Here is a 54,975-nt window from a genome sequence, read left to right on the forward strand (position 1 = left end):
TAGGCACGCACCAGACCGCCCGCGCCGAGTTTCACGCCGCCGAAGTAGCGGGTCACCACTGCGACCACATCGGTCAGGTCGCGCCGACGCAGCACTTCGAGCATCGGGATGCCCGCGGTCCCCGACGGCTCACCGTCATCAGAGGACCGCGCCTGATCGCCGAGCAGTCCGGTCACCATCGCGGTGCAGTTGTGGTTGGCGTCCCACGCCCGCTTGCGGATGCCGGCGATCACGGCCTCGGCCTGCTCGACAGAAGCCACGGGCTCGATGCGGGTCAGGAAGCGCGACTTGCGGATGACGATCTCGTGCTCGACAGCGGCCGCGATGGTCGCGGGGTAGCTGCGGGCCGAGGTCACCCGCCTCACGATACCGAGGCCGCACGTCGGTCAACGGTCGACGAACGCCATCTGCTGCGGGTTGTAGCGGTCGCCACTCACCCCGATGCGCGTCGCGAGGGTCGAGAGGTCGGCGACCTCGTCGGCCGAGAGCGCGACGGCCGTGCTCCCGGCGTTCTCCGCGATACGCGCGGTGCGCCGTGTGCCGGGGATCGGCACGATCCCTGGCTGCTGGGCGAGCAGCCAGGCCAGCGCGATCTGCCCGGGGGTGGCCTCCTTCGCCGCGGCCAGCTCGGCCACGTGCGCCACGAGCGCCTGGTTCGCCGCCCGGTTCTCGGCCGTGAACCGCGGGATCGTGGCGCGGATGTCCCCGGCGGCGAAGTCGGCCGCGGTGTCGACGGTGCCGGTCAGGAATCCCTTGCCGAGCGGGCTGAAGGGTACGAAACCGATGCCCAGTTCGGCGAGCACCGGCAGGATCTCGGCCTCGGGGTCACGGGTCCACAGCGAGTATTCGCTCTGCAGCGCGGTGACCGGGTGCACGGCGTGCGCGCGACGGATGGTGTCGGCCGAGGCCTCTGAGAGCCCGAAGTGGTGCACCTTGCCTTCCGCGATCAGCTCGCCGACGGTCCCGGCCACGTCCTCGATCGGCACCTCGGGGTCGACGCGGTGCTGGTAGAACAGATCGATCACATCGGTGCGCAGACTCCGCAGCGAGGCCTCGGCCACCCGCCGTATCTGCTCAGGGCGGCTGTTCAGCCCCACGCTCCTGCCGTCTACGATGTCCCACCCGAACTTGGTCGCGAGCACGACCCGGTCGCGGAGGGGTTCGAGAGCCTCGCCGACGAGCTCCTCGTTCACGTACGGGCCGTACACCTCGGCCGTATCGAAGAAGTCGACGCCGTGATCGAGTGCCGACCGCAGCACGGCGATCATGTCGTCGCGGCTGCCCGGGTTGGGTCCGTAGCTCTGCGACATGCCCATGCAGCCGAGGCCGACCGCCGAGACCTGCAGGCCCTGTCCGAGAGTGCGTGTGTGCATGGGGTGGTCCTTTCCTCGTGGTCGCAGACGGATCGGCGGCGCTGGATCCGACGTTACGCGCGGGCACGATCACGAGGGAGTCCCTGACAGAACCCCGCTGACCGGAACCCCCTTCCAGGTGTGGGCGGATCCATCGAACGGTGGAGAGGGGTGTCAGCCCCCTGTCCGATCCCCGCGACGGGGGCGGCGGCTGGACTGGATGCATGCTCCGCACCCTCCGTTCCCTTCCCCTGTGGCTCACCTCGCGGCGCGGCGGGTGGATCTCCCTGCTCGTCGCGCTCGTCGCGTTCACCGCTCTGCTCGGCGCGCTGGGTCGGGCATCGCTCCCCGCGGGAAACGATGTGGCTCCGCCGGACTCCGAATCCGCGCGGGCGGCCGTGCTCGCCGCGGGCTTCGATGATGCGGACGAGGGCACGGTGCTCCTGGTCGCGACCAGAGACGACGGTGCGCAGCTCGGCGATGCCGACCTCGACGCTCTCTCCGATCTCGCGGCGGACGTCCGAGCCGAGACCGGGCGCGAGCCGCACGGACCGATCGTCAGCGACGACGGAGAGGCCGCGGCGATCCAGGCGACGCTGACCCTGGAAGACGACGATGCCGCCGCGGACGCCGTGCGCGATCTGCGCGGCACCGTGACGCAGCATCCGATCGACGGGGTGAGCGTACAGGTCACAGGCGGACCGGCGTTCGGTGTGGACGTCGCCTCGGCGTTCGACGGAGCCGACTTCACGCTGTTGATGGTGACCCTCGGGATCGTGGCGCTGCTGCTCATCGTCACGTACCGCTCGCCTGTGCTGTGGATGGTCCCCCTGGTGGTGGTCGCGCTCGCCGATCAGCTGGCGAACAAGGCGACGGCGGCGATCGGGGCGGGTCTCGGACTGCAGTTCGACTCCGGCATCGTGAGTGTTCTCGTCTTCGGCGCCGGCACGAACTACGCCCTCCTGCTGATCTCGCGCTATCGCGAGGAGCTCGCGCGCGAGACCGACCACCGCCGTGCCCTCGTGGGCGCATGGCGGGCCACTGCACCGGCGATCGTCGCCTCGAACGTGACCGTGGTCCTCGCTCTGTCGACCCTGACCCTTGCGGTGATCCCCGGTACACGCGGGCTCGGTATCGCGTCGGCCGTGGGACTCCTGATCGCGCTCGCCGCCGTGCTGCTGGTGCTGCCACCCGCGCTCGCCGTATGCGGGCGGCGCCTCTTCTGGCCGTTCGCGCCGCGGGTGGGCGACGCCGCCGTGACGGGTCGTGTGTGGGGTGCGGTGGCGCAGCGCGTCTCCCTGCGCCCGTGGGTGCCCCTGGTCGGTGCGCTCGCGTTGCTCGGCGTCTTCGCGGGTGGTCTCGCGGGGGCCTCGGTCGGGCTCACGCAAGTCGAGAAGTTCCGTGTCGCTTCCGAGTCGGCGGCGGGTCTCACAGCGCTCGGCGAGCACTTCCCCGCGGGAGAGGCCCAGCCGATGATCGTGATCGGCGATGTGTCGGACACCGATGCGCTGACCGCGGCGATCGGCGATGTGCCCGGGGTGCTCCGGGTGTCGACGACGGGGGAGAGCACCGACGGCGCGCTCGTCCGGCTGCTCGTCGTGGGACATCCCGCGCCGGGAACGCCCGAGAGCCTCGACCTGGTCGGGGCAGTGCGAGAGGCCGCGCACGCCGTGCCCGGTGACGCCGTGGTCGGTGGCCCGGTGGCGGCCGACCTCGACGCCCGCGAGGGCAACCAGCGCGACCTGCTCCTGATCGTTCCCCTCGTGCTCGCGGTCAGTCTGCTCGTGCTCATCGTGCTCCTGCGCTCCCTGGTGGCACCCGTGTTGCTGCTCGCGGTGAACATCCTCAGCGCGGTCGCCGCGATCGGTGCGGGCACCTGGCTGAGCCGAGTCTTGTTCGGATGGGAGGCGCTGGACCTGCAGGTGCCGCTGCTCTCGTTCCTGTTCCTCGTGGCGCTGGGGATCGACTACACGATCTTCCTCGTCCACAGGACTCGCGTGGAGGCACGGACCGTCGGCACCCGTCAGGGGATGGTGAGCGCACTCACGGCGACGGGTGGCGTCATCACCAGTGCGGGTGTCGTGCTCGCCGCGGTGTTCGCCGCGCTCGGATTGCTGCCCCTGGTCACGCTCGGGCAGATCGGGCTCATCGTCGGCATCGGAGTGCTGGTCGACACCTTCGTGGTGCGCACACTGGTGGTTCCGGCGATCTTCGCGATCGTCGGCGAGCGGATGTGGTGGCCGGGAACCGCAGGGCGGAGAAGATCCCGGGCGGATCGAGGCGGAGAACGGCCGGACGGGGGAGAATACGAGCATGCCGCCGTCCCCAGCACCCGAGATGCGAGCTGAGTCGTCGCGGCCGGAGTCGTCGCGACCGGAGTCGTCGCGGCCGGAGCGCGCGGCAGGCTTCCGCGCTCCGCGCACGTGGGCGAGCCTGGTGGGGTCCATCCGGATCGGCCAGGCCGTCATCACCGTGGTGCTGCTCGTGGTCGGAGCCTGGCGCGCGGCGGCGGACGGCGTCCCGCTGCCGTGGGTGCTCGCCCTCTCGCTCGTCTTCCTCGGCTGGTACGGAGGAGGGTTGCTGCTCAGCGAGCGCACCTCCGACCGCCGTCTGGCGACGTGGTGGCTGCTCGGACTCACACTCATCTGGCTCGGCGCGGTCGTGGTGTCGCCGGAGTTCGTCTGGCTCGCGTTCCCCCTGTGGTTGCTCGCCGGGTTCGTGATGCGCCTGCGCTGGGCGCTGCTGCTCAGCGCGGCCGTCCTCGTCGTCGTGGTGACCGCTCCGCTGCTGCACACCGGCACCACGACCTATGCGAACGTGATCGGGCCTCTCGTCGGCGGAGTCTTCGCTCTAGGGATCTCCCGCGGATACCTCGAGCTCGTCCGCGATGGACGGGAGCGACGCCGACTGATCGCCTCGCTCGTGGCCACCCAGGAGGAGATGGCCGCGCTGCAGGACGAGCTGGCTCGCACCCAGCGCGAGTCGGGGGCGAGCGAGGAGCGCACCAGGGTGTCGCGCGACATCCACGACACCGTGGCGCAGAGCCTGTCGTCGATCGGGATGCTCACACGGTCCGCCCTGGAGGCGGACGACCCGGCGCAGCGTACCCGTGCCCTCGAACAGATCGGTGCGCTCGCTGCGGAGGGGATGGCCGATGCGCGGCGCATCGTGAACGCCCTGATGCCGGCCGAGCTCGAATCCACCGCGCTCGGCGACGCCCTGGCCCGCATGCTCGAGCGCCTCGCCGAGGAGACCGGGATCGAGGCGACGCTGCACGCCGACGACGACCTGCCGTCGCTCGGCATCGACGCCGAGGTCGCCCTGTTGCGCACGGCGCAGTCGGCCCTCGCGAACGTCCGCTCCCACGCATCCGCGACCAGGGTCGTCGTCACCCTCGCGGACGCCGGCGACGCGGTGCGGCTCGACATCGTCGATGACGGGATCGGTTTCGACGCGCGGCAGTGGGACCGGCAGCGGGACGCGCAGGGTGGCGTCGGCAGCACGGGTGGTGGCTACGGTTTGCGTTCGATGCGCGCGCGCCTGCGGGAACTCGGCGGAGGGCTCGACGTGGAGAGCGCCCCGGGAGACGGCACCGCGCTCTCGGCGCACATCCCCCTCGGCGGCACCGCTCAGGGGCGACGGAACGGAGGGGAGGGATGACCGCGGTGCGCGTGCTGCTCGTCGACGACCACCCCATCGTCCGGGCCGGCGTGCGCTCGCTGTTCGACCATCGCGATGACGTCGAGGTGGTGGGGGAAGCGGCATCCGGTGAGGAGGCCGTGGCCCTTGCGCGGCACCTGCATCCGGACGTCGTGCTGTGCGACCTGCGGCTCGGCGAGGGCATGGACGGCGTGCAGACGACCGCCGCCCTCCGCGCGCAGGAACCGGCACCCGCGGTGCTGATCCTGACGACGTTCGACCGCGACGCCGAGATCCTGGGAGCCATCGAGGCGGGAGCCGCGGGCTACCTCCTCAAGGATGTGGCGCCGGACGACATCGCGCGCGCGATCCGCCAGGCGGCGTCGGGGGCGCTTGTGCTCACCCCCGAGCTCAGCGAGAGGGTGGTGCGGGTGATGCGTGCGCCGCGGGTGCGCCTGACCGACCGGGAGCTCGAGGTGCTGCGTCTGCTCGACACCGGAGCATCCAACCGCGAGATCGCGAAGACCCTGTTCGTCACGGAGGCCACCGTGAAGACCCACCTCGTGCACGTGTTCGAGAAGCTCGGTGCCGACAGTCGCGCACGTGCCATCGCCATCGCGCACGACACCGGTCTGCTCTGAGCCGTCTGTCTGCTCTGAACGGGCTGGGTCCTCTAAGCGGCTGGGTCTTTCGAACGGCTGCGCCCTCGACGGGCCCGTTCTCAACCGTTCGATGGATCCCCGGAACGGTCACCCCGGCGAGGCTGGGATCAGACCGAAAGGATTCCGATGCGCCGCCTCTTCTCCGCCGCGTTCGCCTACATGCTCGTGGGCGTCGCCTCCGGACTCTTCTACCGAGAGTTCACCAAGATCAACGACTTCCCCGAGGGCGAGTCGACGCAGCTCGGCCTGGTGCACACGCACTTGCTCGTGCTCGGCTTCGTCGTCCTGCTGATCGTCCTGCTCCTCGAGAAAGCGTTCACGCTGTCCGAGAGCCGCCTGTTCGGCTGGTTCTTCTGGCTGTACAACGCGGGCCTCGTGCTCACGACGGCCATGATGATCTGGCACGGCAGCCTCACGGTGCTCGGCCAGGAGTCGAGCGGCATGATCGCCGGCATCGCAGGCCTCGGCCACATCCTCCTCAGCGCCGGCATGATCTTGCTGTTCCTCGCCCTCCGCAAGCGCCTGTTCGTCCCGAAGCCGGCCGTCGCCTGATTCGAAACGGGGAACCGTCAGTCCGCCTCCACCGAATCGTCGCGCAGGTGGGCGATGTGTGCCGCATGCCGCGCCAGGTGGTTCGGTGAGCGGCGCACGAACAGCCACGCCACGAACAGCACCACGAACCAGATCGGTGTCACGAGCAGCGCGGTCAACGTATCGGGCTGGGTCGTGAGCGCCCACAGGATGAACACGAAGAACGCCAGCACGACGTAGACCATGGACACGCCGCCGGGCAGCCGGAACGTCGATGCGGCGACCTTGTCCTTGCGCGTGCGCCGGTACACGAGGTAGCTGCACAGGAAGATCGTCCACACGAACATGAAGCACAGCGCCGAGACCGTGGTCACCATGTCGAAGGCCGTGCCGATGTCCTTGCCCGCATACAGCAGCACCACACCGGAGAGCAGCAGGATGCACGACAGGAACAGCGCGTTCTGCGGCACGCGGCGGCGGGAGAGGCGGGCGAACATGCGCGGGGCGTCGCCGTCCTGTGCGAGTCCGAACACCATGCGCGAGGTCGAGTAGATGCCGGAGTTGGCGCTCGACATGGCCGAGGTCAGCACCACGAGGTTCACGACGGTCGCGGCGATGCCCAGACCCGCGAGGGCGAACATCGCGATGAAGGGGCTCTCGCCTGCCACGTACTCGGTCCACGGGGTGACCGCCATCAGCACGATGAGCGCGCCCACGTAGAACAGCAGCACGCGGATCGGGATCGCGTTGATCGCCTTGGGGAGGTTGCGCTTCGGGTCCTTGGTCTCGGCCGCGGCGGTTCCCACGAGCTCGATGCCGACGAAGGCGAAAACGGCGATCTGGAACCCGGCGACGAAGCCCATGAATCCGTGCGGGAACATGCCGCCCTTGTCCCACAGGTTCGAGAAGCTCGCGGTGCCGGCGTCGTGCTGGAACCCGGTGAAGATCATCACGAGTCCGGTCACGATGAGCGCGACGATCGCGACGATCTTGATCAGCGCGAACCAGAACTCCATCTCGCCGAACGCGGCGACGGTGGGCAGGTTCAGGGCGAGCAGGACCACGATCACGAGGATGCCGGGGATCCACAGCGGGATTCCGGGGATGAGTGCGTCCGTGTAGCCGGCGATCGCGATCACGTCGGCGACTCCGGTGACCACCCAGCAGAACCAGTAGGTCCAGCCGGTGAAGAACCCCGCCCACGGGCCGAGCAGATCGCTCGCGAAGTCGCTGAACGACTTGTACTTCAGGTTCGACAGCAGCAGTTCGCCCATCGCCCGCATGACGAAGAAGAGCATGAAGCCGATGATCATGTAGACGAAGATCACGGATGGGCCCGCGACCGAGATGGTCTTGCCGCTGCCCATGAACAGTCCGGTGCCGATGGCGCCGCCGATCGCGAGCAGTTGGATGTGGCGGTTGCTCAGTGCGCGCCGCAGGTGCTGTTCCTCTCCGTCTGCGGCGACATCGCGCTCGCGTCCGGTTTCCCCCGTGTACTGCTCGGTCACTTTCTTCCTCCGGTCGTCGTCGACTGCGTCGATCCGAAGGTACCCGTCGACCGCGCGATGCTCGGAATCGAGATACGGTATTCCGTCGCGCCGAATCGATTCGATAGGCTTGTCGCACCCCCGATCAACCCCCCAGTTCTGCGAGCCGCTCCTTCATGGCCACCTCTCTCACCACGGGCCGCCCGTGGCGCGTCATCCTTGCCTTCTCCATCCCCCTTCTGCTCGGGAACGTGGTGCAGCAGCTGTACCAGTTCGCCGATGCCATCGTCGTCGGTCGGCACCTCGGCGTCACCTCCCTCGCGGCGGTCGGCGCGACCGGCAGCCTGCTGTTCCTGCTGCTCGGGTTCGCCTGGGGACTGACGAGCGGTTTCGCGATCCCGATCGCCCAGGCCTTCGGCGCGAGGGATGACGCGGCCGTGCGCCGTTCGGTCGCGACCGGTGTTCTGCTGAGCGTCATCACGAGTGTGATCCTGACGATCGGAGCGCCCCTCCTCGCCGGTCCGATCCTCGCGCTGCTGCAGACGCCGCCCGAGTTGATGGCCGAGGCCACGATCTTCACCCAGATCAGCTTCCTCGGTGCGAGCGCGACGATGTTCTTCAACTACCTCTCCGCGATCATCCGTGCGATCGGAGATTCCAAGACCCCGCTGGTGTTCCTCACCGTGTCGTGCGCCCTGAACGTCGGGCTCGTCGTCCTGATGGTCGGGCCGCTGGAGTGGGGTGTGGGCGGAGCCGCGCTCGCGACCGTGGTCGCCCAGGCGGTCTCGGTCGCCCTGTGCCTCGAGTTCGTGCGTCGTCGGCTGCCCATGCTCCACCTGCGCCGTGCGGACTGGCGGATCACCAGCGGTGACGTCGCTGAGCACCTGCGCCTCGGTCTGCCCATGGGATTCCAGGCGTCGATCATCGCGATCGGCACGCTGACCGTACAGGTCGCGCTCAACACCCTGGGGGCGGATGCGGTCGCGGCCTACACGACCGGATCCCGCGTCGACAGTCTCGCGGTGGCCCTGCTGTCATCGCTCGGACTCGCTGTCTCGATGTACGCCGCGCAGAACCACGGGGGTCGGCGTCCCGACCGCATCCGTCGCGGTGTGGTCGAGGCGACCTGGATGGCCGTCGTCGCCGGCTTGGTGCTCGGTGGACTGCTCATCGCCTTCGGTGCGCCGATGGTCCGTCTGTTCATCGGCGAGGGGTCGGACGACGTCGTCGACGAGGCGCATCGGATGCTCATCATCAACGGATGCGGGTACTGGGCGCTGGGCATGCTGTTCGTCCTGCGGGGAGCCCTGCAGGGACTCGGTCACACGCTCGTCCCCACGGTCACCGGCGTGATCGAGCTCGTGATGCGCGTGGGAGCGGCCATCGTGCTGGGCGCGTGGATCGGATTCGACGGAGTCGCCCTCAGCAACCCGCTCGCCTGGCTCGGCGCTATCGTCCTGCTCGTCCCCGCGTACGTCCGCGCGCACCGCGCCCTCGGTCGGCTGCCCATCGACCCGGCGGAGGCCACCGAGACCTCGGCCATCGCGATCGTCGGGCCGACCGACGGGTCGATGGTCGTGGACGCCGTGGTCACCCAGCCCGTCCGCGTCCTCCGCGCGCGCCGCCTGCGCTGGCCGCGCCGTCGCTGACGATCTCGTCGCTTTGTCCGCAGTGCACGGATATCCCTCTCCAGGATGATGCGGATCGCACTTGAGACGGATGCCCTCCCCGGGAGACACTTCTAATGTCGAATGAGTGGAGTAACCACTGACGGGGGGTCGTCATGACGACATTGAGAGTGGCCAGCGATCTGGCTGCGGTGATGGTGCCGATCGGTTACGTGGGTGCGGCGCTCGCCGCCATCTTCGCGATCGTCGCGGCGGTCGCCATCGTCCGGGGAGCCGGTGGGCTCGCCGGGGGCGCGGTGGGACTGTGGATCGTGGGAGCGCTGATGAGCTTCGCGGCGTCGTTCGCGCGCGACTGGACGCCGCTGATCCTGGCGGGCGGATCGCTCGTGGCGATGCTGATCGTCGGGAGCATCGTGCGTGCCATCGTCGACGCGGGCGGTGTCGGGCGCACCGACCGCACGGTCGAGGAGGCACTGCCGACCGCGATCCCGGCCTCGAAGGCTCCCCCCGCTCCGACGTCGAAGCCGGTGCTCACCAAGACCGGACCGGCGACGGCCTCGATCGCCATCGTCCGCTGAGCGCTCAGCGGTAGTCGCGGTCGCGGTGCTGTCCGCTCTCGTCGCCCGACTGCACCCGCTCCGCTTCGCGCGCCCTCAGCTCCACACGGCGGATCTTGCCCGAGATCGTCTTCGGCAGCTCGGGCACGAACTCGATGATCCGCACCCACAGATGCGATGACAGGCGCTCGTGCGCGTACGCGAAGATCGCACGCGCCGCCTCGGTCTCGGTGTTCGTGGAGTCCGGAGTAAGGCAGACGTAGGCCTTCGGCACGGCCAGGCGCGTGGGATCGGGGCTCGGGATCACGGCCGCCTCGACCACGAGCTCATGCTCGAGCAGCACCGACTCGAGCTCGAAGGGCGAGATCTTGTAGTCCGAGGCCTTGAACACGTCGTCGGAGCGACCCACGTAGGTGAGGTACCCCTCGTCGTCGCGCACGGCGATGTCGCCGGTGTGGTGGTAGCCGCCCGCCCGGGACTCCGCGGTCTTCTCAGGGTCGTCGTAGTACCCGGCCATGAGCCCGAGCGGCGGGTGCGCCAGGTCGAGCGCGATCTCGCCCTCTCCGTCGACGACCTCTCTTGTGACGGGGTCCAGCAGCACGACCGGGTACCCGGGCAGAGGTCGTCCCATGGACCCGACCTTGACGGTCTGCCCGGGAGAGTTCCCGATGCAGGCCGTCATCTCGGTCTGTCCGAAACCGTCGCGGATCGTTCCGCCCCAGGCTTCCCGCACCCTGTCGATGACTTCGGGGTTCAGGGGTTCTCCCGCGCCCACGAGCTCGCGTGGCGGGTGCGTCAGGCGGGCGAGGTCGGCCTGGATCAGCATGCGCCACACCGTCGGCGGCGCGCAGAAGGTCGACACGTGATGGGTGTCCATCACCTGCATGAGGGTGTTCGCGTCGAAGCGGGCGTAGTTGTAGACGAAGACGGTCGCCTCGGCGAGGAACGGCGAGTAGAAGCTCGACCAGGCATGCTTGGCCCACCCCGGCGACGAGATGTTCAGGTGCACGTCGTCGGGGCGCACGCCGAGCCACCACATGGTCGACAGGTGTCCGATCGGGTACGAGGCGTGCGTGTGCTGCACGAGCTTGGGCCGGTTGGTGGTGCCGGAGGTGAAGTAGAGCAGTGCCGTGTCGGATGACGGGGTGGGGCCGTCGGGTTCGAAGCTCGTGGGCGCCGCTGCGGCGTCGTCGAAGGGCGCCCATCCGGACGGCAGGTCAGCGCCCACGCCGATGCGCAGGATGCCGGGGTCGATGCCGGTGAGGCGGTCGGCGAGCGTTCCGAGCGTGACGACAGCTCGTGCGCGCCCGTGATCGACGCGGTAGGCGAGATCCGCCGCGGACAGGAGCGAGGATGTCGGGATCGAGACGGCTCCGACCTTCGTGATCGCCAGCATCACCTCCCACAGCTCGATCGTGTTGTTCAGCATGACGATCACGTGGTCGCCGCGGCGGATACCTATGCGGGTGAGCCAGGCGGCCACCTGGTCGGAGCGCGTCGAGAGCTCCCCGTAAGTCCAGGAGTGCAGGCTCAGATCGGCCTCCACGATCTGCACGGCCGGTCGGTCGGGTTTCTCGCCGGCGATGACGTCGAACCACTCGAGCGCGAAGTTGAACTCGTCGACCTCGGGCCAGACGAATCCCTCTCGCGCCGCGGCGTAGTCGGTCGCGTTCGTGAAGAGGAAGTCCCGCATCTCCCGGATGGTGTGCGTGGCGGCGGTGGCGCTGCGGCTCATGGTGCTCCCTTGCTCCTTGCTGGCGTGCACTCCATCCTGGCCCATGGGTCGGCGCCAGGAGAACGGTCAGCCAAGGAGAGCGGTCAGGGGGAGAGGACCCCCGGTCCGTCGCGGAGCTCGAAGACGAGCTGGGTCTCGGTGCCGCGGACGACGGGGTGGATCGTGATGTGCTCGAGCACGATGTCGCGCAGTGCCGTCGCGTCCTGCACGGCGACGTGCACCAGGAAGTCGTCGACACCGGCGACGTGGAACACCTGCAGGACACGAGGGATGCCGGCGAGCGCGTCGAAGAGCGCTGTGACCTTGGCTCCGGTGTGGTTGGCGAGGCGCACCTTGATGATCGCCTGCAGGGGGAAGCCGAGAGCCGCCCCGTCGACGCGGATACGGGTGTCGCGGATCACACCGCGCTCGCGCAGTGCCCGCACCCGATGCGCGCACGTGGATTCGGCGAGACCGAGCCGATGCGCGAGCGCCTTGTTGGTGGTCTCGGCGTCGCGGGTCAGCACCGCGAGCAGCTCGAGGTCGATCTCGTCGAGTTGTGCTTTCGCCAACGTGAGGCCTCCTCGCCTGCGGGACATTGCACACAATAGCGTTCCGGTTCCTCGATTCGGCGTGCTCTGTCGAATTCCTGCGCTTCTGCCGTGATTCCAGCAACGTGGAGTCATGACTGCACCGCTGCATCCCGATACCGTCGCCGTCCACAGCGGGCGCTCCGATCTGGAGGGTCTCGGGGTGCATGCGCTGCCGATCGACCTGTCGACGACCAATCCGCTGCCCGACATCGAGCGCGGTGGCGACTCGTACGAGGCCATGGCGACGGGCGGTCGTCCCCCGGCCGACGGCAGCATGGTCTACGCGCGGCTGTGGAACCCGACGGTGGCTCGGTTCGAAGAGGCGCTCGCCGAGCTCGAGCACGCCGACGCCTCCGTGGCCTTCGCCTCTGGCATGGCCGCGATGACGGCGGTGATCCTCGCTCACACCGGAGCCACCGGCGCGCGGCACGTCGTCGCGGTGCGTCCGCTCTACGGCGGCACCGACCATCTGCTCGGCTCCGGGCTGCTCGGTGTCGAGACCACCTATTGCCACCCCGACGAAGTGGCGGCGGCCATGCGTCCCGACACCGGCCTGGTCGTGGTGGAGACGCCGGCGAATCCCACCCTCGACATCGCCGACATCGCCGACGTGGTGCGGCAGGCGGGCGCGGTCCCGGTCGTGGTCGACAACACGTTCGCGACCCCTGTGCTGCAGAACCCCATCGATCTGGGGGCCGCGATGTCACTGCACAGCGCCACGAAGTACCTCGGCGGCCACGGCGACGTGATCGCCGGCGTGGTCGCCTGCAGCGAGGAGACCGCGGAGGCGCTTCGCCGCGTGCGGGCCGTGACCGGCGGGCTGCTGCATCCGCTCGGTGCCTATCTGCTGCACCGCGGTCTCACCACGCTGCCGGTGCGGGTGCGGCACCAGCAGGAGAGCGCGCGTCGGATCGTGCAGTGGCTGAGCGACCGGCCCGAGGTGGCGGAGGTGTTCTATCCGGGACTCGGCGGCGACCCGCGCGGCATCCTGCAGCGGCAGATGCGTGGCACCGGCGCGATGATCGCGATGCGCATGCGTGGCGGGTTCGCCGCGGCCTCCGCCGTCACGACGGCGACCGCATTGTTCACGCACGCGGTCTCGCTCGGCGGTGTGGATTCGCTGATCCAGCATCCGGCGGCGCTCACCCATCGGCCGGTGCCGCCGGAGGCCCGTCCGGCAGCCGACGTGCTGCGGCTGTCGATCGGGTTGGAGGACGTCGACGACCTGATCGCCGATCTCGCCCAGGCCTTTGCGGCCGTACCGGCCTTCGATGATGAAGCGCCGCTCACCGACCGGGTCACCTCCTCGCGCGACGCACACCGGGGGGCAGTGCGCGCCTGAGGGGGTGACTCAGCGCCCGCGAACCCGTCGGCTCGGCGCCGCATCGGCCGTGACTCACGGCGAGGGGAGGCGGATCGTCCCGGTCGCGAGGCGCTCCGTCGGCATCCGGTCGCGGTCGTAGGTGATCTCGTCGTACCCGTGCGGGGTCGGCACTCCGTCGTCGTCGAGGCTCACGAACACGATCTTGTCGATCGTGAGGATGCGCTTGCGCGTGATCATGTTCCTCGCCACCGCGCGCATGGTCAGCGACGTGGTGCCGAAATGCGTCGCCTGCAGGCCGATCTCGATCAGGTCGCCCTGCACGGCCGAGGCCTCGAAGTTGATCTCCGAGATGTGCTTGGTGACGGCGCGATAGTTGCCCAGCTGCACGATCGCGTAGATCGCCGCTTCCTCGTCTATCCACTTCAACAGACTCCCGCCGAACAGGGAGCCGTTCGCGTTCAGGTCCTCGGGGCGCACCCATTTGCGGGTGCGGAAGTTGAGTCCGTCCTCCGACCACTGCCACGCCGGTGCCTTCTTCTTCGCCATGCGCACGAGGCTAGGCGGCGCGTGAGTCGGAGATGTTACGGCCCGTTTTCGCGGAGGACACGGCCGTCGGCCACGTCCCTTTGTGCATACCTCACAAGAAACTCAGTGTCATGAGCGCTGGAACTTGGTTTCGAGCGGCAAATCCGTCACTCGCGCCTCGGCGCAGCCATACAGTCACCGGTGGCAACGACGCCACTGACCCCCAGGAGTCCTCGATGACGAGTACCACGCCCCATTCGCACGGAATCGGCATGCGCATCGCCGTCATCGTGCTCAGCCTGCTGCTGGCCGCCATGGTGGTCCTGTTCTTGGTGACCACCGGCAAGATCGCCGCCGGTGCCTCCGAACTCGCCGACGGCACGACATCGGCCAAGGATGGTTCGGCCGATCTGGCAGCCGGCGCTGCAGACCTCTCCACGGGCGCATCACGCCTGGCCGAGGGCACCCAGGAGCTCGCAGCGGGAGCCGCCAGCGCGCAGGAAGGATCGCAGAAGCTGAGCGACGGTGCCACGACCGCAGCGACCGGCGCGACGACCCTGGCCGAGGGGACGAACAGCCTCGCCGCCGGCGCATCGACCGCCGTGGTCGGTGCGGGCAAGGTCAGCGGAGGTGCGCAGACGGCGCTCGCCGGAGCGCAGGAGCTCGCGACGAAGATGGCGCAGGCGGATGCCGGTGCGCAGACCCTCTCTTCCGGGATGTCCACCCTCGCCGCCGGTGTGAACGGCGCGCACGCGTATGCGAACGGCGTGCTCGTCGGCGCGACGCAGCTCAGCGACACCCTCGGAACCAAGGTGAACGCCGACGTGGTGGCTCTCGCGCAGCCGGGAGCGAAGACGCTTCTCCAGGGCGTCGCGGCCACGGCGCCCGGCCACTCGCAGCAGCTCGCCGACGCCCTCGCGGGGATGCTCGCCGCCGACCCGGAGAACCCGCAGCTGAAGGCTCTCGCCGCTCTCGCCGCCGGAGTCGACCAGGAGGTCGATGCGATGGCTCCCGTCGCGGCCAAGGGCTCCGACCTCGCGCAGGGACTCGTCGCGGCCGCTGCCGGATCGGCTCAGGTGACGGGTGGCGTGAATGCGCTCATCAGCGGTGACGCCGCCCGCCAGTGGCCAGGCACCGCAGCACTCGTCGCTCCCCAGGGGGTGCCCGCTCTGGTCGCCGGCGCGCAGGCTCTGCACTCCGGCACGACGCAGCTCTCGGCAGGCGCATCGAGGCTCGCCGCGGGCCTGCAGACCCTCTCGACCGGGGCATCCGCCCTCTACTCGGGAACGGCGAACCTCAGCGCAGGCGCGACTCGCCTGAACGACGGCGCGACGACGCTCGCCACCGGCGTCGGGACGCTGCAGACCGGCGCGGGCGACCTGAACGTCGGGATCGAGAAGCTCTCCGCGGGCGCCACCACCGTCGCGAACGGCTCGGGCGAGCTCGCGGCCGGCGGCGACAAGCTCGAGGCCGGTGCTGCCGACCTCGCCGCGGGCAACGGCCTGATCGCGGACGGGTCCGGCACGCTCGCCACCGCGACGGCCGGGGCTGCCCCGTCCATGACGCCGTGGGGCCTCGGTATCGCCCTCGCCGGGCTGATCGCGATCGGCTTCTGGGTCGGTCACCGCGTCTCCCATCGACGCGCGCTGGCCCTGGCGGTCTGACTCCCCGACCCCGCCCGACGCCACCCCGCCCGGCCCACCCCCGCCCCGCCCGGCCCACCCCCGCCCCGCCCGGCCCACCCCAGCGCCCTGAGCGGATGTCTCCCACCGGCATCCGCTCAGGGCAGAGCCGCTCAGGGCGGATTCGCGCCGTCCGCGATGTGCTGCGGCCGATGCTGGGGGCATGAGCGAAGACAACCCCATCCCGCAGTTCGGTCCCGAAGCCCGGCGCGCGCTGTTCCACGAGCGGGTGCTCGTGCTCGACGGCGCCCTCGACGACGACAACGGCACGCTGCTGATGACGCAGCTGCTCGCGCTGTCGGCAGAGGACCCCACGGCAGACATCGCCTTGTGGATCCACTCGCCCGGCGGGTCAGTGCCCTCGATGCTCGCGCTCCGCGACATCATGCGGCTGATCCCCAATGATGTCGCGACCTTGGCTCTCGGTCTCGCGTGCAGCGCCGGGCAGTTCCTGCTCTCCGCCGGCACCCCGGGCAAACGCCGGGCGCTTCCGCACGCTCGGATCCTCATGCATCAGGGGTCCGCGGGCATCGGCGGCTCCGCGGGAGAGCTCGAGACGCAGGCCGACGACCTGCGGCACATGCGCGACACCGTGCTCGGACTGATCGCCGACGACACCGGTCAGCCCGTCGCGCGCATCTTCGAGGACTCGCTGCACGACCGCTGGTACACCGCGACGCAGGCGCAGGACTACGGCTTCATCGACGCGATCGTGGTCTCGATCGGCGACGTGATGCCGCGACGACGCGCGCGCGTCGGTCTGGGGGTGGACGCATGAGCACCTACTCGATCCCCAACGTCATCGCGCAGCATCCCCGAGGCGAGCGCATCATGGACGTGTACTCGCATCTGCTCGCGGAGCGCGTCATCTACCTCGGCACCGGCATCGATGCGGGGGTCGCGAACGCCCTCATCGCACAGCTGCTGCACCTCGACGCGGACAGCCCGGAATCCGGCATCCAGTTCTACATCAACAGCGAGGGCGGCGATCCAGGGGCCGCGCTGGCGATCTACGACACCATGCAGCACATCCGTCCGCGCATCGCGACGACCTGCGTCGGCCAGGCCATCGGCCCCGCGGCGCTCCTGGTCGCTGCAGGAGACGTGGGGGAGCGGGCGGCCCTCGCCCACGCGCGCATCGTTCTGCATCAGCCCGCAGGGCAGTCGCGCGGTGCGATCCCCGACCTCATCCTTGCCGCCGACGAAGTGGTGCGGGTGCGTTCCGACATGGAGGAGATCCTGGCCAGGCACAGCGGTCGCACGGTCGCCGAACTCCGAGCCGACACAGACCGTGATCGGGTGTTCACGGCACCCGCCGCGCTCGACTACGGACTGATCGACACCGTGCTCGGCGCGCGGAGCTGAGGCGGCGTCCGGGCTGCCGGACGGATGCATGAGCGACGGGCGGCTGCATGACCGACGCGGGACCTGTGGTCATGCATCCGTCCGTCGCTCATGCAGATGACGGGTCAGGGACCAGATGACGGGTCAGCGACCAGGTGACGGGTCAGCGACCAGGTGACGGGTCAGCGACCAGATGACGGGTCAGGACCAGATGACGGGTCAGGACCAGATGACGGGCCAGCGACCACGGGTTCGGGGTCAGGCGGCGAGGGCGAACGCGCCACGCGAGGGGGCCGTCGATCGCAGACTGTCGGCCACGTCGCTGGTGAGCTCGATCAGACTCGTGTCGAGCGCACCGGCGATCGCGGCGATCATCTCGCTCGACGGCTCCTTCAACCCGCGTTCCACCTCGGAGAGGTACTGCGGCGAGACGCCGGCCTTCTCGGCGGTCTCGGTGAGCGTCTCCTCGCGGTCGTGGCGTCGACGACGCAGCTGGTCGCCGAGGAGGTGACGCCACAGCGGCTCGGGGTCGTTCGACTTCGGGCGGTCGGAGCGAGGAGTGTGCGGGAACGAGAGCAGGTCGGCCATGCCTCACGATAGGCCGAGGTGTCCGGACGGTTCGAGCGGTTCTGCTCAGAGCAGAACAGCGGGTCCTTAGGCGTCCGCGTGACCAGGGGCGGAGTCTGTCGAAGCCGAGGAGCCGGCGCCTTCGGGCGAGGGGGATGCGGCGGCATCCGTCGCCGCCCAGCTCGCGAGCATCCTCAACTTGTCGGCCGATGCCGTCCCTGGCTCCGCGGTGTAGGTCGAGAGGTGCAGCCCGGGATCGGCCGGCAGCTCGAAGGCCTCGTAGGAGAGCTCGATCTCCCCGACCACGGGATGCGTGATGCGCTTGACCCCGGTGCGGTGGAAGCGCACGTTGTGGGCGGCCCACAGCGTGCGAAACCGCTCGCTCCGCGTCGAGAGCTCGCCCACCAGGTCGGTGAGCTTCCGGTCGAACGGGTTGCGTCCGGCCTCCCCGCGCATCGCGGCCACGAGCTCCTGCGTGTTCCGATCCCACTCGGGGTAGAACTCCTTCGCGGCCGGATCGAGGAAGGCGAAGCGCGCGCTGTTCGGCTGCGGCTGCGCGAACACGGGCGCGTAGAGGGCGCGACCCAGGGCGTTCGCCGCCAGGTAGTCGAAGTAGTTGTTGCGCACGATCGCCGGAGCTTCGGTCATGGCGTCGAGCAGGCGCAGGATGCTCGGACGCAGCTCTGTCGTCTTCTTCCGTGGTGCGCGCGCGACCGGCGAGGTGTTCGCGGCGCGGGCGAGGTCGAACAGGTGCGCGGTCTCGGCCTCATCCAGCTGGAGCGCACGGGACAGCGCATCGAGCACGCTGTCCGATGCCCCGGACAGGTCTCCGCGTTCGAGACGCGTGTAGTAGTCGACGCTGACCCCCGCGAGCAGCGAGACCTCCTCGCGGCGCAGTCCGGGAACGCGGCGGTTGCCGCCGAACGCCGGGAGTCCGGCCTGATCGGGGGTGATGCGTGCGCGCCTCGTGGAGAGGAACTCGCGCACCTCGCTGCGGGTGTCCATGCATCCGACGCTACGCGCTCGACGACCGGACAGGGAGGTACTGGCGGTACCGGTGACCCGGGCCGTACGTCAGAGGGCCGCGGTCACGCCGGGGAGCAGCTTTCCGAGGATCGCCCCCAGCTGCTCGCGCTCCTCGCCGGTGAGGGGATCGAGCACGAGCTCCCGCACCTGCTCGACGTGCACGGGGGCCGCCGTGCGGAGCATCTCCCGTCCGGCCGGCGTCAGCGAGGCCGAGAGGGTGCGCTTGTCGGAGCCGCAGGAGGTGCGCTCGACCCAGCCGCGCTCCTCGAGCGAGTCCAGCGCGTGGCTCAGACGCGACCGGCTGAGGCCGGCGATGCGGGCGAGCTCGGTCATGGTCACGGCGCTCTCACCCCGGCCGGCCAGGGTGATGAGGATGGCGTAGCGGGCGTGGTTGAGACCGACCTCTTCCTTCAGCGTGCGGTCGAGCACCTGAGGGAGCAGTTGCACGAAGCGGATGACCGGCAGCCAGGTATCCATCTCGGTGTCGTCGAGCCGACGCGGATTCTGCTCCGCCGTCCCGTCCGCCTCCGAGGTCATGATGCCCTCCCGTGCTGTCGCGCCTGCCGTCATGCCGCGGACAGGTCGAGTGTGTGCGCCGTGTGGTCGCGCTTGGCCTGCAGGTAGCGGGAGTTCGACTCCGACAGGTGCACCCGGGTGGGTACACGCTCGGTCACGCGGACCCCGAGGGCTTCGAGCTGCACCGCCTTGTCGGGGTTGTTGCTCAGCAGGCGGATACCGTCGACGCCGAGCGCGTGCAGCATCTGCGCCGCCACCGTGTAGTCGCGCTCGTCCTCACCCCGGCCCAGGGCGACGTTCGCCTCGTACGTGTCGAGGCCGGCATCCTGCAGGGCGTACGCGTCGAGCTTGGCGTACAGGCCGATGCCGCGCCCCTCCTGGCGCAGGTAGAGCAGGAAGCCGCCCTCCTCCGCGATGCGCTCCACGGCCTCGCGCAGCTGAGGGCCGCAGTCACAGCGTTCCGACCCGAACACGTCGCCCGTCAGGCACTCGCTGTGCGGGCGCACGAGCGGGGCCTCGCCGCCGTCCTCCGCGCGATCGATCGCCGCCCGCCAGTCGCCCAGCCCGAGCAGCAGGTGCTCGCGGCCGTCGGCCAGCCCGTCGAAGGTGACCACGTCGGCGGTCGTGGAGAAGCCGTCGCCGAATCGCAGCGGGACGCGGACGCGGGTGCGTTCCGTCGCGACCGGAGCGACGGTTGAACTTTCAATCATGCCGGGTGCAACGCGGCCTGCTGCGGAGTATTCCCCGTGGAGCGGATTCCGAGGGGTTCCCTCAGTACCTCCCATCCGCCGTGGAATCGGAGTTGACTGGGGGTCACGCGACAGAAGGAGCATCACGAATGCGCGGAGTAGTCATGCACGCCCCAGGCGACGTCCGGGTCGAGGACAGGGAGAAGCCCACCATCACGCGGCCGACCGATGCCGTGATCCGTATCGCCGCGACCTGCATCTGCGGGTCCGACCTCTGGCCGTATCGCGGTGCGAACCCCGTGGACCACGATCCGATGGGACACGAGTACGTCGGCGTGGTCGAGGCCATCGGTGACGAGGTGCAGACGCTGGAGGTCGGCGACTTCGTGGTCGGCTCCTTCATGGCATCAGACAACACGTGCGAGATCTGCCGAGCGGGATACCAGTCCCGGTGCGTGCACGTCGTCCCGATGGGCAGGTACGGCACGCAGGCCGAGTACGCGCTCATCCCGCACGCCGACGGCACCCTGGTCGTCACTCCAGGACAGCCGGACGCCGACCTCATCCCGTCTCTGCTCGCCGCATCCGACGTCCTGGGAACCGGATGGTTCGCCGCGGTCGCCGCCGAGGTGGGGCCGGGCAAGACCGTCGCGGTCGTCGGCGACGGCGCGGTGGGTCTGCTGGGCGTCCTGGCCGCACGCGAGCTCGGCGCGGAGCGCATCATCGCGATGAGTCGCCATGCCGATCGGCAGGCTCTGGCGCGCGAGTTCGGTGCCACCGACATCGTCGAGGAGCGGGGGGACGAGGGGGTCGCCCGCATCAAGGAGCTCACGGACGGACTCGGCGCGCACTCCGTGATCGAGGCGGTCGGCACGCAGGAGTCGATGATGCAGGCGATCCGCTCCACCCGTCCCGGCGGCCACGTCGGCTATGTCGGTGTCTCCCACGATGTCGCCCTCCCCGGCGAAGAGCTCTTCTTCTCCGGAGTGCATCTGCACGGCGGCCCTGCTCCCGTGCGGCGCTTCCTCCCCGAGCTCATCCAGCTGATCTGGGACCGGAAGATCGATCCGGGCAAGGTGTTCGACCTCACGCTGCCGCTCGAGGACGCGGCGGAGGGCTACCGCGCCATGGACGAGCGACGCGCCACGAAGGTGCTGCTCACGGTGTGATGTGCGGAGGCGTGGGCTCCTGCGGACGTCGTCGCTGTCGCTGTCGCACGAGCTTCACCTCGCTCGCGAGGATCCCGAGCACGACGAGTGCGCCGCCGATGAGCGCGGTCGCGGGCAGGCGCTCGCCGGCGAGGCGTCCGATGACCCCCGCCCACACCGGCTCTCCCGCGTAGATGATGGTCGCGCGTGTGGGGGAGACCGACTTCTGCGCCCAGTTCATCGTCAGCTGGATCAGACAGCTCGCCGCTCCCAGTCCCACCGCGCAGCCGACCCAGATCCAGGAGAAATCGGGAACCCCCTCACCGACCACCGGCATGGTGAGCAGTCCCAGCAGGCCGGCTGTGAGCAGCTGCACGATCGTGATGCGTCCGAGGTCGATCTTCCCGGCGAACAGGCTGATCAGGATGATCTCGGCCGCGATCGGCAGGGTGCTGATCATGGTCGCGATCTCACCGGTGCCGAGCGTCAGGGCGAAGGCATCCGGCCCCGCGATGAACAGCAGCCCCACGAACGCCAGTCCCGCACCCGCGAATGCCATGGCCGGGGGACGCTTGCGGAACACGGCCCACTGGGCCAGCGGCACCATCGGCACGTACATCGCGGTGATGAACGCCGAGGTGCTGCTGTCTATGGTCTGCAACCCCAGCGTCTGCAGGCCGTAGCCGAGGTAGATCATGACGCCGATCGCGATGCCGGCGCCGATGTCGCGCCAGCGGATGCCGCGCAGAGCGCGTCGGAAGATCACGACGCTGATGAGCCCGGCGATGAGGAAGCGGATGCCGACGAAGAACCATGGCCCGGAGTGCTCCATGGCCCAGTGCACGAGCAGGAAGGTGCCGCCCCAGACCGCGGTGATCGCGATGAGCGCGGCTTCCTGCGGACGCAGACGCATCCACCGGAGACGAGAGGGCATCGTTGCCCCTTTCTCGACGTTGCCGGATAGAGCCTAACGGGCCGCAGTCGTCGTTCGAATCGCGCGGATGGTACCGAACAGCCGTCTGATCGAGTCAGTTGCGCGATGCGAAAGTGACGGGAGAAGACGGCCGGGCGCCGATGCCGCTGCGGACTCGGTAGCCTCGCAACATGAGCGACTTCGTGAGTGCCGTCGAACTGAACGACCTGCTGACCGGGGGTGCGCCGGTGCGTGTGATCGACGTGCGCTGGCGCCTCGATCGTCCCGACGCCGGACACGACGACTACCTCTCGGGCCACATCCCCGGCGCGGTGTTCGCCGCTCTCGACACCGAGCTCGCCACGCACGGCGAGGCCGCGGAGGGGCGCCACCCGCTCCCGTCCACGGCCACGCTCCAGGACGCGGCCCGTCGCTGGGGGGTGCGATCCGGCGACACGGTCGTCGCCTACGACGATTTCAAAGGCATCGCCGCCGCCCGCGCCTGGTGGCTCCTGCGGCAGGCCGGCGTCGACGTGCGCGTGCTCGACGGCGGCATCAGGGCATGGCGGGCTGAGGGGTTCGACATCGCGACGGACGACGTGAGTCCGGAGTCCGGCGATGTCGTGCTCGACCCGATCGGAGACGATGCGTTGTCGATCGACGAGGCCGCGGCCTTCCCGGCGTCCGGGGTGCTGATCGACGCGCGGGCCGCGGATCGGTACCGAGGCGACTCGGAACCGTTCGATCCCGTGGGTGGTCACATCCCCGGTGCGCGCAATCTTCCCGAACCCGTGCACTTCGACGCGGACGGGAAGATCCTCGACAGGGAGACGATCCTGGCGACCTTCGCCGAGGTCGGCGTGACGCCGGGGACGCTCGTTGCCGCGTACTGCGGTTCGGGTGTGACGGCTGCCCACACCGCACTTGTACTGCACGAGGTCGGCATCGAGGCCAAGGTCTTTCCCGGTTCGTGGAGCCAGTGGTCGAACACCCCGGGGCGTCCGGTCGCGGTCGGCGATCAGCCCGGTTGATCCTCGCGGGGGCCGTACCCCCACTGCAGTCCCAGCGCGCCAGGCCCGAAAGCCCGACGCACCAGGTGGACCGAGTTCCCGCGAGGCGGCGGGAGGGGGGTGATGGTGACCCCGTCCGGCGTCTCGATGTGCTCCTCGCACCAGTCCGGGATCGCGTCGGGGTGGAAGCGCGTCCACACCAGCAGCTCCCTGGCCTTCTGCGCCAGCGCGTGGCCGGTGTCGTGGGTCTCCGGGTAGTCGGGCGGGTACTCGACCGACCACTCGACCATCGCGGTCTCCGGCGCTGTCAGGGGGACGTCGAGTTCGAACAGCACACCGTGCACCTCGCCGTCCGGGTGGGAGTAGCGCGCCGCGATCCTCCCCCCTGACACGGCCTTGAGCAACGGCGCCGGCGTGCGGACGCCCGGGGTGATCTCCAGGAACGGTATCGCCGTGATCGTGCCCACCGTCGACTGCACGATGCTGCGCGTGATGCTGTACGCGACGTTGCCGTCGGCCCCGACATCCGTCACCGAATGGGTGGTGAGCTCGCGGGAGGTGTCGGGGTAGGCCGCCCCCAGCGCTCGGAAGGCCTCGATCACGGCCACCTCGAGCTCCTCCTCGTCGATCGGGAACTGGTTCGGCCCGAGGGGGCCCGTGCGATTGGTCGAGCGGAGCATCCTGCTCAGCGCGCCGGCGCGGAGTCCGAGGAGCTCCTCGATGTCGGCGAGGGCTGCCAGCGACTGCGCGCCCTCCGGTCGCCTTGCGCCCGACCGCCAGTAGCTCAGGGTCGCCATCGACACGCGGTTGCCCCGCGCCTTGAGCTGCCGCTGCAGCCAGGACAGGGTCACCGGTTTGGCGTTTATCGCGTCGCGCAGGGCGCTCGCGAAATCACCGTGCTCGGCTCTGCGCGCGTCATCTTCGAGATTCATCACAGATCCCCTCCGGTATGTGAAGATCAGCGCTTTAGAGTGAGCATACGACCGCACGCGCGTACCTCAGGGGACCGGGTGGGCATGTGGGGTCACTTGGCCGTCTTCGCGGGCAGGGTGCCCGTGCCTGCGAACGACCGGCCTGACGCAGTGATGCCCCCCTTGCTGCGTATGTCGTGAAGCCCGGCAATCGATCTGGGGAGATCCGCCGGGCTTCACGAATCCTCCCCCGCACGGCTCCCGGCGTCGCGGCCACGCAGCCTTGCGTAGACTGGGAGCAACACCCCGGAGGACTCAGGACCGTCATGTCTGCCCCTGCTCGCGCATTCACCATGCGCCACGTGCAATTGCTGCGCGCGCTGTTCGCCGCCGTCGCCGCGCTCATGATCACGTTCTCGTCTGATCACTCCGCACCCGTCGGTCTGTCCGTCTTCAGCGGTTTCGTGTTCCTCACGGCGCTCGTGCACGTGCTCGCCGCCTGGCTGGTGCTGCCGGCCGGATCGCGCTGGCCGTCCGTGCTGCTCGCCGCCGTCGGGGTGGTCGCCGGCCTCGTGAGCGGCATCCCCGTCTGGCGGTCTGACGATCTGTTCTTCGTCGTCGTCTCCTCCTGGGCGATCGTCAGCGGCGGCATCGAGCTGCTCGCAGGCATCCGCTCCCGTCGTGCCGGCGGCATGCTGTCCCGCGACGCGATCTCCGTGGGGGCGCTGGGCGTGCTGCTCGGTATCGCTCTGCTGCTGATCCCGTCCGGCTTCCTCCAGGAGTACACGATCGACGAGGCCGGCACGTTCGTGCTCTCCGGCATCATCCTGGGCGTCGGCATGTTCGGCGGCTACGCGGCGATCGTCGCGGTGTTCCTCGGCATCGCCGGCCTCACACCGAAGCAGGCCGACGCGGTCACGACGGCGTCCGATTCGAACGACAGCACCGCTCCTGCGGAGCACGGAGGAGAGCGATGAGCGACGAGAAGCCCACCCGCCGGGACATTCTGCGGCCCCTGCACCTGCTCCTCATCGCACTCGGCTGCGGTGTGTTCGCCATGGTCGTCACGCTGGTCTCCACCGGTGCCTTCACCGCGCGGGTGAACGCCTCCATCGCCAACGGCACCTACGAGGGGCTGACCCCGATCGCCCTCGGACTCGTCGTGGGCGGCGGCGCGTTCATCGTGACGCTGCTGATCCTCGCGATGCTGATCCTCGCCGTCGATCCCGCCGACGTGACGAAGACGATCGATCGTCCCGTGCTGTACGACCCGGAGCCCGAGGGCGAGAACCCCGATTCCGCGGCGCCCGGTCGCTCCGCCTCCTCCTGATCCGATAGCCCCTCGAGCAGGGTCACCCACTCGACCCCCGGCGGAACATCGGGTTAAAGCGCTCAGAAGAACGCGCTGAAGCCGACACTTTCGGCATACCTTCTGGACAATCGTCGCTATACATCCGATGTTTCATGGCGCACACTGGCTCCGACGCCTCGCATCCACGATCGGCTGCGAGGCCGCACGGCCCCAGTAGATCAACGATGCTCCGGAGGATTGCTGTGATGAAGGACCCCATTTCCCGTCGCCAGGCACTGCAGGTGGGCGGTCTCGCCCTTCTCGCCCCGCTCGTCCCCCAGTTCCTCGCCGCCCGCCCCGCCGCGGCGAGCACGTTCTCGGCGCAGGCTCCTCTCCGCGCCGTGCCGGCGGGGGCGATCCCGCGCCCACAGCTGTCGCCGTACGCGCTCTGGTACGCGACGCCGGCGACGGACTGGGAGACCCAGGCTCTCCCGATCGGCAACGCCCGTCTCGGCGCGAAGCTGTTCGGCAACCCGGACGCCGAGGTGATCCACTTCAGCGAGCAGAGCCTGTGGGGCGGGGTCAACGACTACGACAACGCTCTCGCCGGTCAGCCCGACGGTGCGTACGACACCAGCGTGACCGGCTTCGGATCCTTCCGCGACTTCGGCGAGGTGACGGTGGCGTTCGGTGCGCGCACGACCGTCAGCTCTCCCGGCGGCCCGTACCAGGTGTCCGGTGGCGAGAGCGTCGACAAGACGTTCGACGGCAACCCCGCCACGAAATGGTGCCTGATCGCGCCGCCCGCAGAGGTGACGTGGCAGGCCGATCTCGCCGCACCCGCCGTCGTCTCGTCGTATGTGCTCACGAGTGCCAACGACGTCCCTGCGCGGGACCCGCAGGACTGGCGCCTGGAAGGCTCGTCCGACGGAGCGGCGTGGGTCGTGCTCGACGTCCGCTCCGAGGCGCCGTTCCCCCAGCGACTCCAGTCCAAGAGCTTCTCAGTCGCCAACACCACCGCGTACGCCCACTATCGCTTCGTCTTCGCCCCGAAGGCGGGAGTCAGCCACTTCCAGGTGGGGGAGATCGCGCTCGGCGGCGTCGAACTGGCGCAGGGAAGCGCCGTCTACGTGTCATCGCCCAGCGGTCACGCGGACTCCCTCGTCGGCAGCATCGATACCGATCCCGCGACCGTCTGGGCTGTTCCCGCGACGGGCGGTGGCGCGGTGTGGCAGGTCGAGCTCTCCTCGAAGAACACCCTGAACGGCTACGTGCTCACCAGCGCACCGGACACGCCGGAGCAGGATCCACGCGACTGGATCGTCGCCGGCTCGGATGACGGGCTGACCTGGAAGACCCTCGACACCCGAGTAGGGGAGACGTTCCCCGAGCGCGGCGTGGGGCGGACGTTCACGTACGCGAACACCACCGCGTTCGCGATGTACCGCATCTCGTTCTCCGCGCCGGGTGCCATCCGTCTCGGCGGCATCGCCTTCACCGGCGGCGGTTTCAGCACGGCGGGCGCCAAGGCGGTCGTGGACTACCGGCGTGCACTCGACATCGCGGACGGCACCCACAGCACTCACTTCGCGACCGCACAGGGGACGGTGTTGCGCGAGGCCTTCGCGAGCCGGGAGGCCGACATCATCGCGGTGCGGTTCACCGCCGATCGGCCCGGTGCGCTGACGGCGCTGCTCACTCTGACGTCCAAGCAGGACGGCGTCGCCACCGTGGCCGACGCGGGCGGACGTCGGCTGAGTTTCGCCGGGACGATGGCCAACGACCTCACGCACGCGGCCGTCGTCCGCATCGCCGAGACCGACGGCCGGGTCGTCGCCGCCGAGGGCGGGCTGCGCGTCTCGGAGGCGTCGAGCATCACACTGCTGCTCGACGCGCGCACCGACTATCGTCTGAGCGCGGCGCACGGCTGGCGAGGCGCCGCACCGCAGCCCGCGATCGAGAAGGCGCTGAACGCCGCCGCCTCCCGGTCGTGGCAGAGTCTCCGCTCTGCGCACACCGCACAGGTCTCCGAGCTGATGCAGCGCGCGAAGGTGGAGTGGGGAGCGACCGACGGCACCGTGACGGCCATGCCCACGGATCGCCGGCTGCTCCGCTACGGGAAGGGGGAGGCGGACCCCACGCTCGAGCAGACGCTCTACGCGTACGGCCGGTATCTGCTCCTCAGCTCGTCGAAGCCCGGGGGGCTGCCGGCCAACCTGCAGGGGCTGTGGAACAACAGCAACCAGCCGGCGTGGGCCAGCGACTACCACACCAACATCAACGTGCAGATGAACTACTGGGGCGCGGAGACCGCCGACCTCCCGGAGTCCCATGAGGCGCTCGCGACGTTCATCCGCGAGGTGGCGGTCCCCAGCCGGGTGGCGACGCGCAACGCCTTCGGCGCCGACGTGCGCGGGTGGACCGCCCGCACCTCGCAGAGCATCTTCGGCGGCAACTCGTGGGAGTGGAACACGATCGCGAGCGCCTGGTACGCCCAGCACCTCTACGAGCACTGGGCGTTCACGCAGGACAAGAAGTACCTGCGCGACCTCGCCTACCCGCTGATCAAGGAGATCTGCCAGTTCTGGGAGGACCAGCTCAAAGAGCTTCCCGACGGCACGCTGGTCGCGCCGATGGGCTGGTCTCCGGAGCACGGTCCGCGCGAGGACGGCGTCATGCACGACCAGCAGATCATCTGGGATCTGTTCCAGAACTACCTCGAGTGCGCCGAGGCCCTCGGCGCCGACAAGACCTACCGGAAGACCGTCGCCGACATGCAGTCCCGTCTGGCTCCCAACAAGATCGGCCGCTGGGGGCAGTTGCAGGAGTGGCAGACCGACCGTGACGACCCGAACGACATCCACCGGCATACGTCGCACCTGTTCGCCGTGTACCCGGGGCGGCAGATCACCCCCGACACCCCGGAGCTCTCCGCGGCGGCCCTGGTCTCGCTGAAGGCCCGCTGCGGGGAGAAGGAGGGTGTGCCGTTCACCGCCGCCACGGTCTCGGGAGACAGTCGTCGTTCGTGGACCTGGCCGTGGCGGGCCGGTCTCTTCGCGCGCCTGGGTGATGCCGAGCGGGCGGGGATCATGGTGCGAGGACTGCTCACCTACAACATCCTGCAGAACCTCTGGGCGAACCATCCGCCGTTCCAGCTCGACGGCAACTACGGCATCGTCGGAGCGATCGCGGAGATGCTGGTGCAGAGCCATGGTGGGGTGATCCGTCTGCTCCCCGCCGTGCCGGCGGACTGGGCGGTGAGCGGATCGTTCGCCGGTCTCCGCGCGCGGGGCGGGTATCGCGTGGACTGCACCTGGCGGGACGGGAAGGTCGTGTCCTACGACGTGGTCGCCGACCGCGCGCCGAACATGAGCAACGTGATCGTGGTCGTCAACGGGGAGCGTCGCAAGGTGAAGCCGGGCAACCCGAAGAACGGCAAGCCCATGCGCGACCTCGGTCCGGCGCACTGAGCAGGGGCGGCGAGCGGGGCGGGGACGATCCGGAATACCGGTGGGGTGGATCGGCTTGTCCCTGAGGTGACTGCCTCCGTCGACCGCGCCTCCATCGGACTCCGGTCGGAGCGCGGACCCATCCTCGGCGCGCTCATGCTCGCCACCGGGCTCATCGCGATCGACGCCACGATCCTCGCGACCGCCGTCCCGAGCATCGTGCGCGACCTCGGCAGCTACCAGCAGTTTCCCTGGCTGTTCTCCGTGTACCTCCTGGCGCAGGCCGTGAGCGTGCCCATCTACTCCCGCTTCGCGGACACCGTGGGCCGCAAGCCGATCATCCTGCTCGGCATCGCCCTGTTCCTGCTCGGGTCCATCCTCTGCGGGTTCGCCTGGAGCATGCCGGCGCTGATCGTGTTCCGCATCGTCCAGGGCATCGGAGCCGGTGCCGTCGCACCGATGTCGATGACCATCGTCGGTGACATCTACACGGTCGCCGAACGTGCCAAGGTGCAGGGATACGTCGCGAGCGTGTGGGCCATCTCCTCGGTGGTGGGTCCCGCGCTCGGCGGCATCTTCGCCCAGCTCGACGCCTGGCGATGGATCTTCTGGATCAACGTGCCCCTGTGTCTGATCGCCGGGTGGATGCTGCTGCGCAACTACAAGGAGCAGAAGCAGACCCAGAAGCACAGCATCGACTACGGGGGAGCGGTGCTGCTCACCATCGGGCTCACGGCGCTCATCCTCGGCATGCTGGAGGGAGGAAACGCCTGGGCGTGGCTGTCCGTGCAGAGCGTCCTCTGCTTCGGGATCGGCGTAGTCGCGCTGCTGGCCTTCGGGGTCGTGGAGCGCCGTGTCGCCGAGCCGATCGTCGACCTGCGGCTGGTGACGCGTCGGCTCATCCTCACGACCACGTTGGTCTCGCTCGGCATCGGCGCGCTCATGCTCGGTGTGACGAGCTTCGCCCCCGCCTACCTCGAGGGATCCATCGGCATCGCTCCCCTGCTGTCGGGTCTCGCGGTGGCAGCTCTGACCCTCGGCTGGCCGCTCGCCGCCGCGAACGCCGGACGGCTGTACCTGCGCATCGGCTTCCGTCGCACCACGCTCATCGGCATGAGCATCACGACGCTCGCCGCCATCATGCTCGCTGCCGTCGCCTCCTGGCCGAACCCGTTCGTCATCGCCGGCATCGCGTTCCTCCTGGGCTTCGGGCTCGGGTGGAGTGCGGCCCCGACGCTGATCGCCGCCCAGGCCTCGGTCGGCTGGGGCGAGCGCGGCGCGGTGACGGGGATGAACGCCTTCGCGCGGTCGGCGGGAAGCGCTGTGGGCGTCGCCGTGTTCGGCGCGATCTCGAATGCGGCCATCGCGCAGGGTGCGGGCGCGGACGACCCCGACACGATCATCCACGCGTCGGTGTGGGTGTTCGTCGCCGTCGCGGTGACCGCGGTTCTCACTCTCCTGGCGGCGTCGTTCATGCCGAAGGACAGCGTCGAGGAGCACTCCGGCGAGTCGGGCTCCTAGCTCCTCCCGGGTTCAGCGCGCGAGGCGCGCCGCGATGCCCGTGTAGGTCGCCGGGGTCAGCGCGAGCAGGCGCTGCTTTGCGGCATCGCCGATCTCGAGGCCCTGCACGAACTCGGCGAGGTCGGCGGCACCGACCCGGTGACCACGGGTGAGCTCCTTGAGGAGCGCGTACGGGTCGGTGATCGAGGAGCGGCCTGCCACGACCTCGGCGCGGATGACCGTCTGGATCGCCTCGGCGAGCACCTCCCAGTTCACGTCGAGGTCGGCGAGCAGCACGTCGCGCGACAGCGAGATCGCGTTCAGGCCGCGGCGCAGGTTGTCGAGCGCGAGCAGCGAGTGCCCGAACGCGACGCCGATGTTGCGCTGCGTGGTGGAATCGGTGAGGTCACGCTGCAGGCGGCTCGTGACGAGCGTCTGGCCGAGCGATGCGAGCAGGGCTCCCGAGATTTCGAGGTTGGCCTCGGCGTTCTCGAAGCGGATCGGGTTGATCTTGTGCGGCATCGTCGACGAGCCGGTGGCACCCGCGACCGGGATCTGCGCGAAGTAGCCGAGCGAGATGTAGGTCCAGATGTCGGTGGCGAGGTTGTGCAGGATGCCGCCCGCGTGACGCACGCGGTCGTACAGCTCGACCTGCCAGTCGTGCGACTCGATCTGCGTCGTGAGGATGTTGAAGCCCAGGCCCAGTCCCTCGATGTACTCGCGGGCGATGGTCGGCCAGTCGGCGTCCGGGTCTGCCGCGAGGTGGGCGGACCAGGTGCCGGTCGCGCCGGAGAACTTCGCGAGATACTCGGAACCGGCGATCTGGCTGCGCACGCGCTCCAGGCGCCAGGCGAAGACCGCGAGCTCCTTGCCCATCGTCGAGGGCGTTGCGGGCTGGCCGTGCGTGCGCGAGAGCATCGCGGCGTCGGCGTGCTCGACCGCGAGCTCGCGCAGCTTCGCGATCACGGTGTCGAGGGCCGGGAGCCAGACCTCCTCGACCGCGCGCTTGACGGTGAGGGCGTAGGACGCGGAGTTGATGTCCTCGCTCGTCGCGGCGAAGTGCGTGAGCTCGGAGATGCGGTCGAGGCCGAGCGTCGAGAGCCGGTCGCGCACGAGGTACTCGATCGCCTTCACGTCGTGCTGGGTGACGGCTTCCTTCTCGGCGAGCCAGTCGATCTCGGCCTGACCGAAGTCGCGGTAGAGCGAACGCAGGCGCTCCTTGTCCTCGTCCGACAGCGGGCTCGTCTCGAACAGCGAACGGTCGGTGAGCGCGATCAGCCACTCGACCTCGACCTCGACGCGTGCCCGGTTCAGGCCCGCCTCGGACAGGAAGTCGGCGAGACCGGTGACGGCGCCACGGTAGCGGCCGTCGAGGGGGCTCAGGGGCTGGGGCGGGAGCGAAGGCTGGAAAGTCAGGGGAGTCCTCCTGATCGGGCCCCTCAGAGGCGGGGCGTGCGGGGGAGACGCAGAGCGGGTTCAAGCTGGCGGAACAGGCCCCGAGTCGCCGCCTCAATCATACCGAGCACGGAATCGAACATCTCCGCGCCCGCGTAGTACGGGTCGGGCACGTCGTGGGTGGTCGCCGTCGGGTCGAAGGCCAGCAGCAGGGTGACCTTCCCCTCCTCGTCCTCGTCGTGGGCCCATTCCCGCAGGATGCGCTCGTGCGTGCGGTCGAGCGCGACGACGAGATCGTTGTCGGCGAAGGCGGCCGCGGTGAACTGACGGGCGCGGTGCTGGGAGCCGTCGTAGCCGCGACGCGCCAGCGAGTCGATCGTACGGTGATCGGCACGCTCGCCCAGATGCCAGTCGCCTGTTCCGGCGCTGCGCGAGACGATGCGCGGGCCGAGTCCCTGCCGCTCGGCGAGGTCGCGGAAGACGACTTCGGCCATGGGAGAGCGGCAGATGTTCCCCGTGCAGACGAAGATCACGCGGAAGGGATCCGGGGATGTCACAGATACATTCTGCCCGCCCATGGCCGTCCTGCACAGCGCGAACCTGCTCGCGCGGCTCCTGCACACCATGGGCGGGCGACCACCTGTCCACGGGTTGCGTATTCCGGGCGACCCGCGTGGAGCGCGATCCCGAATGCTGGAGCCATGTACTCGTTCGTACCCGAGCAGTCCGGTGGATCCGCGCAGTCGTGGGGGCAGGCCTTCGCGCACCGGGGGATCGGTGATGCCATCACGACGCTGGAGGAGGCGGGAGCGGTGCTGGTCTCGCTCGTCGACGCGACGGACTGGAGCTCGGAGGGGTTCCGCGCGCTCCACGAACTCCTCGCGCGGGTACGCGATGACACCGGAACGCAGCTCGGGAGTCTTCGGATCCGGCAGTGGGAGCTGGAGGGATCGGAATGATGGGGGCCGCACGCGCGCACGACGCCTCCGTTGCCGGCGGCCTGGAGATCGACCACGGCGGCGCGATCGCGATCGACACCGAGCAGTTGCGCGAGGTCGGCGCGCACCTGCGGACGGTCGCGGCGCGATACGAAGAGGCTCGGGATTCGGTGGTCACCGCTGCGGAGGCGATCTCGTCATCCGATGCTCCCGCGCTGCGCGTCGACATCGGCGCTCTGCGACTCAGCGGCGAGCGGATCGGTGCACTCGCTGCGGAGATCGAGAACGCCTGCACGGGAACGCTGTTGATGGCCGACGCATTCGAGCTGGTGGAACTGCGGGCACAGGCCGAGGCGCTCGCCCTCACCGACGCCGCGGCGGCGAACGACGTGCGCGCACGGGCCGACGAGATGATCGCCGACGACGAGCGCGTGGGGCGGATGGCGGACTGGCTGGTCGCCGGCTGGGAGCGACGGAGGTTCGAAGGGCTCGGAGATCAGTACGACCTGGGTGGGATGCTGCCGCCGATGTTCCTGGTCGGGGCGCTGGTCGGGCTCGCCTCGGGGTATGGGAAGGTGCGGCCGGGGGTGGCGGGATCCGAGGTGCCGGGCGTGAAGGCTCCGACCTCCGTGCCTGTGGATCCGGTGCAGGTGACACCGGTGAAGACGTCGACTCCGCGCGCGCCGGACGACCTCGCCGGAGCGTTCAGGAGGATCCCGGGCGGGGGAGCCCAGGTCGCCGTGGAGAAGTACACGATGGTCGGCGGCGCGACCCGCTATGTGGCCTACGTGGCCGGTACCCAGAATTCGCTGCTATCCCTGAAGAAAGGCGCGGAGCCGTGGGACATGACCTCGAACATCGAGCTCTATCAGGGCGCTACGTCGGCGTCGTACCAGGCGACTCTCGATGCTCTGGCGGCCGCCGGTGTCGAACCGGGCGATCGCGTCGACGTGGTCGCGCACTCGCAGGGCGGGATGATCGCCACGCGACTCGCCGTGGAGAGCGAGTACGAGGTGTCGATGCAGATCACGGCGGGGAGCCCCACCGAACCGACACTCCGGGAGGAGCAGACGCTGATCCAGCTCCGTCACACCGACGATGTCGTATCGGCGCTCGCCGCGGGCGGGTCGGCAGAGGGGACGGGGTCGCCCGACAGCTTCACCGCCTCGCGGGTCGGTGATCCGGGGGACGGCGTCGAGGACCTGCGGTTGAAGACCCACGGTCTCGAGACGTACATCGAGACCGCCGAGATGGTGGATGCGTCGACCGACCCTCGCGCGGTGGCTCTCGACGGGTACTGGGATGAGCTCGGGCGGGCCGTCGAGGTCGAGCGCACCGAGTACCGCGCGGAGCGGAGCGGGTGACCGTGGTGGCTGTCACCGGTGGCTGTCACCGCGGTGTCAGCGGGTCAGTCGCGACGGCTCTTGCTCTGCGGGCGCAGGACGAATCCGAAGATGCCGTTGATCACCGAGATGATCAGTGCTGCGAGCACGCCCCACCAGAAGTCGCCGACCGTGAGACCCCAGCCAAATCCGCTCGTGATCCAGGCGGTCAGCCACAGCAGGAACCCGTTGATCAGGAAGCCGATCAGGCCGAAGGTGATGATGTAGAGCGGGAACGCGACGATCTTCACGACCGTTCCGATGATCGTGTTCACGAGTGCGAAGATCGCGGCCACCGCGAGCAGGGTCAGCACCAGCTGCAGCGTCTCGCCGGGCGGGAAGGCCCTGATGGTCACCTGCAGGGCAGGGATCAGCGTGACGACCCAGAGGGCGAAGGCGTTGACGACGACGCGGATGATGAAGCGCATAGTCCGACCAGTGTCCCACGGACTCTCGTGCGTGTCAGTGCGAAGTCCGTCGGGTGCTCAGCGGAAGTGAGCGCGCAGAAGCGCAGCGACCTCGTCCAGGGAGGACTTGCTCTGCGCCGTCCGGAGGATGAGGTCGAAGGCAACCTCCGTCTCCATGTCGATGATGACGTTGTTCATCTCGAGGAACGTCAGGGTGAGGACCCAGGAGAAGCGCTTGTTGCCATCAAACAGAGGGTGATTCCGGCTCAGGGACGACAGGAGAGCTGCTGCCTTGACTTCGAGATCCGGGTAGGCCTCGACTCCGAACATCGAACTCGACGGTCGGGCGAGCGCGGAGGAGAGAAGCCCGATGTCTCGGATGTGGAGCCCGAGCTCCTCTGTGATGCCTACTGCGTGCGGAAGCTCGACATATCGAGTCACGCGTCTTCGAGTTTCTTGAGGAGATCTGCGTATCGGTCAGCCACCCCGCGGGCGATCGACACGGCCTGCTCGGTCGTGACCTCCTCGCGGAGAAAGCGGTCCGTAGCCTCGATGAGCAGTGCGTGCTTGGACGTGTGTCGCCTCGATGCCAGCTCGCCGAGCTGGGCATCGAGTTCTTCCGGGAGTCGCACCGTCATCGCCATACCAGAATGGTACCACCGGGCATCGAGCCGCGACAGGGGGCGAATGAGCGCGATCCGTCCCCTCGGGCTGTGCTCGCCCGCCCTCGTAGACTCGACCTCGTGACCGAGCCGATCCTGCCCCGCATCCGTCCCGCCATCGCCGCTCTCGCTCCGTATCGCCAGGGAAAGCAGGCCGGCCCCGATGCGTTCAAGCTGTCGAGCAACGAGAACCCGTTCGACCCGCTGCCGTCGGTGCTCGACGCGCTGCAGAGCACCACTCCCATCAACCGCTACCCGGATGCCACCGCCGGTCGCCTGCGCGCGCGTCTCGGTGCGCGCTACGGGGTCGAGCCCGACCAGGTGCACGTGGCCTCGGGCAGCGTGTCGATTCTGCATCAGCTGATCCTGGCCACCGCCTCGGTCGGCGACGAGGTCATCTACGCGTGGCGCTCCTTCGAGGCGTACCCGAGCCTTCCGCTCGTCGCCGGAGCGACCGGTGTGCAGGTGCCGCTCACCGCCGACTCCCGCCATGACCTCGAAGCGATGGCGGATGCGGTGACCGAGCGCACCCGCGCGATCATCCTGTGCACGCCCAACAACCCGACCGGTCCGATCATCACCTCGGCCGAGTTCGCCGCCTTCGTCGCGCGGGTGCCCGGCGACATCCTGATCATCCTCGACGAGGCCTACGCCGAGTTCGTCACGGCGCCGGGTGCGGTCGACGGTCTGGCGGAGCGCGTGTTCGAGCAGCACCCGAACGTGGTGGTGCTGCGCACCTTCTCGAAGGCCTACGGTCTCGCCGGGCTGCGCGTCGGCTATGCGATCGGGCACGAGAAGGTGCTCGACGCCGCCCGCACGACCGGCATCCCGCTCTCGGTCACCTCCGCTGCCGAGAACGCCGCGATCGCCAGCCTCGACGCCGAATCGGAGCTCCTGGAGCGCGTCGCCGTCATCGTCGAACGCCGCGGCCGTCTCGTGGAGGGGCTTCGTGCACAGGGGTGGGAGGTGCCGGACTCCCAGTCGAACTTCGTCTGGCTGCCCGCGGGCGAACGCACCGACGAGGTGGCTGCCGCATTCGTCGAGAACGACCTCATCGTGCGTCCGTTCTCCGGCGACGGCATCCGCATCTCGGTGGGCGAGGAGGACTCCATCGCCCGCGTGCTCGAGGTCGCCGGCTCCCTCCGCTGAGTCGCCGCATTCCGCGCGTTCTCGCGGATTTCTCCGGTTTCCAGGCATTTACGAGGGCGTCCTAGGTATGCGCGACCTGGCATGCGGGCGCGGGTAGCGTGAGAGCGTGACCACCTCCGAGACACCCCTTGTGAGCGTTCTGGACGAGACCGGACGGTACGCTCCGTCCGCCGCCGCAGAACGGTACCTTCCTCTGATCGACGCGATCGGCGATGCGGAACTCGAGCAGTTCTACCGGGACATGGTCGTCATCCGCGCGATCGATACCCAGGCGACGAACCTGCAGCGTCAGGGCCAGCTCGCGCTGTGGCCGCCGAGTCGTGGACAGGAGGCGGCGCAGGTCGGATCCGGGCGCGCGCTCCGCGCCCAGGACACCGTCTTCCCCTCCTACCGCGAGCACGCCGTGACCCGCATCCGCGGCGTCGATCCGGTCGACATCATCAAGCTCATGCGGGGCGTCTCGCACGGCGGGTGGGACCCGACCGACCCCGAGAACGGCAACACCCGGCTGTACACGCTGGTGCTCGGATCGCAGGTGCTGCACGCCGCGGGCTACGGCATGGGCCTCGCCTTCGACGGACGCACCGGCTCCGGTGATCTCGACCGCGACGAGGCGGTCATCGTCTACTACGGCGACGGCGCATCCAGCCAGGGCGACGTGCACGAGGCGATGGTCTTCGCCGCGAGCTACCAGGCTCCGACGGTGTTCTTCCTGCAGAACAACCACTGGGCCATCTCGGTGCCCGTCTCCACCCAGTCACGCGTGCCGCTCGTGCAGCGCAGCGCGGGCTACGGCATCCCGAGCGTCCGTGTCGACGGCAACGACGTGCTCGCCAGCTACGCCGTCTCCCGTGTCGCGCTGGACGAGGCTCGCGAGGGCAAGGGGCCGCAGGCCATCGAGGCCGTGACCTACCGGCTCGGCGCACACACGACGAGCGACGACCCGACCAAGTACCGGGGCAGCGACGAGGAGCAGTACTGGGCCGGTCGCGATCCCATCGTGCGGATGCGGGCCTTCCTCGAAGCGCGCGGAGCGTCGGAGCAGCTGTTCGCCGATGTCGAGGCCGAGGCGGCCGATGCCGCAGAGGATCTGCGCGCCCGCACGGTCGAGCTCGGGCCGCCCAGCGCCGACAAGATGTTCGACCACGTGTACAGCGAGCCGCATCCGCTGATCGACCAGCAGAAGGCCTGGCATGCGCAGTACGAGGCGTCCTTCGAAGGAGGAGCCCAGTGACTCTGGAGACGATGCCGCTCAGCAAGGCGCTGAATGCGGGTATGCGCAAGGCGATGGAGAACGACCCGAAGGTCCTGCTCATGGGCGAGGACATCGGCAAGCTCGGCGGCGTCTTCCGTGTGACGGAGCATCTGCAGCGCGACTTCGGCGACCGCCGGGTGCTCGACACCCCGCTGGCCGAGGCCGGGATCGTCGGCACGGCGATCGGCATGGCGATGGTCGGGTACCGCCCGGTGATCGAGATCCAGTTCGACGGATTCGTGTTCCCCGCGTTCGACCAGATCACCACGCAGCTCGCGAAGCTGACCAACCGGCATGAGGGCGCGATCAGCATGCCGATCGTGATCCGCATCCCGTACGGCGGACACATCGGCGCGGTCGAGCACCACCAGGAGAGCCCGGAGGCGTACTTCGCGCACACCCCCGGCCTACGTGTGGTGTCGCCGTCGACGCCGAACGATGCGTACTGGATGATCCAGGAGGCGATCGCGTCGAACGACCCGGTGATCTTCATGGAGCCGAAGAGCCGGTACTGGCAGAAGGGCGAGGTCGAGCTCGACGCCTCGGCCGTTCCACTGCACTCCTCGCGCGTCGTGCGCACGGGCAGCGACGTGACGCTCGTCGGGCACGGTGCGATGGTCACCACTCTCCTGCAGGCCGCCGCGCTCGCCGAGGCTGAGGGCACGAGCTGCGAGGTCGTCGACGTGCGCTCGATCTCACCGGTCGACTACGAACCCCTCCTCGACTCGGTGCGCAAGACCGGACGCATGGTCTATGCGCAGGAGGCCCAGGGCTTCGGCAGCATCGGCGGTGAGATCGCCGCGACCGTCATGGAGCGCGCGTTCTATGCGCTCGAGGCTCCGGTGCTGCGCGTCTCCGGCTACGACACCCCGTTCCCGCCCGCGAAGCTCGAAGGCGCATACCTCCCGGATGCCGACCGCATCCTCGAGGCCGTCGACCGCTCGCTGGCATACTGACACTTCCGCTCGGCCGAAAGGACTCGTCATGAGCACGCAGAACTTCACCCTTCCGGACGTCGGAGAAGGCCTGACCGAGGCCGAGATCGTGGCCTGGAAGGTCGCTCCTGGCGACACCGTCGCGATCAACGACGTGGTGTGCGAGATCGAGACGGCCAAGTCGCTCGTCGAGCTGCCGTCGCCGTACGCGGGCGTGGTGGGCGAGCTCCTCGCTGCCGAGGGCACGACCGTCGAGGTCGGCACCCCCATCATCACGTTCCTGACCGAGCCGGCGGCTGGCACTGCGGCCGCTCCGGCTCCTGCAGCGCCGGCGGCGGAAGAGGGCGGCGGCTCCGTGCTGGTGGGCTACGGCACGGGAGGCGGAGCCACCTCGCGGCGCAAGCGTCCGGCCGAGCGACCCGTCCGCTCCTCGGTGGGGGTGATCGCGAAGCCGCCGATCCGCAAGCTCGCGCGCGACCTCGGTGTCGACCTCACCGCGGTCGCCGCGACCGGTGCCGACGGGGAGGTCACTCGCGACGACGTGATGAAGCACGCCTCGCAGGCGAGCGTCTTCCGCAACATCGAGACCCCCGAGTGGGGGACCGTGCGCGAGGAGACGGTGCCCGCCCCGCAGGCCGCGCCGGCAGGACTCGCTCGCGGCCTCACCGCAACGCGTCCGTCGGCTGCAGGTGACGACCGCACCGAGTCGATCCCGGTCAAGGGTGTGCGCAAGGCCACGTCGTCGGCGATGGTGCAGAGCGCGTACTCGGCCCCGCACGTGACGGTGTGGAAGGAGATCGACGCCACCCGCACGATGGATCTCGTCAAGCGCCTCAAGGCCTCGCCCGACTACGCCGACATCAAGGTCTCGCCACTGCTCATCATGGCCCGCGCCGTGATCTGGGCCGCCCGTCGCACCCCGATGGTCAACGCCGCCTGGATCGAGACCGAGTCCGGAGCCGAGATCGCCGTCCGCCACTACGTGAACCTCGGTATCGCCGCCGCCACCCCGCGCGGCCTGCTCGTGCCCAACATCAAGGACGCGCAGGACCTGAGCATGAAGGAGCTGGCGCGGGCGCTGAACCGTCTCACGCTCACGGCCCGCGACGGCAAGACCCCGCCGGCCGATCAGCAGGGCGGCACGATCACGATCACGAACATCGGTGTGTTCGGGATGGATGCCGGAACCCCGATCATCAACCCCGGCGAGGCCGGCATCGTGGCGATGGGCACCATCAGTCAGAAGCCGTGGGTCGTCGACGGCGAGGTGCGCCCCCGTTGGGTGACCACGGTGGCCGGATCGTTCGACCACCGCGTGATCGACGGCGACGGCATGAGCCGCTTCATCGCCGACGTCGCCTCGATCCTCGAGGAGCCCGCGCTGCTGGTGGACTGACCCGTGTCACGCACGTGACCGCCCGATCACGCACTGTGGCGCAGACGTTCCTCCGCCAACCGCGGCACCGCGTGCTCCCTGGCCGCGCGTCGGGCGGTCGCCACGGCCCCGCGTGAGACGACCTCCGCGCCGAGTGTCGACGCGAGGATCTCCGGAGCGGGCAGGTGCAGCTCCTGGGGGAGGATGCGGCGGGCCGCGGTCAGCACGGGCTCGATGCTCTCGGCGACCGCTCCGCACACGATGACGCGAGCCGGGTCGTACATGCTGCCGAGCACACCGACGACGCGGGCCACGGTGGCCCCGACGCGGGAGGTGATCAGCACCGCGTCCCGGTCGCCCGACGCGGCGAGGGTCAGCACGAGTCGAGGGTCGATGCGACGTGTGCCGACGAGGCGTCCGACGGCGCTGTCGTGCGAGATCTCACCGGATTCGACTGCCGCGCGCACCTGGTCCTGCACGGCATAGCGCAGGCCGAACGCCGAGCCGACACCCACGATGTGGTCGAACACGACGCCCTCGCCGACACCGCCGTGCGCGCCGTGCAGCACGTGCCCGTCGACCACCACGCCGCCGCCGAAGCGCTCGCTCGCGAGCAGGGCGACGTAGTCGCGGCATCCGATCGCGGCTCCCTCGGCCCCTTCGGCGATCGCGGCGAGCTGGGCGTCGTTCTTGATCTGCACGACGGGTGCCCAGTCCTCCAGTGCCTCGGCGAGCCCGGGGTTCGTGCGCTCCCAGAAGCCTTCCGGGTGCGGGGGCGAGATGCCGTCGCGGTTCACCGGTGCCGCAACCCCGACGCACACGGCGAGCACCTGCTCGCGCGCGACCCCGGCTTCGGTGAGCGCATCGCCGAAGCGCCCGAGGATCGTCGCGCGCCGCTCGGAGACCGTCTGCGTCGGATCGAACTCCACCCGGTGGTGCACGAGCGTCTCGTCGAGCAGGTCGGCCACGGTCACGGCGAGGTGGGTGTCGCCCGCATCGACGCCGATCACGACGCCCAGGTCGGCGGGCAGCACGAAGCGGCGAGAGGGTCGCCCTGCGCGGTAGGTGCCGGCGGCGCGGGCGTTGGGGAGTTCACGGAGGATCTCCGCGCCGACCAGGGTGTCGATCGCGTCGATGGCGGTCGAGCGGGTCAGCGAGGTGCCGGCCATGGCCTCGGACGCGGTGAACTCGCCAGCCGTCCAGGCGAAGTCGAGCACGGCGCTCACGCTCGCTCGACCGGTGCCCAAGCCTGCGGAGACATCTGCCACGGCGCTTGACCTTCCTCTCGTCCAATGAGAGAGTACCGTTCGACACAGTAAATTCGCTCACTAGATTTAGTGCACGGATCTACGGGATGGAAGGACGACGGTGTCTGGCACACGAACACGCGCGGCGCGAGCGGTGGCCGCGGCCCTGGGGGTCACCCTGGTCGGCACGGCGCTCGCGGGATGCGCCCCCGGCTCGGGAGCGGAGACCATCCGCTTCACCTTCAGCAAGCGCGAGGCGATCGAGTTCATGACCGCCCTCGTCGCCGAGTACAACTCCTCGCAGAGCGACGTGAAGGTCGAGATCGACACCTCGGGCGTCGACGTCGTCTCGGCGAGCTTCGTGCGGGGCAACCCGCCAGACGTCATGCTCGCCAACTACAACTACGAGATCGCCCGTTTCGTGCAGCGGTGCGCGCTCACCGATCTCTCCGAGACCGACGCCGCTGCGGGCATCCGCGATGACCTGCAGCCGCTCATGGACCAGTACGGCTCCTGCGAGGGCCGCACCAGCGCCCTGCCGTACTCGGTGATGGCCGCCTCCGTCATCTACAACAAGGAGATCTTCGACGCTCAGGGCCTCGAGGTGCCGACGACGTGGGACGAGCTGCTTGCGGTGTGCGAGCAGCTGAAGGCGGCGGGCATCGACCCGTTCTACGGCACGTTCAAGGACGACTGGACCGTGGGCCAGGGCTGGTACGACTACACCGCAGGCGGCTCGGTCGACGTGATCGACTTCTTCGATGCGCTCGCGGACGAGGGTGCCGACGTCGGTTCCGACTCCGAGGTCTCGTTCTCGAAGGACTTCGCCGAGCCGATGGACAGGATGCTGCAGCTCGCGAACGACTACACCAACGCGGATGCCCCGAGCCGTGGCTACGGCGACGGCAACCTGGCCTTCGGCAAGGGCGAGGCCGCGATGTACCTGCAGGGTCCGTGGGCGTTCAGCGAGATCGCGAAGACCGCACCCGACCTGCGGCTGGGCACCTTCCCGCTGCCGATGACGAACGACCCGGCCGACCTCGGGGTGCGCGTGAACATGGACCTCGCCGCGATGATCCCCGAGGGGTCGCGCCATCAGGAGGCCGCCCGCGACTTCCTCGAGTTCCTCTACGAGCCGCAGAACATCGAGGAGTACAACGCCTCGCAGCTCGGCTTCACGCCTACGAAGGGCGCTTCCGCCCCCGACGACCCCCGGGTCGAGGGGATGGTCGAGTACTACGACAACGGGCAGATCTATCAGGGCCCGTCCGTGCTCGTGCCCAAGACGCTTCCGATGATGAACTACGCGCAGGCGATGGTACTCGGGGCTTCTCCGACCTCGATCCTGCGCACCATGGACGCCGACTGGGCACGCATCGCCTTCCGGGCGCCGATCCCGTCGACCCAGGACAACGCCGCCGGCGAGGAGGGCGCATCATGAGCACCACGACAACTCCCTCTGCTTCCGACAGCACGACCGTCATCGTCACGGGTGGCGACCGGAAGCTGCGACGCCACACGCGCCGCGTCGAGCCGATCTACTACCTGTTCCTGCTGCCGACGCTCGTGATCTTCACCCTCGCGATCACGGTGCCGGGGGTCATCGGCATCTTCTTCAGCTTCACCGACTCGATCGGCATCGGGGAGTGGAGCTTCAACGGACTGACCAACTACATCGCGCTGTTCAGCGATCCCTCGATCCTGCAGAGCTACCTGTTCACGTTTGGTTTCTCGATCGCCACGGTGATCGTCGTGAACGTGATCGCCTTCCTGCTGGCCGTCGGACTCACCTCGCGCATCCGCTTCAAGACGGGCCTGCGCACCATCTTCGTGATCCCGATGGTGATCTCGGGGATCATCATCGCCTACGTCTTCAACTTCCTGTTCTCCAACTCGATCCCGGCGGCGGGAGCAGCAGCGGGCATCCCGTGGCTCGAGACCAGTCTGCTGGCCAACCCCGACCTCGCCTGGATCGCGATCGTCATCGTCACCGCCTGGCAGGCCGTGCCCGGCACCCTGCTGATCTACATCGCCGGCCTGCTCTCTGTCCCCGGCGAGGTGTACGAGGCGGCGAGCATCGACGGCGCCAGCAAGACGCAGCAGCTCACCCGCATCACGTTGCCGCTCGTCGCGGGATACGTGGTGATCAACGTGATCCTCGGGTTCAAGGGCTTCCTGAACGCCTACGACATCATCGTCGGTCTCACCAACGGCGGGCCGGGCACATCGACCCGCAGCGTCGCGATGACGATCATCGCGGGCTTCAACGGCGGCGACTACGCCTACCAGATGGCCAACGCGACCATCTTCTTCATCGTCGCCGTGCTCATCTCCCTCCTCCAGCTGTCGCTGACGCGCGGAAGGAACGCACTCTGATGTCGACGCAGACACTCACCACGATCCCCACCTCAGGGAAGAAGCCGCGCATCCGCATGGAGCGCGTGAACTGGTCGGGCACGATCATCCTGATCCTGTGCGCCGTCACCGTGCTCCTTCCGCTGTACGTGACCATCTCGATGGCATTCAAGACCACAGGACAGGCGGTCGACGGCAACGCCTTCTCTCTCCCGGCGCCGTTCAGCATCGACGGCTTCGTCGAAGCCTGGACGCTCACGAAGTTCCCGGTCGGCGCGGGCATCTCCCTGCTCGTCACGGCGGGCACCGTGATCGCGACCATCGTGCTGGCGGCCTTCGCCTCCTACGCCATCGTGCGCAACTGGGACCGACGGCTGTTCCGCTACTCGTTCTTCTACCTGCTCGCGGCGATGTTCATCCCGTTCCCGGTCGTGGCCCTGCCGCAGATCCAGCTCACCGGACGCGTCGGACTCGACAACCCGTTCGGCGTGATCATCCTCGCCACCATGTTCCAGCTGAGCTTCAGCGTGCTGCTGTTCACGGCGTTCCTGCGGTCGATCCCGATCGAGCTGGAGGAGAGCGCGCGCATCGATGGAGCCACCACCTGGCAGACCTTCTGGAAGCTGATCTTCCCGCTGCTCGCCCCGATGAGCGCAACCGTCGGCATCTTCGCGTTCCTGTACGCCTGGAACGACTTCATGATGCCGTCGCTCATCATCGCCGACCCCGCGCTGCAGACGCTCCCCGTTCGGCAGAACCTCTTCCAGAACCAGTTCAGCAACAACTACAACGTCGCCTTCGCCTCGTACCTGATGGCGATGGCCCCCGCGATCGTGGCCTACCTGTTCACGCAGCGGTGGGTCATGGAGGGCGTCACGCAGGGCGCCGTCAAGGGCTGACACCGCACGACCACCGCAAGAGAGAAGGAGTTCTCCCCTCATGACCGACGCGCTTCTCGTCGAGACCCGCACCGCCGAAGACGCCGCCTGGTGGCGTCAGGCCGCCGTCTACCAGATCTACCCGCGCAGCTTCGCCGATGCGAACGGCGACGGCATCGGCGACATCCCCGGCATCGTCTCCCGGGCCGACTACCTCCAGGGCCTCGGCATCGATGCGGTATGGCTCAGCCCGTTCTACCCGTCCGCACTCGCCGACGGCGGATACGACGTGGCCGACTACCGCGACGTCGACCCGCGGCTCGGCACGCTCGACGACTTCGACGACATGGTCGAGGCGCTGCACTCCCGCGGCATCCGCGTGATCGTCGACATCGTCCCGAACCACTCCTCCGACCAGCACGAGTGGTTCCAGGAGGCGCTCGCCGCCGGACGCGGGTCGGCCGCGCGCGAGCGCTACATCTTCCGTGAGGGCACCGGTCCCGACGGCTCCGAGCCGCCGACCGACTGGGAATCCGTGTTCGGCGGCAGCGCGTGGGAGCGCGTGGCGGACGGGCAGTGGTACCTGCACAACTTCGCCGTGGAGCAGCCCGACCTGAACTGGGACCACCCCGAGGTGCGTGCCGACTTCCTGAAGACCCTGCGCTTCTGGTCGGACCGCGGCGTGGACGGGTTCCGCATCGACGTCGCCCACATGCTCACGAAGGACCTCAGCGAGCCGCTTCCCTCGCGCGCCGAGCTCGACGCGATGGACCGCACCTCGGGCACGCACCCGATGGTCGACCGCGACGACGTGCACGAGATCTATGCCGAGTGGCGCGCGGTCTTCAACGAGTACGACCCGCCGCGCACGGCGGTGGCGGAGGCGTGGGTGGACACCCCGGAGCGCCGTGCGAAGTACGCCTCGGCGGAAGGACTCGGCCAGGCGTTCAACTTCGACCTGCTCGTGGCCGACTTCGACGCGCGGCAGTTCCGGAGCATCATCGCCGACAACCTGCAGCAGGCGCAGGAGACCGGATCGTCGACCACCTGGGTGCTGTCGAACCACGACGTCACCCGTCATGCCACGCGCTACGGCCTCCCGGCCCTGAACGGACGACCGGTCAAGCAGGGCACGGAGTGGGTCAAGGCCGGCGGTCCGGCGGACGGCCTCGACCGCGAGGGCGGACTCCGCAGGGCACACGCCGCGACCCTGCTGCTGCTCGGCCTTCCCGGCAGCACGTACCTCTATCAGGGTGAAGAGCTCGGCCTGCACGAAGTGGCGCAGATCGCGCCGGAACAGCGTCAGGACCCCGGGTTCTTCCGCGGTGCGGAGTTCGACGGGCTCGGCCGTGACGGATGCCGTGTGCCCCTTCCCTGGACGGCGGCCGGCTCCTCGTACGGCTTCGGCGCCGAGGGCGCGCACCTGCCGCAGCCCGAGTGGTTCGCGGAGTACGCGGTCGACGTGGAGGCCGCCGATCCGGCGTCGACGCTGTCGCTGTACCGCGAGGCCCTGCGCCTCCGGCACCTGCTGCAGACGGGGGAGACCCTGGAGTGGATCGACACCGGACGTGCCGACGTGCTGCGCTTCACCCGGCCGAACGGATGGAAGGTCGTGTCGAACTTCGGCACGGAGCCGTTCGACCTCGGGGATGCGGCCGCGGATGTCGTGCTCGCGAGCGCCCCGCTCGACGGCTCTGCACTCCCCGGGGAGGCCACGGCCTGGATCGCACCGGCCGGTCTGCTCGGCTGAGCTTCCGCCCCTTTGCCGAAACGGAGATGATCCGCGCCCCGCGCGGGGTGTCGAGCACTGACACGCCGCGCGGACGTCGGGTCGTCTCCGTTTCGGCCGTGGGTGACCGAGCGGCCGAGGGCGATTTGATAATGGTTCTCATTAGCGTTTAGAGTGAGAGCATGAAGAAGCCCGTCCTCGCCCTCACCCTCGCATCCGTCGCCGCACTCACGCTGGCCGGATGCTCCACACCCTCGGCGGGAGAGGGTGACGACGGCACGATCACCGTCGTGGCGAGCACGAACGTCTACGGCGACATCGCGTCGACCATCGGTGGAGACCGCGTCGACGTGCAGTCGATCATCACCTCGGCGTCGCAGGATCCCCATGCGTACGAGACGACCGCCCGCGACCGGCTGACGGTGCAGAAGGCCGACCTCGTGATCGAGAACGGTGGCGGCTATGACCCCTTCATCGACACGCTGCTGCAGGATGCGAAGGACCCGCACGTGGTGACGGCCGTCGAGTACTCGCACGACTTCCCCGGCAACGAGGGGCATGACGACGAGGGACACACGGACGAGGCCGACCACGATCACGCCGAGGGCGAGGACGGCCACGAGGGGCACGACCACATCGAGGGCTTCAACGAGCACGTGTGGTTCGACCCGCACACGATGATCCATGTCGTCGAGGCCATCGCCGATGAACTGACCGAGCTCGACCCCGACGGCGCGAAGGAGTTCGCCGCCAACGCCGCCACGCTCACCGCCGACCTCGAGGGCTTCGAGACCGAGCTCGCGACCCTCAAGGCGGAGGCGCCGAACGTCAACGTCTTCATCACAGAACCGCTGCCCGGCTACCTCGCGGCCGCCGCCGGATTCACCGACATCACCCCGGAGGGCTTCGCCGAGTCGGTCGAAGAGGGCACTGACGTCGCGCCCGCCGTGCTGCTCGAGGCGCTGAACGTGATCGACAGCGGACAGGTCACCGCGCTGCTGACGAACGCCCAGACCGGTGGGTCCGAGACCCAGCGCGTCGAGACCGCGGCGAAGGACGCCGGGGTTCCGGTCGTCGCCTTCACGGAGCTGCTCGAGGACGGATCGTCGTACTCTGAGTGGATGAGTGACGCGATCAAGAGCCTCGCCGCCGCCGTCCAGCCGTGAGCGGCGCCCTTCAGCGCGAGAAGCCGGTACTCCAGATATCCGACGCGTCCCTGCACCGTGGGGATCGCGAGCTGTGGTCCGGCCTCGATCTCACGGTCGAACCGGGGGAGTTCATCGCCGTGCTCGGTCCTTCCGGATCGGGCAAGACCACGCTCCTGCGCAGCATCCTCGGCCTGCAGCCGCTGTCATCCGGCACGATCCGCGTGGCGGGTGAACCCGTCCATCGGGGCAACTCCCGCATCGGGTACATCCCCCAGCAGCGGAATCTCGCCCCCGACACGAGCATGCGGGCCCGCGACCTGGTCGCCCTCGGGGTGCAGGGCAGCCGCTTCGGCTTTCCCATCCCGCACCGCGGCGACCGGGCGAAGGTCGACCGACTGCTCGACGCGGTCGGTGCCTCCCACTTCGCGGATCGCCGCGTCGGACTGCTCTCGGGCGGCGAACAGCAGCGGCTCCGGGTCGGCCAGGCCCTCGCCGACGAGCCCGCACTCCTGCTGTGCGACGAGCCGCTGTCGAACCTCGACCTCGCCAACCAGGTCGCCGTGACCGACATCATCGACCGACAGCGCCGTGAGCGCGAGGCGGCGGTGCTGTTCGTCACCCACGACATCAACCCGATCCTGGGCCGGGTCGACCGCATCCTCTACATCGCCGGCGGGCGGTTCCTGCTGGGAACCCCCGACGAGGTGCTGCAGACCCGCGTGCTCACCGACCTCTACGGCACCCCGGTGTTCGTGCTCCGCGCCGGAGATCGTCTGGTCGTCGTGGGCGTGCCGGACGCGGAGCCTCACCACGATCACGGTGATCACGCGCACGGGGGAGCGGCATGAACGCGGCGGCAGCCATCGCGCCCATGGTCGGCTGGGATGACATCTTCTCCTTCCAGGACTACGGCGAGCTCGTCGCCCTGCTCGCGAACTCGATCATCGCGGGAGCCGTGCTCGGGATCGTGGGCGGCCTGATCGGCGTCTTCGTGATGCAGCGCGACCTGGCCTTCGCCGTGCACGGCGTGAGCGAGCTCTCCTTCGCGGGGGCGGCGGCGGCCCTGCTCTTCGGCGGCAGTGTGGTGGCCGGATCCCTCGGCGGTGCCCTCGTCGCCGCGATCCTGATCGGCGTGCTCGGGGCCAAGGCCAGGGACCGCAACTCGATCGTCGGTGTGCTCATGCCGTTCGGTCTCGGTCTCGGAATCCTGTTCCTGTCGCTCTACGACGGCCGCAGCGCCAACCGCTTCAGCCTGTTGACGGGGCAGATCGTCTCGGTCTCGAGCCCCGACCTCGGGTGGCTGATCGGCATCAGCATGGTCGTGCTCATCGGGCTGCTGGTGATGTGGAACCCGCTGCGCTTCGACTCGCTCGACCCGGAATCGGCCGCCGCCCGCGGGGTGCCGACCCGCGCCGTGAGTCTGCTGTTCATGGTGCTGCTCGGCCTGATCGTCGCCGTGAGCGTGCACATCATCGGCGCGCTCCTCGTGATGGCACTGCTGGTCACGCCGGCCGCCGCCGCGATGCGCGTCACGGCCGGCCCCATCGCGGTGCCGTTGCTGGCTGCGCTGTTCGGGTTCGTCTCCGCGGTCGGCGGCATCCTGCTCGCCCTCGCCGGAACGCTGCCCGTGAGTCCCTACATCACGACGCTGTCGTTCACGATCTACGTGATCTGCTGGATCGTGCAGCGCTCGCGTGCCAGGGTTCGCCGGGTCCAGGCCTGAGATCCACTCCCAGCCCCCGCTGATCGCCGCGGCCTAGACTCTTCTTATGGCTCAGCGGAACACCTGGCAGCGCGAACGCGTGCGCGAAGCACTCGCCGACGCGCGCGGATTCGTGAGCGCGCAGAGCCTGCACGCCTCGCTGCGCGATGACAACACCGGCATCGGCCTGGCCACGGTCTATCGCGCCCTCGCCGGGCTCGCCGCCTCCGGAGACGCCGACTCGCTGCAGAGCCCCGAGGGTGAGGCGCTCTACCGGGCATGCACCACGCAGGGCCACCACCACCACCTGATCTGCCGGTCCTGCGGTCTGACCGTCGAGATCGAGGCCAAGGACGTCGAGCAGTGGGCGCACCGCACGGCTGCCCTGCACGGATTCACCGAGGCCGCGCACGTGGTCGACATCTTCGGACTGTGCACTCCGTGCGCGAACAAGCGCGATGCCGAGAGGGCCGCGTCCGCGTGAGCTTCTCGGCAGCAACGGCGACCCGTCACGGCCACTCCCATCGCCCGTCACCCTCGCCACGATCGGCATGGATCGGCGTCGGCCTCGGCGCGGCCATCATCGCCGCCCTGTTCCTGATCGATGCCTTCCTGCCGAAGCTGTTCCCCGCCTCACTGCCCACCCGCGCGCAGGACGGCCTCACGCTCGCGCTGAGCGTGCTCATCGAAGCCCTGCCGTTCGTGATCCTCGGTGTGCTGCTGTCGATCGTGGTGCAGGTCTGGCTTCCTGCCGACGTCATCCACCGCTGGCTGCCGAAACGCGCGTGGGCCCGTCGTGCGGTGCTGTCGCTGCTCGGCATGCTGATCCCGGTGTGCGAGTGCGGCAACGTTCCTTTCGCCCGTGGACTCATGATGCGCGGCCTCGCGCCGGCGGAGGCGATGACATTCCTCATCGCCGCACCGATCGTGAACCCGATCGTGATCCTCACCACGCACGCGGCGTTCGGCTGGGACGGCGGCATCCTCGTCGCCCGCCTGGTCGGCGGCTACCTGATCGCCAACCTGATCGGCTGGATCTACAGCCGCCACCCCGACCCCGACGGCATGCTCACGCAGCTTTTCGTCGACACCTGCGACCGGGTGACCCACGAACCGGGCACCCCTGTGCGCCGCAGCCTCACGCAGTTCCTCATCGAGCTGCGCGCCGTGATGCCCGCGCTCGTGATCGGCTCGGCGCTCGCCGGAGCCGTGCAGGTGCTCATCCCGCGGGAGTGGCTGCTGGCGATCGGCTCCAACCCGGTGCTGTCGATCGTCGCGATGATGGCCCTCGCGATGACGGTGGCCATCTGCTCGAATGTCGACGCCTTCTTCGCGCTGTCGTTCGCGTCGACGTTCTCGTCCGGCGCGATCGTGGCCTTCCTGCTCGTCGGGCCGCTCGTCGACATCAAGATGCTCGCGCTCATGCGCACGACCTTCACGGGCCGCACGCTCGTCGGGATCGTCGGCATCGTGCTCGCCGCGGCCTTCGCCATCGGGATCGGGGTGAACGTCCTTGTCTGAGCACGTGGCACTGTCTGAGCGCGTGGCGCTGTCTTCGCCGACCGCAGCGCGCGTTCGCGCTCTCGGCACCCGCTGGCTGGGTGTGGGGCTGGCCGCCGTGATCTCGGTCGTCACCCTCGGTCTCGGTCTCACCGGACGCCTCACCCTCTACATCAGCCCCGAGTCGGTGTGGTTCGCGTGCACAGCCGCCGTCGTCACCCTGGCCGGTGCGATCTGGTCGTGCACCCTCCCGCTCGGCGAGGAGAGCGACCACGGTCACGATCACGGGCATGCCCCTGCGCCCACACGCCGCAAGTCACGCGCGGAGAGCGCCGCCCGGGATCAGGCCGACCTGGAGCACGCCGACCCGGAGGACGGCGACGGGCGCCCAGCCACTGCGCCCTCGTCGCGCCGCACGCTTGCCGGGGTCGCCGCCGTCACGGGTGGTGTCATCGCCTCCGGGGTGGTGGTGGCCGGCCTCGTGCTGCCGCCCGCCTCGCTGTCCGTCGAGCTCGCGATGTCGCGCGCGGGAGAGCAGAGTGCGTTGTTCGCCGGTGCCGACACGGTGGCCCTCGGCGTCGCCGACACCTCGACGTTCGGCGTCGGCGACTGGGCGAGCGTGTTCGCCGCAGCGACGAACACTGCCGCGTATGACGGTGCGCCGGTGAAGCTCACGGGGTTCGTGACCCCGGACGATGCCGACGACGGCGTCAATCTCACCCGCCTGGTCATCACGCACTGCGTGATCGACGCGCAGACCGCCATCCTCCCCGTCGACGTGAAGCCCGACGACTACGCGACCGGCCAATGGGTCGAGATCACCGGAACAGTGCGTGCGGATGCCGATGGGAAGCTCCGCATCGAACCGACCGACGTCGTCGCGATCGACGAGCCGGGGGACCCCTATGAGTACTGACGACGAGCGCCCAGAGGTGCCCGCCGTCCCGCGCACACGCGCGGAGATGCGTGCGGCGCGAGAAGCCGCCGAGGCAGCGGAGGCGGAGCGGATCGACCGCGTGATCGCCTCCGCCGAACACGTCGCCGCGGCGCCGGACCACGCTCCGCACACCGCGGATCCATCGTCTGCCGCTACGGCGTCCGCGGATCCCTCGTCTGCCGACCAGCCGGATGCCGTCGCAGACGAGGCAGTCCTCCGTGAAGCTGCCGTCCGTGAAGCTGCGGTGCGTGAGGCGGGCGACCGTGAGGTCGCCGAGCAGGAGGCCGCAGCCCGGAAGATGGCAGCCTTCGAGGCTTCAGCCCGAGAAGACGCGGAGGCGACCACCCTTCCGCCCGTCCCGCTCGCGACTGAGCCCGTGTTCGTCGGCGCGGCCCCGGACGTCGAGAGGGAGCGCGCAGAGGCCGCGGAGCCGAACACGCCTCCGACCCCTCGCGTCGCGGCAGAGCCGGAGCCCGTGCAGACTCCGGGGAGCCGTCGTCGCTTCGTCGTCACGCTCGCCGCCGTGCTGGGTGTCCTCGTCATCGTCGGAACGGGGCTGGGTGTCGCGAGCCTGCTCCAAGGACCGCGCATCAGCGACGTGCAGGTGAACGCCGCGCAGGCGATCGAGTCCTCAGGCAGCCGCGTCATCCTCACCGCGAACCAGGCGCTCGCCGACATCGACCCCGCGCAGGTGACGGTCGAGCCGGCGGTGCCGTTCACCGTCGATGCCTCCGGTCGCGGCGTGGGGGTGCGATTCACCGTCCCGCTCGACGATTCGACCGAGTACACGATCCGCGTGGCCGATGTCGTCGGTGCCGGAGGCGGCCCGACGACGACGCTGACCACGAGCTTCACGACGCCGCCGTCGAACATCTTCCTGCTGCGCCGCGACGTCGAGGGCAAGGACAAGATCTTCCTCACCGACCTCAGCGGAGAGAAGGCCGTCGCGGTGTTCGAGCACGACAAGATCAACGACTTCCGTGCGACATCGACGCAGCTCGTGGTCTCGGTCGAGGAGGACGACGGATCCCGCCTGCTCGTGATGGACCGCGACGGCAAGAACCAGCGTGAGCTGAAGCTCCCCGGTGACGGCTACGTGGGGGCGATCCAGGTCTCCGAGCGCGGCGGCCTCGTCGGCTACAGCTACTCGGACAAGGAGCTCAGCGATACCGAAGGGCGCGCGAGCGTCCTCGTCACGCAGTCGCTGAGCGGCGACGACGACCCGCAGATCATCGAGGTCGCCGGTGCCGAGGCGAGCGTCTTCGTGTGGCAGTTCGTTCCCGACAGCGCGGCCGTGCTGTTCATCGACTTCGACGGAGCGCTCTCGCTCGTCGACCGCTCGACCGATGCCGGCGTGCAGTCGCTCGGTCTCGCGGCCACCATCCAGGGGATCTCCCGAGGCACGTACACCGCGATCGTGGAGCGGCTCGACGGAGCCGTGGTCGAACTCGATCTGGCCGACGGCTCGGAGCAGCCCCTCGCCGCTTCGGACCCCGACTACGGCACGGCGAGCTCCATCACGCCGTTCCCCGGCGGCACACTGCGTCACGTCGTCGCGCGTGACGAAGAGGGTCTCCCGATCGGACAGGTGGTCGTGCGGGTGGACGACGACGGTGCGGCGACCCCGCTGGTCGAGGTCGGGTCGACGGACTCGATCCTCCAGGCCTGTGCATCGCCGAGCGGTCAGTATGCCGCCGTCGTCGTCGCGCCCGACCTGGCGAACAACGCCTACGACGGGATGCTGCTGCCGCTTCCGGAGAACGTCGAGACGCACCTGATCGACATGGACTCGGGCAAGGAGCTCGTGGCCCTCACCGGCTTCGACGCCTCGTGGTGCCAGACGGCCCCGAGATTCTGAGATGACCGGCGGCCCCGACCCCGTGCGCGGTGCAGAGCCGCAGGAGGCTCTGCGCCGCGCCGTCCGCACCGACCTGAGCGGCTCCGCCGTCGACGCCGCTCCGCGCCTGCTGGGTGGAGAGCTGCGCACGTTCATCTCCACAGCGACGGAGGCGGACCCGGTCGAGGTGCGGCTGCGCATCACCGAGGTCGAGGCCTATCACGGGCAGGGCACTGGGGAGATCCCCGACCCCGGCTCGCACGCCCGCATGGGACGGACGGCGCGCAATTCGACCATGTGGGGTGAGCCGGGGCGTCTCTACGTGTACCTGAGCCACGGCATCCACTCCTGCGTCAACGTCGTGTGCGGACCGGAGGGACAGGGCGACGGCGTGCTGCTCCGCGCCGGTGAGGTCGTGGCAGGGGTGGAGGCTGCCGCCCTGCGTCGTGGCGTCGCCCTTCCGCTCGGGCGCATCGCGCTGCGGGACCTCGCCCGCGGGCCGGGCCGCCTCGGGCAGGCTGTGGGCCTGCGACATCCGCTGCACGACGGGATCGACGCCGTCACGGCAGGCCAGCAGCACGGGGCGCGGGCGGAACTCTGGCTGGGGCCGCAGCGCGACGACGTGGTGAGCGGTCCTCGGGTCGGAGTGGCAGGCGTCGCGGGGACCGCGGCATTCCCGTGGCGCTTCTGGATCGAAGCGGATCCCACGGTTTCCCCGTTCCGATGGGGACGCGGTGCGGCCGAGGCGTCGAGTCGCGCGAACGGCTCGATGTCGGCCTGAGCTGGTGCCGTGTGCGCGATGCGAACCGCGGCGCCGGCCGTGCTAAACTGACTCTTTGTCTGCGCACACTCCTGTGCGCAGTTCGCATGCTTCCCCTTCTGCGGCCGAGAGATCGGCGGGTCGTGGTCGTGTGCAGACAAGGGATCTTGGGTGGGGCCGTCCGGCCTCACGGTATAAAAGGAGTCACATCATGGCAGCAGTGTGCCAGGTGACCGGAGCTGTTCCCGGCTTCGGACACAATGTCTCGCACTCGCACCGCCGGACGAAGCGCCGCTTCGACCCGAACGTGCAGAAGAAGACGTATTTCGTTCCCTCGCTCGGTCGTAAGATCACGCTCAACGTGTCCGCCAAGGGCATCAAGGTGATCGACGTCCGCGGCATCGAGAACGTGGTCAAGGACCTCCAGGCGAAGGGTGTGAAGCTCTAATGGCCAAGAAGGCTCAGGACGTCCGTCCGATCATCAAGCTGCGTTCGACGGCAGGTACGGGTTACACGTACGTGACGAAGAAGAACCGCCGCAACACCCCCGACCGCCTCGTGCTCAAGAAGTACGACCCGGTCATCCGTCAGCACGTCGAATTCCGAGAGGAGCGTTGATCAATGGCTAAGAAGAGCAAGATCGCTCGCAACGAGCAGCGCAAGGTCATCGTCGAGCGTTACGCCGAGCGTCGCGCCGAGCTGAAGAAGACCCTGATCGACCCGAACGCCACCGACGAGGCCCGCGAGGCCGCACGCGTCGGCCTGCAGAAGCTGCCGCGCAACGCGTCGCCGGCTCGCGTGCGTTCGCGCGACGTCATCGACGGCCGCCCCCGCGGTGTCCTCACGAAGTTCGGCATCTCGCGTGTCCGCTTCCGTGACATGGCACACCGTGGCGAGCTGCCCGGTGTCACCAAGTCGAGCTGGTAAGTCTCAGCAGACAGTCGATAGGGGCGAGGATCTTCGGATCCTCGCCCCTTTCGCGTCCCTGCACCGCGAGCCGGGTCAGGTGATCACGCCGGATCAGGCCGTTTCCTGGACCTGCTCTCCCGCCCGCCGAGGCCCCCGAACATGTGACTGGAGTGACAAAAGTGACGCGACACGCCCAGTAATTGCCCAAAACCCGCGAAATGACGCGGAAATGAGGGTGGTCGTTGGTACATTCAAGGCGGTCGACAGACCAGGAGCATCCGCTCCGACACCCCACAACGATGCGACGGTCTTCGTCGCTGGAGGATGACATGGCTGACAAGTCCATCACCAAGACCGAGCTCGTCGCGAGCATCGCTTCCGCCACCGGCCAGAGCCAGGCCACCGTCTCCGGTGTCC

The 54,975-nt window shown here is 69.1% G+C and carries 56 protein-coding genes (2 of these 56 running past the window's edge); 38 read left to right on the forward strand and 18 right to left on the reverse strand.

What is annotated here, in order from left to right; genetic code table 11:
• Window positions 1–356 carry the 5' portion of a YigZ family protein gene (locus tag HDC31_RS00480; protein WP_113681717.1) on the reverse strand. Its footprint begins 298 nt before the window's first position, so 356 of the gene's 654 nt are visible here — the first part of the coding sequence; the start codon lies at window positions 354–356; the stop codon falls past the left edge of the window.
• Window positions 357–386: 30 nt separating this feature from the next.
• Complete coding sequence (locus tag HDC31_RS00485) at window positions 387–1,373, reverse strand: aldo/keto reductase (protein WP_113681716.1); 987 nt, start codon at window positions 1,371–1,373, stop codon at window positions 387–389.
• 203 nt (window positions 1,374–1,576) lie between these two features.
• Between HDC31_RS00485 and HDC31_RS00490 the strand changes: the two genes are divergently transcribed.
• The 4 genes from HDC31_RS00490 (at window position 1,577) to HDC31_RS00505 (ending at window position 6,205) form a co-directional block, all read left to right on the forward strand.
• The gene (locus HDC31_RS00490) at window positions 1,577–3,700 is read left to right on the forward strand and encodes an MMPL family transporter (protein WP_179515711.1); all 2,124 of its coding nucleotides are present in this window, start codon (window positions 1,577–1,579) and stop codon (window positions 3,698–3,700) included.
• The gene (locus HDC31_RS00495) at window positions 3,666–5,012 is read left to right on the forward strand and encodes a sensor histidine kinase (protein WP_179515712.1); all 1,347 of its coding nucleotides are present in this window, start codon (window positions 3,666–3,668) and stop codon (window positions 5,010–5,012) included. Before HDC31_RS00490 ends, HDC31_RS00495 begins: the two co-directional genes overlap by 35 nt.
• Window positions 5,009–5,632: a response regulator transcription factor gene (locus HDC31_RS00500; RefSeq protein WP_046748595.1), complete on the forward strand. Its 624-nt coding sequence runs from the start codon at window positions 5,009–5,011 to the stop codon at window positions 5,630–5,632. The genes HDC31_RS00495 and HDC31_RS00500 overlap by 4 nt, the downstream gene beginning before the upstream one ends.
• A gap of 147 nt (window positions 5,633–5,779) precedes the next feature.
• Complete coding sequence (locus tag HDC31_RS00505; RefSeq protein ID WP_046748596.1) at window positions 5,780–6,205, forward strand: DUF2871 domain-containing protein; 426 nt, start codon at window positions 5,780–5,782, stop codon at window positions 6,203–6,205.
• Window positions 6,206–6,222: 17 nt separating this feature from the next.
• On the opposite strand, the gene cycA is transcribed toward HDC31_RS00505, so the two are convergent.
• On the reverse strand, window positions 6,223–7,692 hold the full coding sequence (gene cycA, locus HDC31_RS00510; RefSeq protein WP_113680369.1) for a D-serine/D-alanine/glycine transporter: 1,470 nt from the start codon (window positions 7,690–7,692) through the stop codon (window positions 6,223–6,225).
• A 155-nt stretch (window positions 7,693–7,847) separates the two neighbouring features.
• Between cycA and HDC31_RS00515 the strand changes: the two genes are divergently transcribed.
• Complete coding sequence (locus HDC31_RS00515; protein ID WP_061015887.1) at window positions 7,848–9,320, forward strand: MATE family efflux transporter; 1,473 nt, start codon at window positions 7,848–7,850, stop codon at window positions 9,318–9,320.
• A gap of 134 nt (window positions 9,321–9,454) precedes the next feature.
• A complete protein-coding gene (locus HDC31_RS00520) occupies window positions 9,455–9,877 on the forward strand; it encodes a hypothetical protein (protein ID WP_127012806.1) in 423 nt (140 codons plus the stop codon).
• 4 nt (window positions 9,878–9,881) lie between these two features.
• Here HDC31_RS00520 and HDC31_RS00525 read toward each other — a convergent pair whose 3' ends face one another.
• Together HDC31_RS00525 and HDC31_RS00530 are read right to left on the reverse strand one after the other, a co-directional pair.
• Window positions 9,882–11,591: an AMP-binding protein gene (locus HDC31_RS00525; RefSeq protein ID WP_179515713.1), complete on the reverse strand. Its 1,710-nt coding sequence runs from the start codon at window positions 11,589–11,591 to the stop codon at window positions 9,882–9,884.
• A gap of 83 nt (window positions 11,592–11,674) precedes the next feature.
• Entirely contained in the window at window positions 11,675–12,142 is a 468-nt protein-coding gene (locus tag HDC31_RS00530; protein WP_052748772.1) for an Lrp/AsnC family transcriptional regulator, read from the reverse strand.
• Between the two features lie 112 nt (window positions 12,143–12,254).
• Here HDC31_RS00530 and HDC31_RS00535 point away from each other — a divergent pair, with 112 nt between their 5' ends.
• Window positions 12,255–13,505 (forward strand): PLP-dependent aspartate aminotransferase family protein, encoded by a 1,251-nt coding sequence (locus HDC31_RS00535; RefSeq protein ID WP_179515714.1) that lies wholly within the window; start codon window positions 12,255–12,257, stop codon window positions 13,503–13,505.
• 54 nt (window positions 13,506–13,559) lie between these two features.
• Here the strand turns inward: HDC31_RS00535 and HDC31_RS00540 are convergent, their stop codons facing one another.
• Window positions 13,560–14,033 carry an acyl-CoA thioesterase gene (locus tag HDC31_RS00540; RefSeq protein WP_046748603.1) on the reverse strand — a complete coding sequence of 158 codons (474 nt, stop codon included), beginning with the start codon at window positions 14,031–14,033 and terminating at the stop codon, window positions 13,560–13,562.
• Between the two features lie 215 nt (window positions 14,034–14,248).
• On the opposite strand from HDC31_RS00540, the gene HDC31_RS00545 reads away from it, so the two are divergent.
• The 3 genes from HDC31_RS00545 to HDC31_RS00555 all read left to right on the forward strand — a co-directional run bounded on the left by HDC31_RS00545 (window position 14,249) and on the right by HDC31_RS00555 (window position 17,059).
• Window positions 14,249–15,676 carry a hypothetical protein gene (locus HDC31_RS00545; protein ID WP_179515715.1) on the forward strand — a complete coding sequence of 476 codons (1,428 nt, stop codon included), beginning with the start codon at window positions 14,249–14,251 and terminating at the stop codon, window positions 15,674–15,676.
• 181 nt (window positions 15,677–15,857) lie between these two features.
• Window positions 15,858–16,472, forward strand: a complete 615-nt coding sequence (locus tag HDC31_RS00550) for a ClpP family protease (protein WP_179515716.1) — start codon at window positions 15,858–15,860, stop codon at window positions 16,470–16,472.
• Entirely contained in the window at window positions 16,469–17,059 is a 591-nt protein-coding gene (locus HDC31_RS00555; protein WP_046748606.1) for a ClpP family protease, read from the forward strand. The genes HDC31_RS00550 and HDC31_RS00555 overlap by 4 nt, the downstream gene beginning before the upstream one ends.
• 237 nt (window positions 17,060–17,296) lie before the next feature.
• Here HDC31_RS00555 and HDC31_RS00560 read toward each other — a convergent pair whose 3' ends face one another.
• From HDC31_RS00560 to ribA, 4 genes are all read right to left on the reverse strand, one after another.
• The gene (locus tag HDC31_RS00560; protein WP_113680320.1) at window positions 17,297–17,626 is read right to left on the reverse strand and encodes a helix-turn-helix domain-containing protein; all 330 of its coding nucleotides are present in this window, start codon (window positions 17,624–17,626) and stop codon (window positions 17,297–17,299) included.
• Window positions 17,627–17,692: 66 nt separating this feature from the next.
• Window positions 17,693–18,610: a helix-turn-helix domain-containing protein gene (locus HDC31_RS00565; RefSeq protein WP_113680319.1), complete on the reverse strand. Its 918-nt coding sequence runs from the start codon at window positions 18,608–18,610 to the stop codon at window positions 17,693–17,695.
• 69 nt (window positions 18,611–18,679) lie between these two features.
• Window positions 18,680–19,168, reverse strand: a complete 489-nt coding sequence (locus HDC31_RS00570) for a MarR family winged helix-turn-helix transcriptional regulator (RefSeq protein ID WP_058632825.1) — start codon at window positions 19,166–19,168, stop codon at window positions 18,680–18,682.
• Window positions 19,169–19,197: 29 nt separating this feature from the next.
• Window positions 19,198–19,857 carry a GTP cyclohydrolase II gene (gene ribA / locus HDC31_RS00575; protein WP_058632826.1) on the reverse strand — a complete coding sequence of 220 codons (660 nt, stop codon included), beginning with the start codon at window positions 19,855–19,857 and terminating at the stop codon, window positions 19,198–19,200.
• Between the two features lie 128 nt (window positions 19,858–19,985).
• On the opposite strand from ribA, the gene HDC31_RS00580 reads away from it, so the two are divergent.
• Complete coding sequence (locus tag HDC31_RS00580; RefSeq protein WP_046748610.1) at window positions 19,986–21,005, forward strand: zinc-dependent alcohol dehydrogenase family protein; 1,020 nt, start codon at window positions 19,986–19,988, stop codon at window positions 21,003–21,005.
• Here HDC31_RS00580 and HDC31_RS00585 read toward each other — a convergent pair.
• The gene (locus HDC31_RS00585) at window positions 20,995–21,918 is read right to left on the reverse strand and encodes a DMT family transporter (RefSeq protein WP_046748611.1); all 924 of its coding nucleotides are present in this window, start codon (window positions 21,916–21,918) and stop codon (window positions 20,995–20,997) included. The genes HDC31_RS00580 and HDC31_RS00585 overlap by 11 nt on opposite strands.
• Before the next feature lie 170 nt (window positions 21,919–22,088).
• Between HDC31_RS00585 and HDC31_RS00590 the strand changes: the two genes are divergently transcribed.
• Window positions 22,089–22,928 carry a sulfurtransferase gene (locus tag HDC31_RS00590; RefSeq protein WP_113680386.1) on the forward strand — a complete coding sequence of 280 codons (840 nt, stop codon included), beginning with the start codon at window positions 22,089–22,091 and terminating at the stop codon, window positions 22,926–22,928.
• On the opposite strand, the gene HDC31_RS00595 is transcribed toward HDC31_RS00590, so the two are convergent.
• Complete coding sequence (locus tag HDC31_RS00595) at window positions 22,916–23,839, reverse strand: hypothetical protein (RefSeq protein WP_113680385.1); 924 nt, start codon at window positions 23,837–23,839, stop codon at window positions 22,916–22,918. The genes HDC31_RS00590 and HDC31_RS00595 overlap by 13 nt on opposite strands.
• A gap of 305 nt (window positions 23,840–24,144) precedes the next feature.
• On the opposite strand from HDC31_RS00595, the gene HDC31_RS00600 reads away from it, so the two are divergent.
• From HDC31_RS00600 to HDC31_RS00615, 4 genes are all read left to right on the forward strand, one after another.
• Window positions 24,145–24,795, forward strand: a complete 651-nt coding sequence (locus HDC31_RS00600) for an acyl-CoA synthetase (RefSeq protein WP_113680384.1) — start codon at window positions 24,145–24,147, stop codon at window positions 24,793–24,795.
• Entirely contained in the window at window positions 24,792–25,148 is a 357-nt protein-coding gene (locus HDC31_RS00605) for a hypothetical protein (protein ID WP_046748615.1), read from the forward strand. The genes HDC31_RS00600 and HDC31_RS00605 overlap by 4 nt, the downstream gene beginning before the upstream one ends.
• A 227-nt stretch (window positions 25,149–25,375) precedes the next feature.
• Entirely contained in the window at window positions 25,376–28,579 is a 3,204-nt protein-coding gene (locus HDC31_RS00610; RefSeq protein ID WP_113680383.1) for a glycoside hydrolase N-terminal domain-containing protein, read from the forward strand.
• A 66-nt stretch (window positions 28,580–28,645) separates the two neighbouring features.
• Window positions 28,646–30,079, forward strand: coding sequence for an MFS transporter (locus HDC31_RS00615; protein ID WP_058632831.1), 1,434 nt, complete (start codon window positions 28,646–28,648; stop codon window positions 30,077–30,079).
• 12 nt (window positions 30,080–30,091) lie between these two features.
• Here the strand turns inward: HDC31_RS00615 and purB are convergent, their stop codons facing one another.
• Together purB and HDC31_RS00625 are read right to left on the reverse strand one after the other, a co-directional pair.
• A complete protein-coding gene (gene purB, locus HDC31_RS00620; RefSeq protein ID WP_113680382.1) occupies window positions 30,092–31,474 on the reverse strand; it encodes an adenylosuccinate lyase in 1,383 nt (460 codons plus the stop codon).
• Window positions 31,475–31,497: 23 nt separating this feature from the next.
• Window positions 31,498–31,947 (reverse strand): low molecular weight protein-tyrosine-phosphatase, encoded by a 450-nt coding sequence (locus tag HDC31_RS00625; RefSeq protein WP_230977858.1) that lies wholly within the window; start codon window positions 31,945–31,947, stop codon window positions 31,498–31,500.
• A gap of 207 nt (window positions 31,948–32,154) precedes the next feature.
• Here HDC31_RS00625 and HDC31_RS00630 point away from each other — a divergent pair, with 207 nt between their 5' ends.
• Complete coding sequence (locus HDC31_RS00630; protein ID WP_061015386.1) at window positions 32,155–32,412, forward strand: hypothetical protein; 258 nt, start codon at window positions 32,155–32,157, stop codon at window positions 32,410–32,412.
• Window positions 32,412–33,755, forward strand: a complete 1,344-nt coding sequence (locus HDC31_RS00635) for a hypothetical protein (protein WP_113680381.1) — start codon at window positions 32,412–32,414, stop codon at window positions 33,753–33,755. The genes HDC31_RS00630 and HDC31_RS00635 overlap by 1 nt, the downstream gene beginning before the upstream one ends.
• 44 nt (window positions 33,756–33,799) lie before the next feature.
• Here the strand turns inward: HDC31_RS00635 and HDC31_RS00640 are convergent, their stop codons facing one another.
• Genes HDC31_RS00640 through HDC31_RS00650 form a run of 3 tightly spaced genes read right to left on the reverse strand, consistent with a single transcriptional unit; the run spans window position 33,800 to window position 34,824 of the window.
• Window positions 33,800–34,201, reverse strand: coding sequence for a phage holin family protein (locus HDC31_RS00640; protein WP_113680380.1), 402 nt, complete (start codon window positions 34,199–34,201; stop codon window positions 33,800–33,802).
• 57 nt (window positions 34,202–34,258) lie between these two features.
• A complete protein-coding gene (locus HDC31_RS00645; RefSeq protein ID WP_179515717.1) occupies window positions 34,259–34,621 on the reverse strand; it encodes a type II toxin-antitoxin system death-on-curing family toxin in 363 nt (120 codons plus the stop codon).
• Complete coding sequence (locus HDC31_RS00650) at window positions 34,618–34,824, reverse strand: ribbon-helix-helix protein, CopG family (RefSeq protein WP_061016347.1); 207 nt, start codon at window positions 34,822–34,824, stop codon at window positions 34,618–34,620. Before HDC31_RS00650 ends, HDC31_RS00645 begins: the two co-directional genes overlap by 4 nt.
• 99 nt (window positions 34,825–34,923) lie before the next feature.
• Between HDC31_RS00650 and HDC31_RS00655 the strand changes: the two genes are divergently transcribed.
• The 4 genes from HDC31_RS00655 to HDC31_RS00670 all read left to right on the forward strand — a co-directional run bounded on the left by HDC31_RS00655 (window position 34,924) and on the right by HDC31_RS00670 (window position 39,577).
• Entirely contained in the window at window positions 34,924–35,991 is a 1,068-nt protein-coding gene (locus tag HDC31_RS00655) for a histidinol-phosphate transaminase (protein WP_061016369.1), read from the forward strand.
• Window positions 35,992–36,097: 106 nt separating this feature from the next.
• The gene (gene pdhA / locus HDC31_RS00660; RefSeq protein ID WP_046748623.1) at window positions 36,098–37,225 is read left to right on the forward strand and encodes a pyruvate dehydrogenase (acetyl-transferring) E1 component subunit alpha; all 1,128 of its coding nucleotides are present in this window, start codon (window positions 36,098–36,100) and stop codon (window positions 37,223–37,225) included.
• 11 nt (window positions 37,226–37,236) lie between these two features.
• Entirely contained in the window at window positions 37,237–38,202 is a 966-nt protein-coding gene (locus HDC31_RS00665; RefSeq protein ID WP_179516074.1) for an alpha-ketoacid dehydrogenase subunit beta, read from the forward strand.
• Between the two features lie 28 nt (window positions 38,203–38,230).
• On the forward strand, window positions 38,231–39,577 hold the full coding sequence (locus HDC31_RS00670) for a dihydrolipoamide acetyltransferase family protein (protein ID WP_058632980.1): 1,347 nt from the start codon (window positions 38,231–38,233) through the stop codon (window positions 39,575–39,577).
• Between the two features lie 26 nt (window positions 39,578–39,603).
• On the opposite strand, the gene HDC31_RS00675 is transcribed toward HDC31_RS00670, so the two are convergent.
• Window positions 39,604–40,824 carry an ROK family protein gene (locus HDC31_RS00675; protein WP_113681155.1) on the reverse strand — a complete coding sequence of 407 codons (1,221 nt, stop codon included), beginning with the start codon at window positions 40,822–40,824 and terminating at the stop codon, window positions 39,604–39,606.
• A gap of 100 nt (window positions 40,825–40,924) precedes the next feature.
• Between HDC31_RS00675 and HDC31_RS00680 the strand changes: the two genes are divergently transcribed.
• The 16 genes from HDC31_RS00680 to HDC31_RS00755 form a co-directional block, all read left to right on the forward strand.
• A complete protein-coding gene (locus tag HDC31_RS00680) occupies window positions 40,925–42,244 on the forward strand; it encodes an ABC transporter substrate-binding protein (protein WP_113681156.1) in 1,320 nt (439 codons plus the stop codon).
• Window positions 42,241–43,179 (forward strand): carbohydrate ABC transporter permease, encoded by a 939-nt coding sequence (locus tag HDC31_RS00685; protein WP_058632982.1) that lies wholly within the window; start codon window positions 42,241–42,243, stop codon window positions 43,177–43,179. Before HDC31_RS00680 ends, HDC31_RS00685 begins: the two co-directional genes overlap by 4 nt.
• A complete protein-coding gene (locus tag HDC31_RS00690) occupies window positions 43,179–44,057 on the forward strand; it encodes a carbohydrate ABC transporter permease (protein ID WP_046748628.1) in 879 nt (292 codons plus the stop codon). The genes HDC31_RS00685 and HDC31_RS00690 overlap by 1 nt, the downstream gene beginning before the upstream one ends.
• 40 nt (window positions 44,058–44,097) lie before the next feature.
• On the forward strand, window positions 44,098–45,786 hold the full coding sequence (locus HDC31_RS00695; protein WP_113681157.1) for a glycoside hydrolase family 13 protein: 1,689 nt from the start codon (window positions 44,098–44,100) through the stop codon (window positions 45,784–45,786).
• Window positions 45,787–45,947: 161 nt separating this feature from the next.
• Window positions 45,948–46,931 (forward strand): metal ABC transporter solute-binding protein, Zn/Mn family, encoded by a 984-nt coding sequence (locus HDC31_RS00700; protein ID WP_113681158.1) that lies wholly within the window; start codon window positions 45,948–45,950, stop codon window positions 46,929–46,931.
• Entirely contained in the window at window positions 46,928–47,761 is an 834-nt protein-coding gene (locus HDC31_RS00705; protein WP_058632986.1) for a metal ABC transporter ATP-binding protein, read from the forward strand. The genes HDC31_RS00700 and HDC31_RS00705 overlap by 4 nt, the downstream gene beginning before the upstream one ends.
• Window positions 47,758–48,636 (forward strand): metal ABC transporter permease, encoded by an 879-nt coding sequence (locus tag HDC31_RS00710; protein WP_371861830.1) that lies wholly within the window; start codon window positions 47,758–47,760, stop codon window positions 48,634–48,636. The genes HDC31_RS00705 and HDC31_RS00710 overlap by 4 nt, the downstream gene beginning before the upstream one ends.
• Window positions 48,637–48,682: 46 nt before the next feature.
• Window positions 48,683–49,099 (forward strand): Fur family transcriptional regulator, encoded by a 417-nt coding sequence (locus HDC31_RS00715; RefSeq protein ID WP_045263847.1) that lies wholly within the window; start codon window positions 48,683–48,685, stop codon window positions 49,097–49,099.
• On the forward strand, window positions 49,096–50,136 hold the full coding sequence (locus HDC31_RS00720) for a permease (protein WP_179515718.1): 1,041 nt from the start codon (window positions 49,096–49,098) through the stop codon (window positions 50,134–50,136). Before HDC31_RS00715 ends, HDC31_RS00720 begins: the two co-directional genes overlap by 4 nt.
• A 4-nt stretch (window positions 50,137–50,140) precedes the next feature.
• Window positions 50,141–51,031 carry a DUF1980 domain-containing protein gene (locus HDC31_RS00725; protein ID WP_308472266.1) on the forward strand — a complete coding sequence of 297 codons (891 nt, stop codon included), beginning with the start codon at window positions 50,141–50,143 and terminating at the stop codon, window positions 51,029–51,031.
• A complete protein-coding gene (locus HDC31_RS00730) occupies window positions 51,021–52,910 on the forward strand; it encodes a hypothetical protein (protein WP_257021910.1) in 1,890 nt (629 codons plus the stop codon). The genes HDC31_RS00725 and HDC31_RS00730 overlap by 11 nt, the downstream gene beginning before the upstream one ends.
• Window position 52,911: 1 nt before the next feature.
• On the forward strand, window positions 52,912–53,670 hold the full coding sequence (locus HDC31_RS00735) for a DNA-3-methyladenine glycosylase (protein WP_179515719.1): 759 nt from the start codon (window positions 52,912–52,914) through the stop codon (window positions 53,668–53,670).
• Window positions 53,671–53,860: 190 nt separating this feature from the next.
• Entirely contained in the window at window positions 53,861–54,097 is a 237-nt protein-coding gene (rpmB, locus tag HDC31_RS00740) for a 50S ribosomal protein L28 (RefSeq protein ID WP_017203559.1), read from the forward strand.
• Window positions 54,097–54,267, forward strand: a complete 171-nt coding sequence (gene rpmG, locus HDC31_RS00745; protein ID WP_017203558.1) for a 50S ribosomal protein L33 — start codon at window positions 54,097–54,099, stop codon at window positions 54,265–54,267. Before rpmB ends, rpmG begins: the two co-directional genes overlap by 1 nt.
• A gap of 3 nt (window positions 54,268–54,270) precedes the next feature.
• Window positions 54,271–54,576, forward strand: coding sequence for a 30S ribosomal protein S14 (gene rpsN / locus HDC31_RS00750; protein WP_017203557.1), 306 nt, complete (start codon window positions 54,271–54,273; stop codon window positions 54,574–54,576).
• A 311-nt stretch (window positions 54,577–54,887) separates the two neighbouring features.
• On the forward strand, window positions 54,888–54,975 hold the 5' end (the start) of the coding sequence (locus tag HDC31_RS00755; protein ID WP_017203554.1) for an HU family DNA-binding protein. It continues 200 nt past the right edge of the window; only the first 88 of its 288 coding nucleotides appear in the window; its start codon is at window positions 54,888–54,890; its stop codon lies off the right edge, out of view.

It is taken from the genome of Microbacterium sp. JAI119, from assembly GCF_013410135.1.
Taxonomy (GTDB): domain Bacteria; phylum Actinomycetota; class Actinomycetes; order Actinomycetales; family Microbacteriaceae; genus Microbacterium; species Microbacterium oxydans.

What these genes read in the sequence shown, in the direction of transcription:
- HDC31_RS00485 (WP_113681716.1), bottom strand. Translation starts at nt 1,373, where the DNA reads ATGCACACACGCACTCTCGGACAGGGCCTGCAGGTCTCGGCGGTCGGC.
- HDC31_RS00490 (WP_179515711.1), top strand. Translation starts at nt 1,577, where the DNA reads ATGCTCCGCACCCTCCGTTCCCTTCCCCTGTGGCTCACCTCGCGGCGC.
- HDC31_RS00495 (WP_179515712.1), top strand. Translation starts at nt 3,666, where the DNA reads ATGCCGCCGTCCCCAGCACCCGAGATGCGAGCTGAGTCGTCGCGGCCG.
- HDC31_RS00500 (WP_046748595.1), top strand. Translation starts at nt 5,009, where the DNA reads ATGACCGCGGTGCGCGTGCTGCTCGTCGACGACCACCCCATCGTCCGG.
- HDC31_RS00505 (WP_046748596.1), top strand. Translation starts at nt 5,780, where the DNA reads ATGCGCCGCCTCTTCTCCGCCGCGTTCGCCTACATGCTCGTGGGCGTC.
- HDC31_RS00515 (WP_061015887.1), top strand. Translation starts at nt 7,848, where the DNA reads ATGGCCACCTCTCTCACCACGGGCCGCCCGTGGCGCGTCATCCTTGCC.
- HDC31_RS00520 (WP_127012806.1), top strand. Translation starts at nt 9,455, where the DNA reads ATGACGACATTGAGAGTGGCCAGCGATCTGGCTGCGGTGATGGTGCCG.
- HDC31_RS00525 (WP_179515713.1), bottom strand. Translation starts at nt 11,591, where the DNA reads ATGAGCCGCAGCGCCACCGCCGCCACGCACACCATCCGGGAGATGCGG.
- HDC31_RS00535 (WP_179515714.1), top strand. Translation starts at nt 12,255, where the DNA reads ATGACTGCACCGCTGCATCCCGATACCGTCGCCGTCCACAGCGGGCGC.
- HDC31_RS00540 (WP_046748603.1), bottom strand. Translation starts at nt 14,033, where the DNA reads ATGGCGAAGAAGAAGGCACCGGCGTGGCAGTGGTCGGAGGACGGACTC.
- HDC31_RS00545 (WP_179515715.1), top strand. Translation starts at nt 14,249, where the DNA reads ATGACGAGTACCACGCCCCATTCGCACGGAATCGGCATGCGCATCGCC.
- HDC31_RS00550 (WP_179515716.1), top strand. Translation starts at nt 15,858, where the DNA reads ATGAGCGAAGACAACCCCATCCCGCAGTTCGGTCCCGAAGCCCGGCGC.
- HDC31_RS00555 (WP_046748606.1), top strand. Translation starts at nt 16,469, where the DNA reads ATGAGCACCTACTCGATCCCCAACGTCATCGCGCAGCATCCCCGAGGC.
- HDC31_RS00560 (WP_113680320.1), bottom strand. Translation starts at nt 17,626, where the DNA reads ATGGCCGACCTGCTCTCGTTCCCGCACACTCCTCGCTCCGACCGCCCG.
- HDC31_RS00565 (WP_113680319.1), bottom strand. Translation starts at nt 18,610, where the DNA reads ATGGACACCCGCAGCGAGGTGCGCGAGTTCCTCTCCACGAGGCGCGCA.
- HDC31_RS00570 (WP_058632825.1), bottom strand. Translation starts at nt 19,168, where the DNA reads ATGACCTCGGAGGCGGACGGGACGGCGGAGCAGAATCCGCGTCGGCTC.
- ribA (WP_058632826.1), bottom strand. Translation starts at nt 19,857, where the DNA reads ATGATTGAAAGTTCAACCGTCGCTCCGGTCGCGACGGAACGCACCCGC.
- HDC31_RS00580 (WP_046748610.1), top strand. Translation starts at nt 19,986, where the DNA reads ATGCGCGGAGTAGTCATGCACGCCCCAGGCGACGTCCGGGTCGAGGAC.
- HDC31_RS00585 (WP_046748611.1), bottom strand. Translation starts at nt 21,918, where the DNA reads ATGCCCTCTCGTCTCCGGTGGATGCGTCTGCGTCCGCAGGAAGCCGCG.
- HDC31_RS00590 (WP_113680386.1), top strand. Translation starts at nt 22,089, where the DNA reads ATGAGCGACTTCGTGAGTGCCGTCGAACTGAACGACCTGCTGACCGGG.
- HDC31_RS00595 (WP_113680385.1), bottom strand. Translation starts at nt 23,839, where the DNA reads ATGAATCTCGAAGATGACGCGCGCAGAGCCGAGCACGGTGATTTCGCG.
- HDC31_RS00600 (WP_113680384.1), top strand. Translation starts at nt 24,145, where the DNA reads ATGTCTGCCCCTGCTCGCGCATTCACCATGCGCCACGTGCAATTGCTG.
- HDC31_RS00605 (WP_046748615.1), top strand. Translation starts at nt 24,792, where the DNA reads ATGAGCGACGAGAAGCCCACCCGCCGGGACATTCTGCGGCCCCTGCAC.
- HDC31_RS00610 (WP_113680383.1), top strand. Translation starts at nt 25,376, where the DNA reads ATGAAGGACCCCATTTCCCGTCGCCAGGCACTGCAGGTGGGCGGTCTC.
- HDC31_RS00625 (WP_230977858.1), bottom strand. Translation starts at nt 31,947, where the DNA reads ATGGCCGAAGTCGTCTTCCGCGACCTCGCCGAGCGGCAGGGACTCGGC.
- HDC31_RS00630 (WP_061015386.1), top strand. Translation starts at nt 32,155, where the DNA reads ATGTACTCGTTCGTACCCGAGCAGTCCGGTGGATCCGCGCAGTCGTGG.
- HDC31_RS00635 (WP_113680381.1), top strand. Translation starts at nt 32,412, where the DNA reads ATGGGGGCCGCACGCGCGCACGACGCCTCCGTTGCCGGCGGCCTGGAG.
- HDC31_RS00640 (WP_113680380.1), bottom strand. Translation starts at nt 34,201, where the DNA reads ATGCGCTTCATCATCCGCGTCGTCGTCAACGCCTTCGCCCTCTGGGTC.
- HDC31_RS00650 (WP_061016347.1), bottom strand. Translation starts at nt 34,824, where the DNA reads ATGGCGATGACGGTGCGACTCCCGGAAGAACTCGATGCCCAGCTCGGC.
- HDC31_RS00665 (WP_179516074.1), top strand. Translation starts at nt 37,237, where the DNA reads ATGCCGCTCAGCAAGGCGCTGAATGCGGGTATGCGCAAGGCGATGGAG.
- HDC31_RS00670 (WP_058632980.1), top strand. Translation starts at nt 38,231, where the DNA reads ATGAGCACGCAGAACTTCACCCTTCCGGACGTCGGAGAAGGCCTGACC.
- HDC31_RS00685 (WP_058632982.1), top strand. Translation starts at nt 42,241, where the DNA reads ATGAGCACCACGACAACTCCCTCTGCTTCCGACAGCACGACCGTCATC.
- HDC31_RS00690 (WP_046748628.1), top strand. Translation starts at nt 43,179, where the DNA reads ATGTCGACGCAGACACTCACCACGATCCCCACCTCAGGGAAGAAGCCG.
- HDC31_RS00695 (WP_113681157.1), top strand. Translation starts at nt 44,098, where the DNA reads ATGACCGACGCGCTTCTCGTCGAGACCCGCACCGCCGAAGACGCCGCC.
- HDC31_RS00700 (WP_113681158.1), top strand. Translation starts at nt 45,948, where the DNA reads ATGAAGAAGCCCGTCCTCGCCCTCACCCTCGCATCCGTCGCCGCACTC.
- HDC31_RS00710 (WP_371861830.1), top strand. Translation starts at nt 47,758, where the DNA reads ATGAACGCGGCGGCAGCCATCGCGCCCATGGTCGGCTGGGATGACATC.
- HDC31_RS00715 (WP_045263847.1), top strand. Translation starts at nt 48,683, where the DNA reads ATGGCTCAGCGGAACACCTGGCAGCGCGAACGCGTGCGCGAAGCACTC.
- HDC31_RS00730 (WP_257021910.1), top strand. Translation starts at nt 51,021, where the DNA reads ATGAGTACTGACGACGAGCGCCCAGAGGTGCCCGCCGTCCCGCGCACA.
- HDC31_RS00735 (WP_179515719.1), top strand. Translation starts at nt 52,912, where the DNA reads ATGACCGGCGGCCCCGACCCCGTGCGCGGTGCAGAGCCGCAGGAGGCT.
- rpmB (WP_017203559.1), top strand. Translation starts at nt 53,861, where the DNA reads ATGGCAGCAGTGTGCCAGGTGACCGGAGCTGTTCCCGGCTTCGGACAC.
- rpmG (WP_017203558.1), top strand. Translation starts at nt 54,097, where the DNA reads ATGGCCAAGAAGGCTCAGGACGTCCGTCCGATCATCAAGCTGCGTTCG.
- rpsN (WP_017203557.1), top strand. Translation starts at nt 54,271, where the DNA reads ATGGCTAAGAAGAGCAAGATCGCTCGCAACGAGCAGCGCAAGGTCATC.